Source organism: Tsuneonella litorea (genome assembly GCF_025154015.1).
GTDB lineage: Bacteria > Pseudomonadota > Alphaproteobacteria > Sphingomonadales > Sphingomonadaceae > Tsuneonella > Tsuneonella litorea.
Genome location: NZ_JAOAMV010000001.1, coordinates 672,597 through 714,674, shown reverse-complemented (window position 1 = coordinate 714,674; position 42,078 = coordinate 672,597). Strand labels below are relative to the sequence as shown.

The window sequence follows — 42,078 nt, the reverse complement described above, 5'->3', positions numbered from 1 at the left end:
TTCTCCTTGGCCGGAATGGCCGCATAGAAGGTCTGCTTTTGGGAACTAAGAATTCGGATGCCTACGTCTTGGATCGGAGCGCGAAGCGGACGTTGAGAATGAACTCGACTTCGTCCGGCAACCGAGCATTGCTGTTCCGACGAATTGAGGCCGATGGGACCGGCCGCTGCCCTGACCGGCGCGACCGGCGGGGCCTTGGGTGGTGGGGCGGCGATGGTGCTGCTCCGACCAGGAGAATCACCCATGACCAGCACAACCACCACGAAGCGGCAGCGCCGCATGGCTCGACAGCCGAGCAGCGATGCCAGCGGAACGCTCGACGCAGGAGGCTCTGATAGCGCTTCGCCCGCCATTCGAGAGCCCTCAGAAACGAAGAAGCCCAACAAGACTGACTTCGTCCTCGCGCTGCTGAAACGCGAGGGAGGCGCGACACTCGACGAACTGGTCGAGGTCACCGGGTGGCTTCCCCACTCCGCCCGCGCGGCACTGACGGGCCTCAAGAAGAAAGGCCACGCGATCAAGCGGACCCGGCTCGACGGCGTCAGTCGCTACGCGATCGTCGAACTGGTGTCGCAGTGAGCCAGATCTACGACGAACTGGCTGGGTTGATGGACCTCACGCCAGCGCAGCTGAAGGAGAAGTGGACCGGGACGGAGGGCAGCGCCCCTCCCTCGGTTCCCCCGGCGATGTTGCGTCGCCTCGTCGCACAGCGCTTGCAGGAGCGCCGCCACGGCGCCCTGCCAGCGCTTGTGGCGCGCGAGCTTGCCCGCGCCGCTTCACAGAGTAGCGCAGCATCGGCCTCTCGCCCGCGTGTCGAACTCACACCCGGCACTCGGCTGGTCCGCGAATGGAACGGCCGGACCGTGACGGTCGAAGTTCTGGAGATAGGTTTTGCTCACGGCGACCGCACCTGGCGCTCGCTCAGCGAGATCGCCCGGCACGTTACCGGTGCCCACTGGTCGGGGCCGCGCTTCTTCGGGCTGACTGCCGATGGCTGAGAAGCTGCTGCGCTGCGCGGTCTATACCCGCAAGTCGACCGAGAATGGTCTCGAGCAGGAGTTCAACAGCCTTGATGCGCAGTACGAAGCCTGCGCTGCCTATGCCTTGAGCCAGCGGCACGAAGGATGGGTCCTGGTCACGGATCGTTACGACGACGGCGGGTTCTCGGGCGGCAACATGGAGCGTCCTGGACTGAAGCGCCTGCTCGCGGACGTCGATGTTGGGAAGGTCGATATCGTCCTGCTTTACAAGATCGACCGGCTGACCCGCAGCCTCGCCGACTTCGCCAAGATCGTAGAAGTGCTCGACCGGGCTGAAGCCAGCTTCGTCAGCATCACCCAGAGCTTCAACACCACCACGAGCATGGGACGGCTGACGCTCAACATGCTGCTCTCGTTCGCCCAGTTTGAGCGCGAGGTCACGGGCGAACGCATCCGTGACAAGATCGCGGCCTCGAAGAAGAAGGGCCTTTGGATGGGCGGACCGGTGCCGCTGGGATACGAGGTCCGCGACCGCAAGCTCGTGGTGAACGGGAACGAGGCCGAGCAGGTCCGGCACATCATGCGGCGCTATCTCGCGCTGAAGTCGGTGCCTGCCCTGGCCGAAGAGCTGAACCGCGAAGGCTACAGGACCAAGATCCAACGCAGGAGCAGCGGGCCGCACCGGGGCGGCTGCATCTATCGCCGCGGCACGCTCTACCATCTGCTCTCGAACCGCATCTACTGCGGGTGCATCGTTCACAAGGGCAAGGCCTATGCCGGCGAACACGAGGCGATCGTCGAGGAACAGTTCTGGGACGAGGTGCAGGCGATGCTTGCTGCCAACGCGGCTGGTTCCGCGCGCCGACTAAAGCACAAGCATCCAAGCCTGCTCGTCGGTAAGGTGTTCGATGGCGAGGCGCGCGAGATGACTCCGAGCCACGCAACCAAGTCGCGCAGGCGATACCGCTACTACGTCACACGTCCCGACCAGCTTGATGGCACCCGCGCTTGGCGCGTCTCGGCGCACGACCTCGAGCAGCTGGTGTGTTCGAGCATTGCTGCGAAGCTGGCCGATGGCCAGTTCATGATTGGGCACGCAGGTTCAGCTGACACCGATGCCGACCAGCTCCAGGCAGCAACTGCCGAAGCTGGTCTCGCCACCGCGACTTTGCGCAGCGGTCATGCGAACGCGAGGGCCGAGTTACTGGACCTCTTGGTCCGGCAGGTCCTGCTGCACGAGGAGCGGGTCGAGGTTGAGCTCGACACCGACGCCTTGGTCAAGCGGCTTGGCCTGGACGTGGGATCACTTGCCCCTGATCCTTTAATCATCAATATCCCAGCGATCCGTGTTCGCCGGGGTCACCAGCTGCGTCTGGTCATTTCCGGACCCGAAGATGCCCGCGCGAAGCCAAGGCGTCGTGACGACAAGCTCGTGGCGCTCGTTGCAGAGGCACATCAGGCCCGGCAATTGGTCCTCGTCAACCCCGAGAACTCAATCGCTAGTATCGCGCGCGGTCAGGGGCGGTGCCGGACCCGGCTCGCCAAGTTGGTCGCACTTGCCTGCCTGGCGCCGGACATCGTCACTTCTATCCTCGAAGGCAGGCAACCCGAGCATCTCACCGCTTCGCGCCTGTTGAGCAAACCGCTGCCGCTTGCCTGGACCGACCAACGCCGCGAGCTCGGTCTCTCCTGACCATATCCAACCGCAGTCAGTATTTTCCGGCCTGAGACGGCAGACGCATTGCGCCCGGATATTGCCCAATCTGAGCGCGTCTCTAACTGCAATCTCGCAATGTCAGAAGCGGGAAGGCCGCAGAACTGCGCCATTCCCGGCGCCAGTTCCGCGGCCTTCCGGATCCTTGGGGACCACTCAGGGCTGTGTGGTGCGGTCGAGAAGACTCGAACTTCCACGGGCTTTCGCCCACAACGACCTCAACGTTGCGCGTCTACCAATTCCGCCACGACCGCACATCGAATGGGATTGGACCGCCGAGCGGTCCGGGTAGGCGCGCGCCTCTAGCAACGGGTTTGCCGCCCCGCAAGCGGTGAATCAGCGTTCGGTTCCGGGCAGGAATGGCGCTGCGACTTCGGGCGGTACGCGCACGAGCCGGCCGGTGGCCTTGTCGAGCATCGCCCAGGTGCTGCGCGCGGCGACGATCCGCTTGCCGCTTGCGTCGCGGAACTCGACGCAGCGGTCGAACTGGGCGCCGCGCGGACCTTCGGGAATGAAGGTTTCGGCGGTCACGCTCTCGCCCGCGCCGATGTTGCCCCGGTAGTCGATCTCGTGCCTCGTCACGACCCAGACGTACTTGTCGGCGTGTTCGGGCGCGGCGACCGCCGACCAGTGCGCGGTCGCGATATCCTGAATCCAGGTCACCCAGACCGCGTTGTTGACGTGGCCGAGTTCGTCGATGTGCTCGGGCGCCGCGGTGAAGGTGAGCGCGAACCGGTTCACAGCCCCATCTGCCACAGGATGAAGCCGTATTCCTCGGCCGTTTCGCGCAAGGATTCGAAGCGGCCCGACTTGCCGCCGTGCCCTGCGCCCATGTTGGTCTTCAATAGCAGCACGTTGTCGTCGGTCTTCTTCTCGCGCAGGCGGGCGACCCACTTCGCCGGCTCCCAGTAGGTCACCCGCGGGTCGTTGAGCCCGGCGGTCACCAGCATCGGCGGATAGGCCTGTTCGCGCACGTTGTCGTAGGGGCTGTAGGAGCGGATCAGCTCGAACGCGGCCCTGTCCTCGATCGGGTTGCCCCATTCGGGCCACTCGCCGGGAGTGAGCGGCAGGCTGGCGTCGAGCATCGTCGCGAGCACGTCGACGAACGGAACGTGCGCCACGACTGCGCCCCACAGATCGGGATCGGAGTTGACCACCGCGCCCATCAGCTCGCCGCCGGCCGAGCCGCCCGAGATGCTGATGCGGCCCCTTTCGGTGTAACCGCGCGCCACCAGCCCCTTCGCGACATCGACGAAGTCGGTGAAGGTGTTGACCCTGCGTTCCAGCTTGCCTCCCTTGTACCAGGCCCGCCCGAGGTCGTCGCCGCCGCGGATGTGCGCGATCGCATAGGCGAAGCCGCGGTCGACGAGACTGAGCCGCGTCGTAGAAAACCCGGGCGGAATCGCGATGCCATAGGCGCCGTAGCCGTAGAGGTGCAGCGGTCCGGGCGAGGCGCGGTCCTTGCGATACATGATCGAGACGGGAATCGCGGTGCCGTCGCGCGCGGCGATGTGGAGGCGCTCGGTGGCGTAGAGGTCGGGGTCGTAGCCCGAAGGCACCTCCTGCACCTTGAGCACCTCGAGTCGGCGTTCCGCGACGTGGTAGTCATAGGTCGTCGCCGGGCTGACCATCGACTGGTAGCCGACCCGCAGGCGGTCCATCGCCCATTCGGGATTGTCGCCGAGGCCGGCCGAATAGCTCTCCTCCGGAAAGGCGATCGGCTCGACCCGGTCGGGATCGTCGTAGTAGCGCACCTCGATCGTATCGAGCCCGGCCTGCCGCCCCTCGACCACGAAGAAGTCGCGGAACAGGTCGAATCCGGTAAGGTAGAACGCGTCGGTTCCCTCGATCAGCGTGGTCCACTCGCCCGGCGCCTCGAGCGGCGCGGTGGCGAGACGGAAGTTCTCGTGCGTGTCGTTGGCGAGCACGTAAAGCACGCCCTCGCGCTCATCGACTTCATATTCGACCCCCTTCGCCCTCGGCTTGACCAGCAGCGGCTCGGCGAGCGGATCGGCGGCGGGGATCAGGCGTACCTCGCTCGTCTCGTGATCGCTGGCCGATACGATCAGCCACTTCTCGTTCGCCGACAGCGTAGTGCCGACGCGGAAGCCCTCGTCGTCCTCGTGATAGAGCTCGACGTCGTCGGCGAGCGGGGTCCCCAACCGGTGCAGCCGCGCGTTGTCGGTGCGCCACTGCTCGTTGGCGAGGCTGTAGACGAGGCAGGTGTCGCCCGCCGCCCAGACGAGCGAGGACAGGGTACCAGGGATCACGTCGGGCAGGTGCTCGCCGCTCGCCAGGTCCTTCACCCGAGCGGTGAAGCGTTCCGATCCGTTGTCGTCGATCGAGTAGGCGAGCTTCGTCCCGTCGTTCGACACGCTGATCGCGCCGAGGCGGAAGTAGTCCTTGCCCTCGGCCAGCGCGACCTCGTCGAGGATCAGCTCGTCCGCGGTTCCGTCGTCCGCGCCCGCGACGGGCCTGCGCCACCACTTTTTGTACTCGGCACCGTCCTCGAACTCGATCCAGTAGAGGTAGTCACCGTCCTTCTGCGGGACCGACGTGTCGGCTTCCTTGATCCGCGCGCGCATCTCGGTGAACAGCGCGTCGATGCGGTCCTTCTGACCGGCGATCGCGGCCTCGAACCACGCGTTCTCGGCTTCCAGGTGGGCAAGGATTTCCGGGTCGTCGACCATCGGGTATTTCGGATCGCGCAGCCATGCGTAGTCGTCGGCGACGGTGATCCCGTGGTGGGTCACGCTCGAAGGCTTTTTCGCCGCGCGGGGGGGTGTCTTCGCCGGGTTCACGGCTGCATCGTTCATGGTGGAATCTGGCATGGCGCGGCCCTATGTGGGATGCGAAAGGACCGCAACAATGCTCATGCAGACCCACGAAGCCCGCCTCTCCGCCTTGCGCGAGGAACTGAAGAAGCGCGGGCTCGACGGATTCGTCGTCCCCATCAGCGACGAGCACATGAGCGAGTATATCGGCGGCTACGCCCAGCGGCTGCACTGGCTGACCGGTTTCGGCGGCTCTGCGGGGACCGCCGCGGTGCTGAAGGACAAGGCCGCGATCTTCGTCGACGGCCGCTACACCGTGCAGGTGCGCGACCAGGTTGACGGCAAGCTGTTCGAATACGTCGGCGTGCCGGCATCCAGTCCCGCCAAGTGGCTCGCCGCGAACGCGCCCGACGGGGCGAAGATCGGCTACGACGCCTGGCTCCATTCGAAGGGCTGGGCTGACGAAGTCGCCAAGGCGCTGGAAAAGAAGGGGGCCGGGCTGGTGCCGGTCGATGGCAACCCGATCGACACGGTCTGGGCCGACCGGCCCGAACCGTCGAACGCCCCCGCGCTGGTCCACGACGAATCGCGCGCGGGCCGCTCGAGCGCCGACAAGCGCGCCGAGGTGGCCGACTGGCTCAAGGAGGAAGGCTACGACGCCGCCGTCGTCAGCGCGCTCGATTCGGTCGCCTGGCTGCTCAACATCCGCGGCAGCGACGTCGAGCGGACGCCTGTGGCGCTCGCGTACGTCATCGCGCACGCCGACGGCACCGCCGAGCTGTTCATAGGCGAGGACAAGGTCACCCCCGAATTGACCCAGCACCTCGGCAACGCGGTGACGATCCGCCCGCGCCTCGCGTTCGAGGGCGCATTGAAGGAGCTGTCCGGCAAGACCGTCGCGGTCGATCCGAACTATGGCGTGGCGGCGATCTTCCACGCGCTCGAAGGCGCGGGCGCGAAGCCCGTCGCCGTGCGCGACCCGACGATCCTGCCGCGCGCGATCAAGAACCCGGTCGAGCAGCAGGGACACCGCGACGCGCAGGCGCGCGACGGCGCGGCGATCGCCAAGTACCTCCACTGGCTGAGCGTCGAAGGCCCCAGGGGCGGGCTCGACGAACTGTCGGCGGCGGCGCAGCTGCGGCGCTTCCGCGACGAGGCATCGGACACGCTGCGCGACCTCTCGTTCGACACGATCAGCGCCGCCGGCCCGCACGCCGCGCTGCCGCACTACCGGGTCGACGAGGACAGCAACATCCCGATCGCTCCGTCGAGCATCTACCTGTGCGATTCGGGTGGGCAGTACCTCGACGGGACGACCGACATCACCCGGACCGTCTGGATCGGTCCGGGCGCGCCATCGGCCGAGCAGAAGGACCGCAATACCCGCGTATTGAAGGGCCACATCGCGATCGACCGCGCGGTCTTCCCGCAAGGCACCGTCGGCGGCCAGATCGACGCGTTCGCGCGGCAGTTCCTGTGGGAGGCGGGCGTCGATTACGCCCACGGCACCGGGCACGGCGTCGGCAGCTTCCTGTCGGTCCACGAAGGGCCCCAGCGCATCGCCAAGATCACCGGCGCGCAGGCCGGCGGCGACCAGGCGCTGATGGAAGGGATGATCCTGTCCAACGAGCCCGGCTACTATAAAGAAGGCGCCTACGGCATCCGGATCGAGAACCTCGTCCTCGTCGAGAAGCGCGAGATCGCGGGTGCGGAGGGCGACTATCTCGGCTTTGAGACGCTGACGTTCGCCCCGATCGACAAGGCACTGATCGAGCCTGCGCTGCTTACCGACGCGGAGCGCGCTTGGCTGGACGACTATCACGCACAGGTGAAACAGGTGCTCGCGCCGCAGCTCTCGGGCGATGTGCTCGCCTGGCTCGAGGAGGCCTGCGCCCCGTTGTAAGACCAGCCATGTTCCTGTAATGTTCCACTCGGGTCGAGTCGCGGCACGGAGCATTCAGGATGATCGGGTACGTCACCCTCGGGACCAACGACCGCGACAGGGGCGCGAAGTTCTACGATGCGCTGTGCGGCGAGCTTGGCGTCGGCCGGATGATGGAGAACGAGCAGGTCATCGCCTGGGGCGAACCGGGCGGCGGCGCCGGCATCGGCCTGACCGCGCCCCATGACGGGAACCCAGCCACCGTCGGCAACGGCGTGATGGTCGCGCTGCAGGCGAACGACGAGGCGCAGGTCCGCCGGCTCTACGACATCGCGCTCGCCAACGGCGGCACCGACGAAGGCGCGCCGGGCGATCGCGGGGGCGGCTTCTATGCCGGCTATTTCCGCGATCCCGATGGCAACAAGCTCAACGCCTTCGTCATGGCGACCCCTGACGGCTGACCGGGCGCAGGAGAGCGGCTTGCCGGCGGATGAACCGCGGTTGCGTGATGCGACAATCCGCGACAAATCTTGTCCGATCGGCGATAAGGCTGCGACAGGACCGCACTAGAATGGCAAGGGTGAGCTGCGGCGGCGCGGGACCCGGTTCCCCTCCCCGTCCCGCGCGCCGCGGCTCTTCCTGCTTACTGGAGAGAGATTGACACCATGCGCACACTGACCCTTTCGATCGCCGCCGCCACGCTCGCCACCGCGGGGGTCGCGCTCGCGGCTCCCGGCACGGGCGGGCACCGGATGCCCCAGGGCGACATGACCCGCGCACAGGCGCAGGCGATGGCCGCCGAACATTTCGCCAAGATGGACGTCAACGGCGACGGCAAGCTCGACAAGACCGACCGCGAAGCCATGCGCGCGCAGATGAAGGCGAAGATGTTCGAGAAGATGGACGCCAACGGCGACGGCGCGATCAGCCGGAGCGAATTCGACGCCATGCATCGCGGCCAGGCCGACGGCACGCGTCCGGGCAAGCGCGGAGACGGCCACGCCGCGATGGCGGGCCACCGGATGGGCGCCATGCGCGGCGGCCGCGGGCCGATGATGGCCAAGATGGCCGACACCAATGGTGACGGCGCGATCAGCAAGGCCGAGTTCACCGCCGCCGCGATGAAGCGGTTCGAGCGCGCCGATGCCGACGGCAACGGCACCGTCACCCAGGCCGAACGGGCTGCCGCCCGCGAAGCGATGAAGGCCCAGATGAAGGCCAGGTGGCAGGAACGCCGGGCCGCGCGCCAGGCTGCCCAGCCCGCCAACTGAGGACCGGTCCCGAAGCGGCGGGACGCGCTTGACCGGCGCGTCCCGCTGCGGGCACGGGTGCAGTGCGCCATGACCGATCCCCAGCCCACCCGCCTCCTTCTGGTCGACGACGAGCCGACCTTACGCGAACCGCTCGCCGCCTATCTCGCCCGCCAGGGATTTTCCGTGCGCGAGGCGGACAGCGCCGCGGCGGCGCGCAGCGCGCTGGTTTCGGAAACCCCCGACCTTGTCCTGCTCGACATCATGATGCCCGGAGAGGACGGCCTGTCGCTCTGCCGCCACCTGGTCGAAGCGAGGGCGATTCCGACGATCCTGCTGACCGCCAGGGGCGAGCCGACCGACCGCATCGTCGGGCTCGAGATCGGCGCCGACGACTACGTCGTGAAGCCGTTCGAACCGCGCGAACTGGTCGCGCGCATCCGCTCGGTCCTGCGCCGATCAAGCAGGCCGCGGTCCATGCCCGAAGACGATGCGTTCTACGAGTTCGAGGGCTGGCGGCTCGATCCGCTTAAGCGCCGCCTGACCGATCCCGAAGGGGCGACGGTGCCGATTTCGACCGCTGAGTTTCGCCTGCTGACCGCGTTCCTCGACCGGCCGCGCCAGGTGATCGACCGCGACCGGCTGCTCGATCTCGTGCAGGGGCGCGAGGCGCACCTGTTCGACCGGGCGGTCGACAACCAGGTCAGCCGGCTGCGGCGCAAGATCGAGCAAGACAGCCGCAATCCCCATTTCATCCAGACCGTGCGCGGCGGCGGCTATCGCTTTGCCGCAGACGTGCGCCGGGCCATTCCCGGCCACGACGGATAGGCGGCCGGTGAAACGGTTCTGGCCGCGCAGCCTGTTGGGGCAGGTCCTGCTGGTTGTTGCGGGCGCGCTGCTGGTCGCGCAGGCGATTTCGGCGGTGCTCCTGTTCCGTGCGAGCGAGGATCGGCGGATGCAGCGCACCGTCGGCTCGCTGGCGCTCCAGCTGACCGCCGCCTCGAGCGGCGCCTTGGCGGGACCGTCCGGCGAGCGTCTCGGCGAGCGGTTCGGACCGATGCGGGCGATGCGCGGCGCGCACGAGCGGTTCGGCCCGCGCCGGATGCGGATCGAGCGCACCGACCGGCCGCCCGCGCTGCCCCGCGACCGGGCCGAGCCGGCGATTCGCGCGGCCCTTCGCACCGTCCTCGCCGAGCAGGGCTTGCGCGGCAGCGATGACCTGCGGGTGACGAGCCGGTCCGCCCTGTCCGACCCGCGGGTCTTGCGCCGGATCGAGATGGGACGGCCGTTCGCCCCCGAAATGCACCTCGAACGGGCGCGGATCGTCCTCGCCAGCGTGCCCGATGGCCAGGGCAAGTGGATCACCGCCCGCGCGATCAGCCAGCCGCGGGACCCTCAGGCGCTGCGGGCCCTCGTCGCGCAGACGTTCGTGCTGTTCGTCGTCCTGATGCTCGCCATCGGCCTCCTGCTGCGCCGGATCACCCGTCCGCTCGCGGCGCTTACCCGGCGGGTCGAAGCGTTTGCCCGGACACCCGACAGCGTTGCCCCGCTCTTGCCCGAGGGACCAGACGACGTGCGCCGCCTGATCGAGGCGCACAATGCGATGGAAGCCCGGATCGGCGCGATGCTCGACGAGAAGGACGTGATGCTCGGCGCGATCGGGCACGACCTCAAGACCCCGCTCGCCGCGCTGCGCGTGCGGATCGAGAGCGTCGAGGACGATGCCGAGCGCGAGCGGATGGCGGCCGGAATCGAGGACATCGTCCGCACGCTCGACGACATCCTTTCGCTCGCCCGCGTCGGCCGCGCGAGCGAGCCGCCCGAGCGCACCGACCTCGGCGCGCTCGCCGCCTCGGTGGTCGAGGAGTTCGAGGACATGAGCCAGCCCGCCACGCTCGCCGAAGGACCACGGGTGGTGGCACCGGTTCACGTGACCTGGGCCAAGCGGGCGCTGCGCAACCTCGTCGCCAACGCGGTCCGCTATGGCGGGGAGGCGCAGGTGAGCGTGCTGCGCGAGGGCAACCGGGCCGTGCTGCGGGTCACTGACGACGGGCCTGGCATAGCCCCAGACCGCCTCTCGACGATCACCGATCCCTTCGTGCGGGGCGAGGCAAGCCGCAATCGCGAAACCGGCGGAGCGGGCCTTGGCCTAACGCTCGCGCGCGCCATAGCCGAGGCGCACGGCGGGCAGCTGGTGCTGGAGAACCGGCCCGAAGGCGGGCTGCGCGCGGAATTGCGCCTGCCGCTCTAGCGTTCCTTCGTCGCCGAGAACGTCAGGTCGGGGTTCTTCTCGGCCTGGTAGTTCACGTCCCACGCGCTCTTCGCCATGAACACCGGGTCGCCGTCGCGGTCGGTCGCGAGGTTCGCGCGGTTGAAGTCGGCGAATGCCTTCAGCGCCGCATCGCTGCCCTTGATCCAGCGCGCGGTCGCGAACGGCGCGGGCTCAAGGTTGGCGCCGACCTTGTACTCGGCCTCGAGCCGGCTGACGAGAACGTCGAGCTGCAGCTGGCCGACCACGCCGACGATCCACTGCGCGCCGAACTCGGGATAGAACACCTGGATCACGCCTTCTTCGCTGAGGTCGTCGAGCGCCTTTCTCAGCTGCTTGGTCTTCGTCGGGTCCTTGAGCACGACGCGGCGCAGGATCTCCGGCGCGAAGTTGGGCAGACCGGTGAAGCGGACCTTGTTGCTTTCCGACAGCGTGTCGCCGACGCGCAGCGTGCCGTGATTGGGAATGCCGATGATGTCCCCGGCCTGCGCGGTGTCGGCGATCTCGCGGTCCTGCGCGAAGAACAGGATCGGCGAGTGCACCGCGATCGGCTTGCCGAGCCCGCTCGGGGTCAGCTTCATCCCGCGCCTGAAGGTGCCCGACACCTGCCGCATGAAGGCAATCCGGTCGCGGTGGTTGGGGTCCATGTTGGCCTGGACCTTGAAGATGAAGCCGGTGACTTCGTCGCGGGTCGGCGCGACCGGCCCGTCCTCGGACGGTTGCGGGCGCGGCGGCGGGGCCCAGCGGTCGATCGCGGCGATCAGTTCCTCGACGCCGAAGTTCTTGAGCGCACTGCCGAAGAAGACCGGGGTCAGATCGCCGTTGCGGTATGCCTCGAGGTCGAATGCGGGATAGCCTTCGCGGACCAGCTCGATCTCTTCCGCCAGCTCGCCGGGCAGCCCGTCCAGCCCCTCAAACGGTTCGCGGCGGCCCAGGTATTCCTTGCTGCCGCCGTCGGGCTTCGCGACGGTGTCGCTGGCGAAATCGAGCACGCCGGTAAACAGCCCGCCCATCCCGAGCGGCGCGCCCTGCGGGCTGACGTCGAGCGCCAGCGCGTCGGCCACCTCGTCGAGGATCTCGGTCAGCGGGCGGCCCTCGCGGTCGACCTTGTTCACGAAGGTGATGATCGGCACGCTGCGCAGCCGGCAGACCTCGAACAGCTTGCGGGTCTGCGGCTCGATGCCCTTGGCCGCGTCGATCACCATGACCGCCGAATCGACCGCGGTCAGCGTGCGGTAGGTGTCCTCGGAAAAGTCCTCGTGCCCGGGGGTGTCGAGCAAGTTGAAGACCGTGCCGTCCTTTTCGAACGTCATGACGCTCGAGGTGACGGAAATCCCGCGCTGCTGCTCGATCTTCATCCAGTCCGACCGCGCACGGCGCGCCTGCCCCCGCGCCTTGACCTCGCCCGCAAGGTGAATCGCGCCGCCTTGCAGCAGCAGCTTTTCGGTCAGCGTGGTCTTGCCCGCGTCGGGGTGCGAGATGATCGCGAAGGTGCGGCGGTTGCCGGAAACGGTGGAGGTCATGGGACGCGCGCCTTAGCCGGGCGCGGCTCGCTCCGCCAGCCTTGCGCCGTTCGCGGTTGCCGGACGCCATACCCGAGTCTAGAATAACGTGAGCACACACAGGGAGATGGAGTAATGATCGGCAAACCGCTTCTTGCAATCGGTGCAGGCTTGTTGATGCTGGCGGGCGCGGCACAGGCCGAATTGCCGGTTCCGACGCCGGTCGTCGAGACCGCGCAGGGCAAGGTGCAGGGCCTTGAGGACGAGGGCGTGGATGCGTTTCTCGGCCTGCGTTACGCCGCGCCGCCGGTGGGTCCGCTGCGCTTTCGCGCGCCGCAACCGGCAGAAAAGTGGGACGGCATCTGGGACGCGACCTCGCTCGGCGCGCCGTGCATGCAGATGTACACGCCGAGCGGGCCGAACACGTCCGACACCACGCGCCAGATCCAGTCGATCTTCCCCACCGCCGGGGAAGCCAAGATCGACAACGAGGACTGCCTGTTCCTCAATGTGTGGACCCCCGCTGCCGACAACGGAAAGCGCCCGGTGATGGTGTGGTTCCACGGCGGCGGATACGCCTATGGTTCGGGCGGCTGGCCGGTCTATGACGGGCGCAACCTCGCCGCGAAGGGCGATGTCGTGGTGGTGACCGTCAACCACCGGCTGAATGCCTTCGGCTACACCTTCCTCGGCGAACGGGACGCCGCCTTTGCCGACAGCGGCAACGCCGGCAACCTCGACCTCGTCGCCGCGCTGAAATGGGTACGCGACAACATCGCGGCGTTCGGGGGCGATCCCGGCAATGTCACGATCATGGGCGAATCGGGCGGCGGATCGAAGGTCAGCCACCTGCTTGCCACTCCGGTTGCCGACGGGCTGTTCGCCAAGGCGATCATCCAGTCGGGACCGGGCGTCACCAGCGGCAAGAAGGAGGACGCGGCGAAGCTCGCGGGCGCCCTCATGGAAAAGCTGGGCGTCGCGACCGTGGCCCAGCTGCAGGCAGTTCCGGCCGAGGACCTGCTCGCGGCGGCGCGCGGCGTCATTCCCGCGCGCGGTTTCGGGGGCGGAGCGAACTTCGGTCCGATCGTCGACGGCGTTGTGCTGGGGCGTGACCCGTTCCTGCCCGCCGCTCCTGCGCAGTCCAAGGACGTGCCGGTGATGATCGGCTACAACAAGGACGAGATGACTATCTTCAACGCCGCCCAGCCGTGGTTCGGGCGGCTCGACGCGGCCATGCTCGACGGAATGGCGGCGATGATGGGGCCCGAGGCGGCAAAGGTCGTGGGCTACCTGAAGGCGCAGAATCCCGGCGAGAGCCCGACCTACATCGCCAACAGCGCGATGACCTGGCGATTCGCGCAAGGGTCCTACGTCATCGCCGACCAGATCGCGCGCGCAGGCGGCGCCCCGGTCTATGTCTACAAGCTGACCTGGGAAACCCCGGTCGCGGGCGGCATCTTCCGCTCACCCCACACGCTCGACATGCCGCTGATGTTCGCCAACGCGGCGGAAAGCGCGGCACTCGTCGGCGAAGGGGAAGCGCCGAAGAAGATGGAAGCGATGATGAGCGACGCGTGGCTCTCGTTCGCAAGGTCGGGCGTGCCGGCAAGCCCGCTGCTGCCCGAATGGCCCGCCTACACGCTCGGCAAGCGCGCGGTGATGCAGCTCGACCTCACGCCGAAGGTGGTCGACGATCCCGACAAGGGGCTGCGCGAACTGACCGCGCGGTGACGCGGGGCGCTCAGCCCTCGCGGGCGACCCGAAAGCCCGCGAAATCCTGGCTCACCGGCATCAGCTCGATGCGGTTGACGTTGAGGTGGGGCGGCAGTTCGGCGATCCAGCGGATCGTGTCGGCGATGTCCTGCCCGGTCATCGGGTGCGCGCCGGCATAGAGCCGGTCGGATGCTTCCTGGCTGCCGGTGCGCACGAGCGTGAACTCGGTTTCGACCATGCCCGGTTCGATGCTGGTCACCCGCACCCCCGTGCCGTGGAGATCGGCGCGAAGCGCGAGGGTAAAATGGTTCGCGAACGCCTTCGACCCGGCATAGACGTTGCCGCCGGGATAGACGTAGCTGCCTGCGACCGAGCCGATCGTGACGATCGCGCCCTTGCGTGCGATCAGGCCGGGCAGCAGCAGCCGGGTCAGCGTGACCATCGCGGTCACGTTGGTGTCGATCATCGTCCGCCAGTCGTCGAGGTTGGCCTCCTGCGCCGGCGACAGGCCCTGCGCGAGCCCGGCATTGTTCACCAGCAGATCGACCTGCGCGAAGGCGTCGGGCAGGCTCGACACCGCCAGCTCCATCGCGGCCGCGTCGCGCACGTCGAACACCGCCGGGCGGACCTTGTCGGCGCCGAGTTCTGCGACAAGCGCGTCGAGCCGCTCGGCGCGCCGCCCGGTGGCGACGCAGCGCCAGCCCGCGTTCACGAGCGTGCGGACGGTGGCCTCGCCGATGCCCGCGGTGGCGCCGGTGACGAACGCCGTCTTCATCCGCGCAGTTCTCCTCCAAGCCTGGTCGCGGCGGCGACGACCTTGTCCGACAGCGCCTTGATGTCGGCGTCGGTATAGGTCTTCTCGCCGGGCTGGAAGGTCACCTCGATCGCGAGCGACTTCTTGCCCTCCGGCACCCCGGCGCCGCGGAAGTCGTCGAACACCCTGGCCTCGACGATTTGGGCCTTGTCCGCCCCGCGCACCGCGCGCACGAGGTCGGCTGCGGCAAGCCCCGCGTCGACGAGGAACGCGAAGTCGCGCCTGACCGCCTGCAGCGCGGGCGGATCGTAGGCCGGACGCGCGAAGCCCGCGTTCTTCTTCGCCGGGATCGCGTCGAGATAGACCTCGGCCGCCATCGCCGGTCCAGCGACATCGAACGCCTTCAAAGTCGAAGGGTGCAGCGCGCCGAAGCGGGCGAGCACGGTCTTGGGCCCGAGGCGCAGGGTGCCCGACTGGCCCGGATGGAACTGGGGACCGGCCTCGCCGAAGACCTGCAGGTTGCCGACCGGCGCGCCGGCCGCTTCGAGCAGCGCGAGCGCCTCGGCCTTGGCGTCGTAGGCGTCGAACGACCGCGCCTTCCCGGACGCCCACCCGCGCGGCGTCCTTTCGCCCGCCAGCAGCACGCCGACGGTGGCACGCTCGTCGCTTGTGCCGCCCGTCCCGCGCAGGTAGCGGCGACCGACCTCGAACAAGCGGATCGAATCCGCGCCGCGGTCGGCGTTGCGCCGGGCGGCGGCGAGGAGGCCGGGGATGAGCGAGGGGCGCATGGCCTTCATGTCCTCGCTGATCGGGTTGTCGAGCACCCACAGGCCACCGTTGCCGTCCGCGAAATGGTCGGCGTCGGCGGGGGGAAGAAACGACCACGTGACCGCTTCGGACAGGCCCCGCGCCGCGGCGGCGCGGCGGACCTTGCGCTCTCGCGCCTGCTCGGGGGTGGCGGTGGGACGCGCCACGCCGTCCACGCGCGGGAGCGGGGCGGAGGGCACCTTGTCGAGGCCGTGAATCCGTACGACCTCCTCGACGAGGTCGGCGGGTCCTTCGACGTCGTGGCGGCGCAGCGGCACCGTGACCTGCCAGTCGCCCGACACTGCGAAGTCCAGCCGCTCGAGCGTCGCGCGCTGCTCGGCATCGGGAATCTCGACACCGCCGAGCTTCCGGGCAAGGCCGGGATCGTAGGACACGACCTGCGGCTCCGCCGGCGGCGATCCGGCGCGCACGACCTCGCTCGGCTCCCCGCCGCAGAACCGCAGGATCAGGTTGGTGAGCACGTCGAGCCCCGCATCGAGGAATGCCGGGTCGACCCCGCGCTCGAAGCGGGTGCGCGCATCGCTGGCGATGCCCAGCTTGCGCCCCGTGGCGCCGATCCGCTCGGGATCGAAATAGGCGATCTCGAGCAGCACGTCGGTGGTCTCCGGGGTGACGCCCGAATGCTCGCCGCCCATGATGCCGCCGATGTCGTGCACGCCCGCATCGTCGGCGATAACGGTCATCGTGTCGTCGAGCGTGTAGGTTTTCTCGTTGAGGGCCGCGACCGTCTCGCCGTTCTTCGCGCGCCGGGCGACGACCGCGCCGGTCAGCTTGGCCAAATCGTAGACGTGCGCCGGGCGACCGAAGCCCAGCGAGAGGTAGTTGGTGAAATCGACCAGCGCGCTGATCGGGCGCTGCCCGGCGGCGATCAACCGGGCCTGCATCCAGTCGGGCGAGGCGCCGTTCTTCACCCCGCGAATGACGCGGCCGTAGAATGCCGGGCATCCCGCAGGATCGTCGGTGCGGATCTCGACCGGGCAGGGAAAGCTGCCCTCGACGTGGTCGGCGCGCCACGGCTTGAACGTGCCCATGCCCGCCGCGGCGAGGTCCCGCGCGATGCCCTCGACGCCCATGCAGTCGGGCCGGTTGGGGGTGATCGCGACGTCGAACACGGGCGACGCGCCGTGGTAGTCGGCAAAGGCCGTGCCGACGGGCGCGTCGGCGGGCAGTTCGATGATTCCGTCGTGTTCGTCGCCCAGTTCGAGCTCGCGCACCGAACACATCATGCCGTTCGATTCGACCCCGCGGATCGCGCTCTTGCGCAGCTGCATCCCATTCGCGGGGACGACCGCGCCGGGCAGGCCGAGCACGCCCTTCACCCCCGCGCGCGCATTGGGCGCTCCGCAGACGACCTGCAGCGGATCGCCTTCGCCGGTATCGACGGTGAGCACCTGCAGCTTGTCGGCATCGGGGTGCGGCTTCGCTGTCAGCACTTCGGCGACGCGAAAGCCCTGCAGGCGATCGGCCGGGTCCTCGAGACCCTCGACCTCGAGCCCGATCGCGTTGAGCTTCGCGGCAATTTCCGGCGCGCTCGCATCGGTGTCGAGGAACGCCTTCAGCCATTCGAGCGAGAACTTCACAGCTTAGCTCCTACGCCAGCCGAGAGGGTCGGCACGTCGAGCGGGTCGAACCCGTAATGCTCCAGCCAGCGTACGTCGCCGTCGAAGAACGCGCGCAGGTCGTCCATCCCGTACTTGAGCTTGGCGAGCCGGTCGACGCCGGTGCCGAAGGCGAAGCCCTGCCAGCGATCGGGATCGAGCCCGGCGAACTCGATCACCCGGCGGTTGACCATGCCGCTGCCGAGAACTTCCATCCAGCCGTGACCGTCGTCGTCGCCCGAACCGCCGAATCCGCCGTCGGCCAGGCGATAGCCTACGTCGACCTCGACGCTCGGCTCGGTGAAGGGGAAATAGCTCGGCCGCAGGCGCAGCACGATGTCGTCGGTCTCGAAGAAGGCCTTGAGGAAAGTCTCGAGCGTCCACTTGAGATGGCCGAGGTGGATGCCTTCGTCGATCACCAGCCCCTCGATCTGGTGGAACATCGGCGTGTGCGTGGCGTCGCTGTCGCTGCGATAGACCCGGCCCGGCGCGATGATCCGCAGCGGCGCGCCCTGTTCGACCATCGAGCGAATCTGCACCGGCGAGGTATGCGTCCGCAGCAGCATGCGCGTCGGCGAACCCGCCACCACTGGCCCCTGGTCTGGGAAATAGAACGTGTCGTGCATCGCCCGCGCGGGGTGGCTCTCGGGCATGTTGAGCGCGGTGAAGTTGTGCCAGTCGTCCTCGATCTCTGGACCGCTGGCGACCGAGAAGCCCATGTCCGCGAAGATCTCGGCCAGTTCGTCCATGACCTGGCTCACCGGGTGAATCGAGCCCTTCGGCGCTTGCGGCGCGGGCAGGGTAAGGTCGAGCACCTCGCGCGCCAGCTGCGCCTCGAGCGCGGCGGCCTCGATCGCGGCCTTGCGCTTCTCGATCGCCGCGGACACCTCGGTCCGCAGGCCCTGGATGCGCGGCCCTTCAACCTGGCGCTGATCGGGGCTCATCTGGCCCAGCGTCTTGAGCAGCGCGCTCACCCAGCCGGACTTGCCGAGCGCGGCGACACGCTGCGCCTCGAGCGCCTCGCTCGTCTCGGCCGCGGCGATGGCGGCCAGTGCCTCGTCGAGGCGGGTTTGATCGGTCGTATCCATTGCGCCACGGCCCCTAGGGGCGCGCGCGCGCTATCGCAATGCCCCGTGCGCGCGGGGGCAGCGCGCAGCGGCTATCCGCGTGGCCTGTCGAGCGTTTGCGCGGGCGAACCCCAGAGCGTCGCCCGCCTTTCCATGAACGCGGAGAGGATCGGGTGGGGCAGTGCCGCGTACTCGCTGGGGGCCATGCCCATGAACTCGTGGAACTCGTGGTTGAAGTGCGCCTGGTCGGTGTAGAGCTCGTCGATCGCCGCGGTCCACTTGCCCATCCCGCCGAGCATCCAGGCGGCGATGCTGCGGACGAAACGCTGCCGGCGAAGCAGCAGCTTGGGCGGAAACCCGAAATGCCGCCGGCACACGCGCTCGAGCGCCCGCACCGACATCCCGGCCCGGTCGGCGAAGTCGGCGACCTTGGCCAGCCCAAGCTCGACCATCGCGCGATGGACGGCGACGATCCGTTCCTCGTCGGCGAGCGGCCGCGATGCCCGGCGCAGGATCGCGACGATGCGCTCGAGCTCCGCCTCGTCGTCGGGCGTGTCGCCGAACACCGCGGGCAATCCGGCGAAGCGCGCGAAGTCGGGATGGCGTTCGGCGTCGGCGAGCATGTTGGCGTAGGCAGCCGCGGGCCGGCCGACCAGCCGGGCCCAGCCCAGTGGCAGCAGGCCGATGCCCCACATCCGGGTGGTCCCCAGCTCGAAGCGGGTCCCGCGCGAGCTCGGCCCGGTCACGGTGAAGCGCGCATCGTCGACAATGCCCCCGTCGCCGACCCGCGCCCACGGGCGGGCGCCGGAAAAGACCCGCAGGTTGGCCCATTCCGGCTGCAGCCAGTCGGTCACCACGTCGGGTCGAGCCACCGCAAGGTCGAGCCGGTAGATGCTCGTCAGGCAACCTTCCAGGTCCGCGGGCGGCGCGAAGAAATGCACGGCGACCGTGCAATCGGGATTTGGCGCTGGCACCGTCGGATCGTGCATGGGGTCGGCGCAGGCTCCATTGCGAAGTGGGCGTCGCGGCGCGGCAGTTCGTTCGGCTTGCCAGCCTCTTGTTGTAAGAATGCGACGCTATCAAGCCCGGTGCTCCGCGGCAAGGCGCGCGGCGCGGACTAGCGGAACCGGGCGACGGTCGGCAGGTCGAGCGGCTCGGCCGCGCCTTGATCGACCATCCGCTGGCGCATGATGGGTTGCACGATCGGATGCGGCATCCGGGAATACTCGCTCGGCAGCATCCCCATGAACTCGCGAAACTCGCGCACGAACTGCGCCTGGTCGTGGTACTGCCCATCGAGCGCGTCGATCCAGCTCATCGACGGGTCGAGCATGAACTGGGCGAGACTGCGCGCGAAACGCTGGCGGCGGAGCAGCAGCTTGGGGGGGAACCCGAAGTAGCGGCGGCAGAACCTCTCGAGCGTCTTGACCGGCATGCCGAGCCGTTCCTGCAGCGCCGCGACTTCGCCCAGGGCCGGATCGCGCAGCGCCTCCTGGCAGGCGAAGATGGCATCCTCGCGCCGATCGGCCCGCCCGCCATGGGCAAGCAGGTGCGCGTTGACCAGCTGCGCCTTCGCCTCGTCGCCGTCCTTGCAGGCGATGATCTGCGGCAGGATCGCGGCAAAGGTCGCGAAGGCAGGGTGCGCGCTTCCGTCGACTGTACGGTTGGCCAGCGCGGCGGCCGAGCCACTGGCAAACCGCGCCCAGCCGGCTGGTTGCAGGCCAAGGCCCCAGACCCGGCTGGTGCGCACCGCGAAATGGGTGGCCTTGCTGGTCGGCCCGCTGCCCACGAAGGGCCATTGGGGCACCAGTTCGCCCGGGCCGATGCAAGCGATCGGAGGGGGGCCTTCGGTGAACCGCATCGCCGCCCATTCCGGGTGCAGGTGATCGGCGACCAGCCCGTCGCGGGCATCGATCACCGTGAGGTAGAGTGCGGTGAAATAGGGTTGCAGCTCCTCCGACAGGCGGAAGAAGCGCACGGTGATCCGTGGCTGGTCCGTCATGGTCGTCCTGTCGAGGGTGTGAAACGCGACCCGCAGGGCTATCCCTTGTACGTTTTCGACAGTAACGGCCTGCCTGCCGAGGTCAAGCGCACAAACGCCCCGGGCGCCGCGAGCCGGTGCCCGCGACGCCCCCGAAAGCCCGTCGAAACGGTCGCCTTAGTTCAGCGCGGCCTTCGCCTGCGCGATGATCGCGCTGAAGGCAGCGCTTTCGTTCATCGCGACGTCGGCCATGACCTTGCGGTCGAGCTCGATGCCGGCAAGCTTAACGCCGTGCATGAACTGCGAGTAGGTCAGGCCCTCGGCGCGAACCGCGGCGTTGATGCGCTGGATCCACAGCGCACGGAAGTTCCGCTTCTTCACCTTGCGGTCGCGATAGGCATACTGGCCGGCCTTCTCGACCGCCTGCCGCGCGACGCGGATGGTGTTCTTGCGGCGACCGCGATAGCCCTTGGCCTGGTCGAGGATCCGCTTGTGCTTGGCGCGGGTGGTTACACCCCTTTTGACGCGTGCCATGTCTCAGTACCTCCTCAATCGAGCCCGTAGGGCGCCCACTTCTTGATCGTCTTCGCATCGGCGTCGGCGATCACGGTGGTCCCGCGGTTCTGGCGGATGTACTTGGCATTGTGGCTGATCAGGCGGTGGCGCTTGCCGGCGACCCCGTGCTTGACCTTGCCGGTGGCGGTGATCTTGAAGCGCTTCTTCACACCGCTCTTGGTCTTCATCTTGGGCATTTTCGTCTCCTTTCGAAGACACGCACCAATCAGCCCTGGCAGCCCTAGATAGCCAGGCCGACTGTGAAACACGTGTCGGTGAAGGGCGCGCCCCTAGGCGAGAAGGGCGCGCAAGGCAAGCCCTTCAGTGCCCGATGGGAGGGCGCCCGCTCTCGGCGAGCCAGCGTGCGAAGTCGCCATCGGGGATGGGCTCGAGGCCGGCGGTGGATGCGATCCAGAGGTAGGCCTGGGCGGATAGGCGCGCGCCGTCGCAATCGACCGCGATCGGGGTGCGCGCGTAGTCGGCACCCTCGAACGCGTCGAGCCCGGCGAGGTCGACTGCACCGGCTTCGTGCAGAACCCCCTTCACCGTCCCCCCGCCCGGCGTCATCGCGGGATGCGCGCCCGCTGGGTCGTCGACCGCCCAGAGGGTCCCGCGCGCCGTCGCGGGCCGCCCTGGGCCGATGCCCGCGAGCAGTCGCCGCACGGGCGGGGGCGCGATCTCCGCGATCAGGACGCCGTAGAAGAACAGCCGGGTCATGCCGCGTAGATCATCTTTACCGTCATCCCCCCGTCAACGACGATCCGCTGTCCGGTGACGAATCCGGCCCCGACGAGCCACTCGATCGCGTCGGCCACGTCCTCGGGCGTGCCGACGCGGCCCGCAGGATGCTGCGCGCGCGCGGCCTTCGAGTGGTCGGGGTCGGTCCGCTCGCCCTGCTTCTGCCACGGGCCGGTTTCGATCCAGCCGGGCAGGACCGCGTTGACCCGGACCTCGGGACCCAGGCTGACCGCCATCGCGTGAGTCAGCGCGTCGAGTCCGCCCTTGGCGGCGGCATAGGCGAACGTGTCCGGCTCGCTCATCAGCGCCCGGGTACTCGAAATGTTGGTGACGCTGGCGCCGTCCGCGCGCCGCAGCAGCGGCAGCGCCGCGCGGGTGCAGAGGAACGCGGCGGTCAGGCTGGCGTCGATCCAGCGCTGCCATTCGGCGAGTTCGAGGTCCTCGAGCGGCCCGCAACAGGGGTCGGCGATGCCGGCATTGTTGACGAGCGCGGTGAGCGGATCGCCATCCAGCCATTCGCCGATCCGGTCGAACGCACGCGTGACCGGCGCCTCCTGGCCAACGTCGCAGCGCAAGGGCAGGCAGCGATCCTTCGGCAGCAGCGCTGCAAGTTCGGCAAGCGCGTCTGCGTCCTTGTCGAGCGCGGCGACGCGCCAGCCGAGGGCGTGAAAGTGCAGCGCGGTGGCACGGCCGATGCCCGCCCCGCCGCCGGTGATCGCGATGGTCCTGTCCATGTCCGGCTCAACGCGGCCGGGACGCGCTAGTGCCCGGATCCGCGCCGATGCGCGCGCCAGCGCTCCGAGCCCCACCGCGCGACGAGGGCATCGACGCGTGCCCGCTCGGCCTTAGCCAGCGAACCGTAGGGCGCGCAGCGGCCTCGCTCGCGAAAGCACGCCTCGCCGGTGTCCAGCCGCAGACTGGTGAGCTCGCCGCCCGGCCCGGCGAGGCCGATCGCGGTGGGCGTGTCGAGCGGTCCGATGTGCTGGAACGGCGGGACCGGAATCGGCGGCGGCGCCTGTTCCCGGATCGCGGCGGAGAGGATCGCGCGGTAGTCGGCCAGCCCGATCGGCCCCTCGGGCAGCATCCCGGGCCGGTTGGCGACCAGCAGGGTGGCGAACTGTTCGCGGTCGATCACGTGCCCGTGGCCGAGAAAGCCGTTCTCGAACAGCGCCTCGCCGTGGTCCCCGGAGACGAGCAGGATGGTGTCGTCCCACACCCCCTTGGCCTTCAGCCGCGCGACCAGCTCGCCCAGCCGGCGATCGGCGTAGCGTACCGCGTTCCAGTACGTCTCGCGCACGCGGCGCGCGTTGGCGGCGTCGATCTCCGCGCGCGGAAGCGGATTCGCGGTCAGGCGCCGGTCGACGCCCGGGTGGTCGTAGGGAAAGTGCGGCGACTGGAAGTTGAAATAGACAAAATGCGGCTGCCCGGCCGGACCTGCGCCCGCCCAGTCCTCGCGCCCGAACGTGCGATCGAAGGCGGCCAGCAGATGGCCCTCGTCGACCAGCAGGCTGCCTTGCGCGGCAAAGTCGAACGCCCGCTTGTCGCGCAGCGTCTCGGCGTCGACGAAGACGTCCGCCGTCTCGCGCATCGCGACGGTCGCCGCGATGCCCCCGAAATCCTCCGGCTGGCCCGAGAACACACCGATCCGGTAGCCGCTCGCCCTGAGGTCGCGGAACAGCGACGGGTCGCCCTCGCGCGGGACGAGCTGGCCGGAGAACAGCGACTTGAGGCTTTCGGTGGTGAAGCCGACGTGGCTGTATGCCGGCCGCGCGACGCTGCCCGCCTTGGCGATCGCCTCGAGGGTGGGAGCGACCGGCTCTCCGTTCACCCGCTTGCCCAGCACGTCGCCGCGGGTCGATTCGAGGACGACGACGACCACGTTCGGCCGGTTGCCCGTGAACACCTGCGGGCCGGGCGTTACCGCAAGTGGCACCAGGCGAAGGTCGCCGCCGTACCCGTCCTCGTCGATCCCGTTGCCGGGTACGTCGAGCGCGAGCGGATGGCGCGCGGGATCGAACGGCGCTTCGTCGTGCTGGATCGCGAACAGCCCGTAGCCGTCGCGGTCGAAGTCGGTCGCGGCGTCGAGCGCCCCGGTCAGCGCGCCCCACGCGAGCGTGCGCTGCAATGCGTAAGCGGCGTCGCTGCCCGTGCGCGGAACCGCGAAGGCGAGCGCGAGGAACAGCGCCGCGAGGGCCAGGGTCACGCCCCGCGAAGGACCGGCAGGGCGCGCAAGGTCAGAGGGCACGCGCCGGGCAAGCTGCCGAGCCGCAAGCCAGGCGGCGAACGCGAGCGCGGCCAACCCGAGGAGAGCGACGCCGATCTCGCTGGCCCCGAAGAGCAGCGCGTCGACCAGGCTGCCGCCGCCCAGTTGCTTCATCAGGGCAAACCCCATGGCATCGCTGAAATAGGCGGCCAGCCGATACTGCGCGGCAAGGACGGCGGTGAACAGCGCGCCGTTGACGAGCACGAAGACGTACGCCGGAGTCCATCCGGGCCGCCCGCGCGTGAATGCGCGCGCGAGCGCCCATCCGATCATTGCGAAGACCGCCGTGGCGGCGGCGTATCCGGCGAGGAACACGGCGTGCTCGGCCGGGGTGTCGACCGCTCGGCTCATCCCGAACCCGCCGGTAAAGAGGCCGAACTTGCGATCCGCCAATGCCAGCTCGAGCACCGCGGTGGCAGTCACGACGGCGCCGGGCACGAACGCGAGTGCCCGCGACCACGCCCGCGACCATCGGGGACGCGGCGGAGGGGCCGAACGCGGCAGGGGGGCGCTGGTCGCCATGACGCACGCGTCTAGCGCGGGCGGTTTAGGATAAGGCTAACGCGCGCGCGGGGGGAGGATCAGTGTGCGCAGGCGAGCGCCTCGACCACCTCCTCCAGCCGCGCGGGGTCGCCGAGCGCGATGACGTGGCCTTCGCTCCCCGCGTGCAGCGGCTCGCCGTGCCAGTCGGCCATGGTGCCGCCCGCCCCCTCGACCACCGGGACGAGCGCGGCGAAATCATGCAGCTTGAGCGAATCCTCGCACACGATGTCGATCTGTCCGCTGGCGACGAGGCCGTAGTTGTAGCAATCGCCGCCCCAGATCATCCGGCGATGCGCGGTCTTCCCGGCAAGCGCCATGAAATGCTCGGCGGCGTGGTCGGAAAACGCCCCCGGGCTGGTCGTGGCGAGCAGGGCTTCGGACAGCGCGCGGCAAGCGCGGGTGCGCACTTCGGCGCCGTTGAACGTGGTGGGCCGGCCCATCGCCCCGACCCAGCGTTCGCCGAGGATCGGCTGGTCGATCACCCCCAGGACCGGGAACCCGTCGCGCAGCAGGGCAATCAGCGTGCCGAAGATCGGTCGTCCGGCCACAAAGCTCGTCGTCCCGTCGATCGGATCGAGCACCCAGGTACGGCTCGCACCCTCGCGCTCGGCGCCGAACTCCTCTCCGACGATCCCGTCGCGCGGCGCTTCGGCGGCGAGTATGCGGCGCATCGCTTCCTCCGCCGCCCGGTCGGCCAGCGTCACCGGCGAGGTGTCGGACTTCGATTCGAGGCCGATCTCGCCGCGGAAGTAGGGACGGATCGCCGCCCCCGCCGCTTCGGCGAGGCGGTGTGCCAGCGCGATGTCGGTATCGAGCGACACGCTCAGTCGAACAGCGAGCTGACCGAGCTCTCGTCGGCGATCCGTCGCACGGCTTCGCCGATCAGCGGGGCGATGGTGAGCGTGCGGATGCGCTGCGAATCGACCACCGCGTCGGTCGGGCGGATCGTGTCGGTGATGACGAGTTCCTCGAGCGCCGAGCCGTCGACCCGGGCCACCGCCCCGCCCGACAGCACGCCGTGCGTGATGTAGGCGGCGACGCTCTTCGCGCCGCCATCGAGCAGCGCCGCGGCGGCATTGCACAGCGTGCCGCCCGAATCGACGATGTCGTCGATCATGATGCAGTGGCGGCCTTTCACATCGCCGATGATGTTCATGACCTCCGATTCGCCGGGCCGGTCGCGGCGCTTGTCGACGATCGCGAGCGGCGCGTTGTCGAGCCGCTTGGCGAGCGCGCGGGCGCGCACCACGCCGCCGACATCGGGCGAGACGACCATCAGGTCGCGCTCGCCGTAGCGGGCCTGGATGTCCGCCGCCATCGTCGGGGCGGCGAACAGGTTGTCGGTAGGAATGTCGAAGAAGCCCTGGATCTGTCCCGCGTGCAGGTCGACCGCGAGCACCCGGTCGGCACCCGCCTCGGTGATCAGGTTGGCGACGAGCTTGGCCGAGATGGGCGTGCGCGGGCCGGGCTTGCGGTCCTGCCGGGCGTAGCCGAAATAGGGGACGACCGCGGTGATCCGCTTGGCCGACGCGCGGCGGCACGCGTCGATCGAGATCAGCAGTTCCATCAGGTTGTCGTTCGCCGGAAAGCTCGTCGACTGGACGATGAACAGGTCCTCGCCGCGCACGTTCTCGTGGATCTCGACAAAGATCTCCTCGTCGGCGAAGCGGCGAACGCTCGCGTCGGTCAGCGGCATCTCGAGATATCCCGCGATCGCACGGGCGAGCGGCAGGTTCGCATTGCCGGACATGATCTTCATGGGCGCGCTGGTCCTCGGACGGCGGATTCGGATGCTGCGCGGCTTAGCGGAGCTTCGCTCCAATGCAACATTCGGCTCCGGAGTCGCGGGGGATTTGCCCGCTCCCGGCGCGCGACCGGGACGACCGCGGTCTAGGGCTTGACGAAAATGGGCCGCCTGAAGGTGATGTAGGGACCGCGCAGGCCGTAGGCGTGCATGACGCTGAAGACCTGGTACCTGAGCGTGAGTTCGAATTCGGTCACGCCGGTGACCCTCTGCACTGCGGGCTGGGTAATCGACGCCGAATACAGCCCGCTGTCGAGAATGTATGGCGCCGAACGGCCGACCGACAGCGCGTAGCTGTTCAGCTGCTCCTTCGACAGCTTGTTGCCGGTCGAATACTGAACCAGCGCATAGCGGGCGACGTCGGCGGATATGCCGCGCAGCGCGTTGTAGTTCTGCATCGCCATACCGACCTGGAACACGCCGAAGAACAGCGCCATGAAAGCCGGGGCAAGGACTGCCAGCTCGACCGTTGCGGCCCCCTGCCGCGCGCGGGCCAGCCGGCCGAGGAAAGGAGCAACGCTCACGCCACCAGCACCCGGCGCACGAGCAGGTAATCGACGGGACTGCCGACGCCGAACTTCGTCCAGTTGGGCACGTATTTGTCGATGACCTTCACCTCGATGTAGGTCGTGAGGTCGGCGGCCATGGCGCAGGTGGGCTTCGTCGGGACGTAGCTGCCGGTCCCGCAGCGGTAGATCTCATCGACCGTGACGATGTCGTAGGGGTTGCTGCCGGTCGGATCGATCGATCCCTGGACCACGCTCCTGATCGCCTCGCGTGCCGCCGCATCGGCAGGCGGGGATGCCCTGACGATCGCGGCGGCTTCGGCGACGGCGCTGTCCAGCTCGCTCTTGCGAGCGACCAGCGAACTCGCCTCGAACCCGCCCAGCGCGAGCAGCGCCAGGACCGGGGCGACCACGGCCGTTTCGACCGCCATCGTCGCCGCGGAGTCGCGCAGGACCCGCCCGAGAAGCGACGACGCGGTGCTCATGCGACGAGCTTCACGCTGGCCTTGAGGTTCACCACGTTGACCGTGTTGTTGAGGCCGGACGGACAGAAGGTGGTCATGTTGGCGGTGCCGGTCAGCCTGATGGTGTTCGCCGCGATCATCAGGCACTGGCTCGACACGCCCGCCGTTCCGGCAAAGTCGATCGCGCTGATGGGCAGGTAAATCGTGCCGTTCAGCAGCGTGTTCGTATTGCCGTTGAGCTTGGTCTTGCCGCTGCCGGGCGAGTTGCGGTCCTCGAACACAAGCATCCCGGCCAGCTTGTTGGCGTCGCTTTCGGAAACGCCTTTCGCGGTCAGCTGCGAGGCGGTGATCGCGGTGAGGTTGATGTTCGCACCGCCGGCGATGTCGATCCAGGCGCCGTTCTTCAGCACGAACATGACGCCCGACCCGGTCACCTCGTACTGGCCGGTGATCTTCAGCCCGCCGCCATCGATCACGTAGACGCCCGGTGCGAACACCGTCGTGCAGCCGACATGAATGTCGGTATACGTTCCCGGCAGCACCGTGGCCTGGTCGGGCGTGGTCGTCGCCGTCGTGCCGGACTGCGTCGTGGTGGTCACGGTAGTCTTCATCTCCCAGGTCGCATTGGCCCCGGTGGAACTGTTGGTCTTGATGATCGTGCGCGTAGTCGTCTTGGTCACGCCGTCGACGGTGTTGTTTTCGACCAGGACCATGCTGGACGTGGTGCTGCTGGTTTCGCGCGACTTGCCCTTGGCGTTTTCCTGGAGCTGCCAGGTCGCTGCGGCGAGTTCCGCGCTCGTCAGGATGCCGTCGCCGTTGGTGTCGGGCGAGAACCCCTTGTAGTAGGTATAGGTGGTGTCGAGATCGGTGCGGACGTTGGCGCGCGTCGTGGTCTTGCCCTTCACGCAGGAATAGGTCCGGGTGACCTGCGTTTCGGCCGGGTTGGGCGGCGAAAGCGCCTTGAACGGGTCGTAGAGCCCTTCGAGGCGCTCCATGATGATGTCGTCGGTATTGGTGCGGAACCAGTCGTCGATACCGCCCGCCGCGAGGATCCACCCTGCGTCGATGGTGGGATTGCCGCTGACGGTGATCGCGCGGTCGGATTTCGAAAGGGCGGCCATCCCGCAGGCGGCGGTCAGGACCGAATTGCCGCCGATGTTGATCGCGCCCTCGGCATCCTCGCTGACCGCGGTGAGGCAGCTGGTGAACGAAGCGCCTTCCTTGAAGCTGGCCTGGGCAAACACGCCGATCGTCGCCGCCTTGCCGGTGAGCAGGCTCGAGAAGGGCAGGCTCCTGGTCGCGGTGGCCGACACCGTGACCGAGTTCTTCACGCCGCCCGAATAGTTGACCAGCCCTACCTTGAGGTCCGCCGGCCTGGTCGCGATTCCCGCAACGGCGGACACGTTCGCGGCGTATTCCTGGCGCGCGCGCGAATCGTAGCTCGCCTCGGTATCGGTGCTCGACCGCGCGAGCGCGCCGGCAATCGCCGCCTGGTCGACGGCGAACTGCAGTTCGCGCTTCCACATGTACCATTGTGCGGTGTCGACGGCGAACCCCGCCCCGCCGATCAGCGCCGGCATTCCCAGCGCGACCATGAGCGCGGCATTCCCGCCGCGACTTCTCCAGAGCCCGCGCGCGACCTGGGTGATCGTCCTGATCGAGCCCGGCCGACCTTTTGCCGAAAGCATCACTTCAGAAACTCCGTACCCGCTACTTGGCAGGCATCGGATTGTTCTCAACTAGCTAACAATTTCTGAAGTATTAACTAATTATTTTTCTTGTATTATACTTGGATAGCTATCTTGCGATAGGGTCGAGCCGATCCTCGTCCTGGGTCAGGAATGCGCGCGGGCTCAGGCGGTGCGGTGCTCGCCCTTGATCCACCGGACCGTGCCGCTGCTGGCGCGCATCACCACGCTGTCGGTGGTCATCCGGCCGCCCCGCAGCCGCTTGACCCCGTCGAGCAGCGAGCCCGAGGTGACGCCGGTGGCGGCGAAGATGCAGTCGCCCTTGGCTAGCTCTTCGAGCCGGTAGATCCGGTCGAAGTCCTTGTCGGGGATGCCCCACTTGCGTGCGCGCGCCTTTTCGTCGTCGTTGCGGAACACGAGGCGGCCGTTGAACTGGCCGCCGACGCAGCGCAGCGCCGCCGCGGCCAGCACGCCCTCCGGCGCGCCGCCGATGCCCATGTACAAGTCGACCGTGGTGTCGGGGTCGGTGGTCGCGATAACGCCGGCGACGTCGCCGTCGCCGATCAGCACCACGCCGCAGCCCAGCGAGCGGAGTTCGGCGATGAGGTCGGCATGGCGCGGACGGTCGAGCACGCAGACGATGATGTCGCCGGGGTTCACGCCCTTGGCCTCGGCCACCGCCTTCACGTTCTCGGTAGGGGTCCTGGCGAGGTCGATGATCCCGTCGGGGTAACCGGGGCCGACCGCGAGCTTTTCCATGTAGGTGTCGGGCGCGTTGAGCAGGCAGCCTTCTTCCGCCGCGGCCAGCACGGCGAGCGAGTTGGGCCCCGCCTTTGCCGTGATCGTGGTGCCTTCGAGCGGGTCGAGCGCGATGTCGATCCGGGGACCGGTGCCGACGGCCCCGCCGACCTTCTCGCCGATGTAGAGCATCGGGGCCTCGTCGCGCTCGCCTTCGCCGATCACCACGGTGCCGTCGATCTCGAGTTCGTCGAAAGCCTTGCGCATCGCCTCGACCGCGGCCGCGTCGGCGGCCTTCTCGTCGCCCCGGCCGACGAGCCTGGACGCGGCGATCGCGGCCGCTTCGGTGACGCGGACCATTTCGAGGACGAGGACCCTGTCGAGCACGCTCGAACGCATCGGGTTGGTATTGTTCATTCGAGATTCACCCCTGGATCCGCTGTCTGGCGGCGCGCTTAGACGAGGGAGGAGCGGATTGTCGAGCCGAGCGATGGCCTCGATCCCGACTGCCGCCCGCCCATGAAGCGGAGCAGGTGGGCATTCCCGTTCGCGGCCCTTGCATCCGGGCTCGCTGCGGCAGCCACGGCGCAGTCGGCGCGCGAAGCGCCTCTCACCGCCGCGCAGGCGGTCGACGCGGCGGCAGAGGCCTACGGTCCGCCCGATACGCGCCGGAAGGAAGAGTGTCCCCCGCGCGCCCCGGGCGACGAAATCGTCGTCTGCGCCCAGACGCAGGATCAGGAGCAGTTCCGCGTGCGTTCGAGCAGCGATCTCGATCCGACCGGGGCTGGGGCCCGCGGCGGGGTGCCGCGTGCGCCCGATGTCGGCACCGTTTACCCCGGCGCGGTCGTTGCGCGGGGATGCTTCATCCCGCCATGCCCGCCGCCGATGCCGCCGATCATCGACCTCAAGGCGATTCCCGAGGCGCCTCCCGGCTCGGACGCCGACCGCGTCGCGCGCGGCCTCGCCCCGAGAGGGGACGCAAGCGGAGACTCGGGCGCGGATAACAGCGATCGAGCGGTCAGGCCGCCAGGATAGGCATGACCAGCGGGGCCGCGGTCAGGCTCGCCGAACCGTCGAGCAGGCGCAGCGCCTCGCTGACGCATCTCTCGGCCCCTTCGTGAGTCACCATCGCCACCAGCACTTCGCCCGCCTCGTCGGGCTCGCCCTGCTGGATCAGGCTCTCGATCGACACTTCGGCATCGCGCATCGCTGCGGTGATCTCGGCGAGCACGCCGGGCCGGTCGGCGACGGTGAACCGGATGTAGGTCCGTCCGCGCCGCTCACCGGGCTCGGCCGGGGCCATGGCGACGAGCGCGCCGACCGGGATCGAGAAGGCGCCCCCGGTCTCTCCGCCGGCATCTCCGCCGGCCGAACCGTTCCTGGCCGCCCAGCGAGCAATGTCGATCAGGTCGGCGACCACGGCACTCGCGGTCGGCCCGTCTCCTGCGCCTGCCCCCTGGAACAGCAGGCGCCCCGAATAATTGCCTTGCGCCACGACCGCGTTGGTCGGTCCGTCGACGTGCGCCAGCGGATGGTCGCGCGGGACGAGGCACGGACGGACGCGCTGGAGCAGCCGCGCCGCGCCGCCGCTCCCCGATTGCTCGACGTCCGCCTCGCCGACAAGCCGGATGACGAAGCCGAGATCGCGCGCGCGGGCGATGTCGGCGGCGCGCACCCGCGCGATCCCTTCGCAGCTGACATGGTCGAGATCGAGCCGCGCGCCGAACGCGATGGCAGCGAGGATCGCGAGCTTGTGCCCCGCGTCGATGCCCTCGATGTCGAGGGTGGGGTCGGCTTCGGCAAAGCCCTTCGCCTGCGCTTCGGCGAGCACGTCGGCGAAATCGCGGCCGGTGTCTTCCATCGTCGACAGGATGAAGTTGCAGGTGCCGTTGAGAATGCCCTGCACCCGGTCGATGGCGTTCGCGGCGGCCCCTTCGCGCAGGCCCTTGATGATCGGGATGCCGCCCGCGACGGCGGCTTCGAACTTGAGCGGAACCCCGGCCGCTTCGGCGGCCTCGCCGAGCGCGAGGCCGTGGTGGGCGATCATCGCCTTGTTGGCCGTCACCAGCGCCTTGCCGCCGGCGATCGCGTTGCGCGCCAGGGTCAGCGCTGGCCCATCGGCGCCGCCCACCAGTTCGACGACCGCGTCGACGTCGTCGCGCGCCGCCATCGCGGTCATGTCGTCGCACCAGGCGAACGGCGAAAGGTCGACCCCGCGATCCTTGTCGCGATCGCGCGCGCTGACCGCGACCACCCGGATCGCGCGCCCGGCCCGCGCCTCTATCAGCCGCGCATTGGCGTCGAGCAGCCGGACGACGCCCGCGCCCACCGTGCCGACGCCGGCGAGCGCGACGCGCAGCGGGCGCGGCGGTGCTTTCGAAGTTCCCGTCTCCATGCCCCGCTCCTATCGGAGCGCGCACGCCGGGGCCAACAAAGAGAAACTATTGCCGCGCAAGCGTCCGCGGGCAGGCGCCGAGCTGCTCGATGACGAACCGATAGTCCTGCGCCGCGCGGGTGCGCGATTCCGCGTCCTGGGCCAGGTTCGCCGCGGCCGGCAACTGGCGCGGCAGGAAGCACGCGAGCCGGTACCAGGCCAGCGTTTCGCGTTCCGGCGGGCGGGCCGCCTGGTCAACGATCTCGCCGAACGACACGCCCCACACCGGCGCCATCCCGGGGCGCCGCACCACGGTCAGCGACACCGGATCGCCGCTTTTCGTCGAAAGGAATATCTGCGTTTCCGATTCGCCCGCAAGCGTGCCCGCGACCGACAGCGCGTCACGCACGCCGGTGACAGCAGGCGCGGCATCGGCCGAAACGAGCTCGGCCAGCACCGGGCGCAACCGTGCCTCGAGCGCCGGGTCCCAGTCGACCTGCGCCGACGGTCCCACCAGCTGGATCTCGCCCGGCTTGCCCGTGACGGCGCGCCCGAACAGCACCACCTCGCGTTTCTTGAGCTTGGGCACCTTGCCCTTCGCGTCGAGCGGCACGTCGACGAGATACTTTATCGACTGGCCGAGCGGCGCGTTGCCCGCGATCAGCGCCACCGTTTCCGCCTCCACGTAGACCCGCGCCTGCCCCGGGGCGAGGGTGCCCGCGCGCTCGGGCGAAAGAGGGATCGCCCGCTTGATCTTCGCATGGACGACAAGCCCGGCCGCATCGGCGAGGTCGGCCAGGTCGGCATAGGTGGGCGGCGGGACCGGAGTGGGTGGCGGAGCCGCTGCGACACAAACGGCAAGCGCGGCGGCGGCAAAGGCCGGGCGGAGGGAATCACGCAGTCTGATCATTGCCGGGTCACCTAGAAGCATCGCGGGAAATTGGAAACCGGATCCCGTCCCGCTCGTTCAGCGGCTCAGGCGTGAATCCGGCCTTAACCGGAAAAGGGTTTGCCTGGGGTTTGCTTCGCGGTTAAGGGTCCGGCGGTCCGGGGAGAAGAACAATAACCTTCGGACAGGGGCCCCCAGCCGGGTCATCGGGGATCCGGCGGGCCGTTCGGTCGCCGTGAACCGGTGGGCCGACAGGGTGGACAAGCATGGATTGCGTCGGGGCGCGATGGTTTGCGAATCGCGCGCATCCGATGTTTGTTTTTGCCGGATGCCAGCATCCGGCACCGACGATGGAGTGATGCGACTGAATGGCCTACGCTGACCAACAGATGAGTTCCAATCGCATCATTGCGATTGTCATCGTTGCACTCATCCATATCGCCATCGGCTATGCTCTCGTGACCGGCCTCGCCTATTCGGCGATCAAGAAGGCTGTCGAGCGCGTGACGACGGTGGATATCGAGGAGCCGCCGCCGCCCGAGGAGGAACCGCCGCCGCCGCAGGAACAGCCCGACGTGGCGCCGCCGCCGCCGGTCGCTCCGCCGCCGCCGATCAACATCGCGCCGGCACCACCGCCGATCCAGACCCAGCCGACGATCCCGCCGCCGGCACCTCCGGCACTGCGCGTGCCGCCGCCGGCGCCCGTCGCGCCGCCGCCGCCGCCGCCGCCGCGGTTCCAGCCCAAGTCGCCCACGCCGCGCGGCAACCCCGGCAACTGGGCCAACGCCAACGACTATCCCAGCCGCGCCCTGCGCGAGGAACGCGAAGGCGTGACGCGGTTCACCGTGACCGTCGATGCGAACGGCCGCGTCTCGAACTGCCAGGTCACCGGCTCGAGCGGTCATTCGGATCTCGACAGCACGACCTGTTCGCTGATTTCACGGCGGGCGCGCTTCAACCCGGCTACCGACGGCGACGGCAACGAGACCTCGGGGACCTGGTCGAGTTCGGTGCGCTGGGAAATTCCGCAATAACCCGTTGAACCCCTTTTTCATCCGTTTCATCTGAGAGGACTTTCACCCATGTACATCGAACTTCTCGCCGCCGCCGGTGGCGCAGCGCCGAAGAACCAGTTCGGCTTCTACGAGGCGCTTGAGCAGGGCGGCGTGATCGCGTGGTCGATCTTCGGCGTGCTCGTGATCATGTCGGTCGGCTCGTTCTACATCCTCATCACCAAGTGGATCGAACAGCAGAAGATCTTCAACCAGTACAAGGGCGTGCGCACCCAGTTCTGGCGCGCCCCGACCCTGCGCGAAGGTGCCAACAAGCTCGAGAAGAACAGTGCGTGGCGCCAGCTCGTCGACGACGGCCTGACCGCCGAGGAATCGCACGGCAAGATGACCGACGCCATGGAAGCACATGACTGGCTGCACGGTTCGCTCGCGCGTTCGGAAGCCTCGATCAACGCCAAGCTCGCTGGCGGCCTGCCGTTCCTCGCGACCGTGGGCGCGACCGCTCCGTTCGTCGGCCTGCTCGGCACCGTCATCGGCATCTACCGCGCGCTGATCAACATCGGCCTCGCCGGTTCGGCCTCGATCGACAAGGTCGCCGGACCGGTCGGCGAAGCGCTGATCATGACCGCCATCGGCCTGCTCGTCGCGGTTCCGGCCGTGCTTGCCTACAACTGGCTCCAGAGCCGCAACAAGCGGATCGCCGAGCTGCTCTCGGGCTTCTCGACCGACATCCTCGCGAACATCAACTCGAAGGGTGCCGTGAAGCCGGCGGTGATCACGCAGACGTCGACCCAGCAGGCAGCCAAGGCAGCCGCGACCGCTCCGGCGAAGCCGGCCGCGCCGCGCACCTGACCGGTTCCGCGGGGGAAGGGTCGCAAGCCCTTCCCCCGCCAACCGTACGAACGAATTGAGATAGGACAGGAAGCCCATGGCGATTTCTAGCGGAGGCGGCGGCATCGAGACGCCGATGTCGGACATCAACACCACGCCGCTGGTGGACGTGATGCTGGTGCTTCTGATCATCTTCCTCATCGCGGTGCCGGTCGCGATCCAGACGATCGAGAAGCTCAAGATTCCGGTGATGCCGTCCAGCGAATCGAAGGACAAGGTCGAGAACCTGCTCCTGACCGTGAGCACGACCGACGACGCCGGCCGCAGCGCGGGCGAACCGGGCTTCGAGGGCGCATCGCGCAACGGCCAGTGCCGGGTGTATTTCAACAACACCACCCCGGTCGATTCGAAGGAACTCTACGACCAGGCGTTCGAGCGTCTCGACGCGATCGTCCAAGCGGCCGGCGGACCCGAGGCGCTGATGGAGAACCCCGAGGCGATCCCGCAGGTCCACATCCGCGGTGACGTCAACGCGCCGTGGCGCTGCATCGCGGGGGCCATCTACAACGTGCAGGCGGCGGGCTATCCCACCGTCGGCTTCATCTCGAACCCGGTCGATCCGAACGGCTGAACCAGCCGCGATCCGACGAAGCGAATTCAGGAGTAACCCAGCATGGCAATGTCAGGCGGCAAGGACGATGGCTCGCCGATGATGGAGATGAACACGACGCCGTTGATCGACGTCATGCTCGTGCTCCTGATCATGTTCATCATTACCATCCCCGTGGCGACGCACTCGGTCGACATCGACCTGCCGGTGCCCAACAACGAGCCGCCGCCGCCGGACATGATCGACCCGATCAAGAACAAGATCGTGCTCACCCCGCAGAACGAGATCCTGTGGAACGGCACCGCGATCGACCAGGGCGAGCTGGTCCGCAATCTCGAGGCGACCAAGGCGATCCAGCCCGAGCCGGAGCTGCAGTTCGAGCCCGACCAGCAGGCGAGCTATGACCTGTCGATCCGGGTGCTCAACGTCATCAAGGCGTCGGGCGTCACCAAGTTCGGGTTCGTGGGCAACGAGAAGTACCGCGAGTTCGGCAAGGCACCCGCCTGACCCGCGCCGACCCAGGGCGGATGAATTGACAAGGGGGCGGAGCGATCCGCCCCCTTTTCGTTTGTCCGCGTGACCCGCTTTCGGCGTGGACCAATCCGCCGCGCGATCGCGCGCCACCCTTGACGAGCACGCGCCTGGTGCCCGCGGCGCTTCCCATGCCGCCTCCACCACTGGCGACGCGGTTTCGGAACGCCTAGACGTCCTGCCGAATGAACGTTCGACTGCCCCCGGGATATGCCAGTGATTGCGAGACCCCTTCTCTCGCCGACTACCTGCGCCTTCGCGTCGTCGCGGGCCTGTCCCCCTTCAGCGAAGAAGCTGCCCGCGCGGGATTGCCCGGCACCGTTGCCGGAGTGGTTGTCCGCCACGGGCTCTCCGCCGTTGGGATGGGCCGGGTGATCGGCGACGGCGGCCTGTTCTTCCAGGTTTGCGACATCGCAGTCGATCCCGCGCATCAGGGCAGGGGTATCGGCAAGGTCATCGTCTCGCTCTTGCTCGAGGCACTCGCCGCAAGGCTATCTGCCCCCGCATACGTCAGCCTGATCGCGGACGGCGAGGCGAACCGGCTCTATGCCCAGTTCGGATTCGCGCCGGTAGCTCCCCACTCGCAAGGCATGGCGCAGTGGCTTCAGCCGGCGCCGGCTACGTCTTCGTCCTCCCCGCGGTAGTCCGCCGCATCCTCCATTCGCATCGCCGCGGAGGCGAGCGTTTCGGCCTCGAGCACGAGTTCGTCGTCGACAGAGCCCTGCGGCATCGTCTCGCGCCCGATCAGCGTCATCACCGGCACCGCGAGCGGGCTGACCCGGTCGAGTTCGACCAGCACGAGTTCGTCGGCAGCTCGGTCCAGCAGGTCGCCGAGCCGTCCGATGTCGGTCATTCGCGTCCGCGCATCGGCCCAGGCGGCCTGGAGCAGCACGTGGTCGGGCTCGTACTTGCGCAGCACGTCGTAGATGAGGTCGGTCGAAAAGGTCACCTGCTTGCCAGTCTTGCGCTTGCCCGGGTGCTGGCGCTCGACCAGCCCGCCGATTACCGCCACCTCGCGGAAGGCGCGTCGAAGCAGGTGCGAGTTCTGCACCCATTCGACAAACTCGTCCTGCAGGATGTCGGGCGACAGCAGCGGCGCGGGGTCGATGACCGGCCTGAGGCTCCACACCGCGAGGCAATAGTCGTTGGCATTGAAGCCCAGCGGCGAGAGCCCGCGCTCTTCCATCCGCTTGGTGATCAGCATCCCCAGCGACTGGTTCGCATTCCACCCGATGAAGGTGTAGAATACCGTGTAGTGCTTCTTCGCGTGCGGAAAGCTTTCGACGAGCAGCGTGTCGGGGCCTGGCATCGCGCTGCGCCAGTCCTGCACTTCCAGCCATTCGCGCACGTCGTCGGGAAAGCGGGCCCAGCTCGCCCGGTCGACCAGCATCGCCCGCACCCGCTCGGCAAGATGCGTCGTGAGCGGCAGGCGCTGACCGCCATAGCTCGGGATCATCGCCGCCTTCGACGATGCGCGCACGGTCAGCTCCATGTCCTTGATCCGCTCGACCTCGAGGTTGATGCCCGCGAACTGGAAAGTGTCGCCCGGGCGCAGCGAAGCGGCGAAGCGTTCCTCGACCTTGCCGAGCGAGCGCCCGTTGCGGAACCGCACGTCGAGCATCTCGGAATCGACGATGATCCCGGCGTTGAGCCGGTGCCGCGCCGCGTGTTCGGGATGGCTCAACCGCCAGCTTCCATCGCCGTCCTTCACGATGCGCTGGAACTTGTCGTAGGCCTTGAGCGCATAGCCGCCGGTCGCGACGAAGGTCAGCACGCGTTCCCAGTCCTCCTGGTCGAGCCAGGCATAGGCCAGGCTCGAACGCACTTCGGCGAGCAGCGCGGCCTCGTCGAACGGGGCGGCGCAAGCGCAGGCCATCACGTGCTGGGCGAGCACGTCGAGTCCGCCGGGACGGAAGTCCTCGCCGTCGCGCTGGCCCTCGTCGACCGCATCCTTGGCGGCGGTGGCCTCGAGGAACTCGAACCGGTTGCCCGGCACCAGGATCGCCCGGCTCGGGCAATCGAGCCGGTGGTTCGCGCGCCCGATCCGCTGGAGCAGGCGCGACGAGCCCTTGGGTGCCCCCATCTGGACGACGAGGTCGATGTCCCCCCAGTCGATCCCGAGGTCGAGGCTGGCGGTGGCGACGAGCGCACGCAGTTCGCCGCGCGCCATCGCGCCTTCGACCTTGCGCCGCGCTTCCTTGCTGAGCGAGCCGTGGTGGATGCCGATCGGCAGCGTGTCCTCGTTCGCGTTCCACAGGTTCTGGAACACGTATTCGGCCAGGAAGCGGGTGTTGGTGAATATCAGCGTCGTCCGGTTGCGGCGGATCTCCTCGTAGAGCTGGGGTATGGCCCAGGTCGCCGCGTGGCCGCCCCACGGGACCCGCTCTTCCACCGGCAGCAGGATCTCGACCTCGGCGGGGGCGCCAGGCTCTCCCTCGACCAGTTCGACCGTGTCGATCTCGCCCCACGGGGCGAGCCACTCGCGAAAGCCCTCCGGATTGGCGAGCGTGGCGCTGAGCGCCGTACGCTTCATCTCAGGCGCGATGGCCTGCAGGCGCGTGAGCGCCAGCGCGAGCAGGTCGCCGCGCTTGCCGGTGGCGAAGGCGTGGACCTCGTCGATCACGACGCGCCTCAGGCCCGCGAACAGCCCGAAGCTGTCGGGATAGCTGAGCAGCAGCGAGAGCGATTCGGGCGTCGTCAGCAGCACGTGCGGCGGGCGCGACCGCTGGCGCTTCTTGCGATCGGAAGGGGTGTCCCCGCTGCGAGTCTCGATCCGGATCGGCAGGCCCATTTCCTCGACCGGGGCGACGAGGTTGCGCTGCACGTCGTGCGCCAGCGCCTTCAGCGGCGAAACGTAGAGCGTATGCAGCCCCTCGGGCGGCGCGGCCCCGTCGAGCCGCGTTGGGGTAAATGCCGCCAGCGTCGGGAGAAACCCGGCGAGCGTCTTGCCCGCACCGGTATCGGCGACGAGCAGCGCGTGACGTCCCGCGTCGCTCGCCGCGAGCATCTCTGCCTGGTGCCGCCGCACGCGCCAGCCGCGGCCGGCGAACCAGGTCTCGATCTCGGGTGGGACACGGCCAGCCATGTGAGGGCCAAAGCACGAGAGCGCACAAAGCTCCAGCCCGCCGAGCGGCCGCGGTCGATGGGTTCGCCGATTGGAACTTATATTGGATAGATTTCAAGCATTTGAGATTCGCCGAAGCGCAACGGGCCTGCGACGGACGGGGAAACGGTCGCGCCGCTCGGCCGTTGGTCAACTGTCACGATGGGCGCGGCCCCGCGGCACCGCTGCCGGCCCGGCGCGCCCCAGACCACGGCAGCGACAAGGAGACCCAGCATGGACGACCGCAATCGTCGCCGCGACCGCAGCAGCGGTTCGCGCAACATCAACCAGGATTACGACGACGGGACCGACTACAACGGTTCGCGCCAGGCCGAGCAGTTCGAGGATTCGAGCGGTTACGATCAGGACGGGTCCGCGCAGGACGGCTGGCGCGGAAGCCAGATGGGCGACCAGGGCCGCCGCCCGGTGGTCTATTACGAGGAAGTGACCTGGCGTGCGCCCTCGCGCAACCGGCCGTTCCAGCGCGACGACTATCGCGCGCAAGGCGACCGGGGGCGGATGGGCAGCGACCAGCGGTATTACGCCCGCGATCGCGACTACGGACCCGCGCGCTACGACAACGGCCTGGATTACTACACGTCTGAGAGCCAGGACGGGCGCGACTTCTCGCGTCGCGGCGGGCGCTCCTATGGCGCGCGCCCCGGCTACGGCTACGGCCAGCGCAGCTATGGCCGGCGTGACCGTTACGGCCGCGATTACGACGATTACGACCGCTACGATGACGGCAGCGAACGCGGGTTCTTCGAAAAGGCAGGCGACGAGATCGCGAGCTGGTTCGGCGACGAGGACGCCGCCCGCCGGCGCCGTATGGATCACCGCGGATCGGGCCCGGCCAACTACACCCGGTCGGACGAACGCATCCTCGAGGACGCCTGCGACTGCCTGACCGACGACTGGCGGCTCGACGCCCGCAACATCCAGGTAACCGTCAAGGATGGCGAGGTGACGCTCGACGGCACCGTCGATCACCGCGGCGCAAAGCGCAGGGCGGAAGACCTTGTGGAAGACATTTCCGGCGTCGGCCACGTGCAGAACAACCTGCGCGTCCGGGACCGGTCGAATGACACCGAGTCGCACTCCTTCGACGCCTGACCCAGGCTGAAATGATCAGAGGGTCCGCTTCGGCGGGCCCTCTTCTTTGCGTCCGTCATCCGCGCAGGCCGGGACCAGCCGCTCCGCGAGACTGCGCGTCCGACGCGGTCACCGCGAGCACTCGGTCACCGCGCCCCTGTTCGCTGCTGACCGGCCCGGCATCGCGGAACAGCCGCCGGCGGACCTCCGCGTCGGGCACCGGATCGAGCGGCGCTGGCATCTCGGCTTCCATCGCGATCATCGTCGCGTAATCGGCCTCCGGGTCGTCGGTCAGGTCGCCCACGCGCTCGAGCAGTACCGGCATTGCCGCTGGCGTCCGGCCAGCGTCGAGCGCCGCGAGCAGCATGATCCCGTCGAGCACCATCGCCTTGGGCAGCGCAACCCCGCGGAACACTATCGAGAGTGGAGAGAGGCCGGTGCTGTCGTAAAGGAACACGAACAGGTTGTTGTGCGCGGGCAGCGCCCAGCCTTCGAACAGCAGGCCCGATCCGCGCATTGCGACGTCGAGGAGACCCGCCTCGTTGCGCCGCACCACCCCGTATTCGTGGAACACCGTGTCGGCTACGAGCAGCGAGGGACGCGCGGTACGGAAGAACCCTTCGTACGTCGCGCCCCGCCGCCCGGTCTCTTCCCGCGCGATCTCGATCAAGGGGCGCAGGTGCGGCAGCATGACGCCCGGGTCGGCGCCCCGACGCGGCAGCGCGATCCCGAATCGCCCGGCGAACCCGTCCAGATCGGCGTCCCAATCGGTCATGCGGAAGCCCGCGTGGCGGTCGGCAAGGAGCGCGGTCAGGCGAGCCAGGTTGTGTTCGGTGGGATGGACCGCACCCGAGAGCCAGCGACCGACGAGCGACTTATCCACGCCGAGCGCCTGGGCGACTGCCACGCGGCTGAGAGAGGTCGCCTTGAGGGCAACTCCCAGCTTTCCGGCGAATTCCCCCACGTGGTCCACCGCCGATGAATGCGCCGCGCGACGCCCGCTGACAAGACGGCAGGTGCATCGCCGTGCATTGCGCTGCACCGCGCGCTTCGCCTGCGCGCATCGGTGGAGGCGGTGCACATCTGTGTCACCCCTAGACAGGAGGACGCCATGACCCGCTTTCTTTCGACCACCCTCTGCATCGCCGCAGCGGTTGCGGCCGCCGGCTGTTCGACCAAGCCCAGGCAGTTTTCCGCTCAGGTGCGCCCGGTCGCCCAAGCGCCGGAACGCGCATCGCTCGCTTCCAGCGAGACGGAGATCTACCAGAGTTGCGACCAGATGGTGCGCCACGGGCGCAAGGCCGGCTTTGCCGCCGCGGCCGCGACCAGCGGCGCGGGAGTCGCCGGGATGTTCGGCGGCGCCAACCTCGCCTTCACCGGGCTTGGCGGAAGCACTTTCGCCTCGGCGGGCGCCACCGCTGCGGCGGCGATGCCGATCATCGGACTTGCCGCCGCGTTCGGGATGAACCGCGCGATCCGCGGCGGCCGCGAGCGCAGCTATCGCAAGCACATGACCACCTGCATGGGGGAAATGGGCTACGAAGTCGCCGACTGGACCCGTGCGCCGAAGAAGCAGCGCGGGACCGCCTCGCTCGTGCCTGCCAGCGAGCGGGTCGCGCAGCCGGCGGACATCGAATCGGCTCGGATCGAAGAGCCGGCCACCCAGACTGATCCCGCTGCCAGCGAGACGCCCCTCGTGGTGGTCCTCGACGCGCCCGCCGGCTGAGGGTCCGCGGGGGCGTCGAACCCGCTGACACCGGCGCCCCCGCGGAATTGGTTCGGGACCCTAATGCCCCGCCTGCGGCCCACGCTCCAGGCCCGATGCCTCGAGTTGCGCGTCGATCTGGGCGACGAGGCGTTCGAGGCCCTCTTCGCTCTCGCTCTCCGCGCGGGCGACGAGCACGTCCTGGGTGTTGGACGCGCGCAGCAGCCACCAGCCGTCGGGGGTCGTCACCCGGACTCCATCGGTGTCGTTTACATCAAAGGATGAGTCCGCAAGCCGCGCCTTGACCTCGTCGATGGCG

General features: G+C 68.6%; 41 protein-coding genes and 1 tRNA gene (1 of these 42 cut by a window edge). 17 read left to right on the top strand and 25 right to left on the bottom strand.

The annotated features are described in order from the left end of the window. The first annotated feature begins 243 nt into the window (after positions 1-243). The 3 genes from N0B51_RS03415 to N0B51_RS03405 are packed head-to-tail and all read left to right on the top strand — an operon-like array spanning position 244 to position 2,673. The gene (locus tag N0B51_RS03415; RefSeq protein WP_259960772.1) at positions 244-579 is read left to right on the top strand and encodes a DUF3489 domain-containing protein; all 336 of its coding nucleotides are present in this window, start codon (positions 244-246) and stop codon (positions 577-579) included. Next, positions 576-998 carry a DUF2924 domain-containing protein gene (locus tag N0B51_RS03410; RefSeq protein WP_259960771.1) on the top strand — a complete coding sequence of 141 codons (423 nt, stop codon included), beginning with the start codon at positions 576-578 and terminating at the stop codon, positions 996-998. Before N0B51_RS03415 ends, N0B51_RS03410 begins: the two co-directional genes overlap by 4 nt. Continuing rightward, positions 991-2,673 carry a recombinase family protein gene (locus N0B51_RS03405; RefSeq protein ID WP_259960770.1) on the top strand — a complete coding sequence of 561 codons (1,683 nt, stop codon included), beginning with the start codon at positions 991-993 and terminating at the stop codon, positions 2,671-2,673. The genes N0B51_RS03410 and N0B51_RS03405 overlap by 8 nt, the downstream gene beginning before the upstream one ends. Positions 2,674-2,861: 188 nt before the next feature. Here the strand turns inward: N0B51_RS03405 and N0B51_RS03400 are convergent. The 3 genes from N0B51_RS03400 to N0B51_RS03390 all read right to left on the bottom strand — a co-directional run bounded on the left by N0B51_RS03400 (position 2,862) and on the right by N0B51_RS03390 (position 5,525). After that, positions 2,862-2,948, bottom strand: a tRNA-Leu gene (locus tag N0B51_RS03400). 82 nt (positions 2,949-3,030) lie between these two features. After that, positions 3,031-3,450, bottom strand: a complete 420-nt coding sequence (locus N0B51_RS03395; RefSeq protein ID WP_259960768.1) for an acyl-CoA thioesterase — start codon at positions 3,448-3,450, stop codon at positions 3,031-3,033. Further along, positions 3,432-5,525 (bottom strand): S9 family peptidase, encoded by a 2,094-nt coding sequence (locus tag N0B51_RS03390; RefSeq protein ID WP_259960767.1) that lies wholly within the window; start codon positions 5,523-5,525, stop codon positions 3,432-3,434. The genes N0B51_RS03395 and N0B51_RS03390 overlap by 19 nt, the downstream gene beginning before the upstream one ends. Positions 5,526-5,562: 37 nt before the next feature. Here N0B51_RS03390 and N0B51_RS03385 point away from each other — a divergent pair, with 37 nt between their 5' ends. The 5 genes from N0B51_RS03385 (at position 5,563) to N0B51_RS03365 (ending at position 10,851) form a co-directional block, all read left to right on the top strand. Then, positions 5,563-7,371, top strand: coding sequence for an aminopeptidase P family protein (locus tag N0B51_RS03385; RefSeq protein ID WP_259960766.1), 1,809 nt, complete (start codon positions 5,563-5,565; stop codon positions 7,369-7,371). 59 nt (positions 7,372-7,430) lie between these two features. Beyond that, complete coding sequence (locus N0B51_RS03380; protein WP_259960765.1) at positions 7,431-7,811, top strand: VOC family protein; 381 nt, start codon at positions 7,431-7,433, stop codon at positions 7,809-7,811. Positions 7,812-8,015: 204 nt separating this feature from the next. Continuing rightward, positions 8,016-8,621, top strand: coding sequence for an EF-hand domain-containing protein (locus N0B51_RS03375; RefSeq protein WP_259960764.1), 606 nt, complete (start codon positions 8,016-8,018; stop codon positions 8,619-8,621). A 69-nt stretch (positions 8,622-8,690) separates the two neighbouring features. Next, positions 8,691-9,428, top strand: a complete 738-nt coding sequence (locus tag N0B51_RS03370; RefSeq protein WP_259960763.1) for a response regulator — start codon at positions 8,691-8,693, stop codon at positions 9,426-9,428. A 7-nt stretch (positions 9,429-9,435) separates the two neighbouring features. Further along, positions 9,436-10,851, top strand: coding sequence for a sensor histidine kinase (locus N0B51_RS03365; RefSeq protein WP_259960762.1), 1,416 nt, complete (start codon positions 9,436-9,438; stop codon positions 10,849-10,851). Here N0B51_RS03365 and N0B51_RS03360 read toward each other — a convergent pair. Then, a complete protein-coding gene (locus N0B51_RS03360; RefSeq protein WP_259960761.1) occupies positions 10,848-12,392 on the bottom strand; it encodes a peptide chain release factor 3 in 1,545 nt (514 codons plus the stop codon). The genes N0B51_RS03365 and N0B51_RS03360 overlap by 4 nt on opposite strands. Before the next feature lie 114 nt (positions 12,393-12,506). On the opposite strand from N0B51_RS03360, the gene N0B51_RS03355 reads away from it, so the two are divergent. Continuing rightward, positions 12,507-14,102 (top strand): carboxylesterase/lipase family protein, encoded by a 1,596-nt coding sequence (locus N0B51_RS03355; protein WP_259960760.1) that lies wholly within the window; start codon positions 12,507-12,509, stop codon positions 14,100-14,102. Positions 14,103-14,112: 10 nt separating this feature from the next. On the opposite strand, the gene N0B51_RS03350 is transcribed toward N0B51_RS03355, so the two are convergent. The 16 genes from N0B51_RS03350 to glpX all read right to left on the bottom strand — a co-directional run bounded on the left by N0B51_RS03350 (position 14,113) and on the right by glpX (position 30,028). Next, positions 14,113-14,859, bottom strand: a complete 747-nt coding sequence (locus N0B51_RS03350; RefSeq protein WP_259960759.1) for an SDR family NAD(P)-dependent oxidoreductase — start codon at positions 14,857-14,859, stop codon at positions 14,113-14,115. Continuing rightward, the gene (pheT, locus tag N0B51_RS03345) at positions 14,856-17,246 is read right to left on the bottom strand and encodes a phenylalanine--tRNA ligase subunit beta (RefSeq protein ID WP_259960758.1); all 2,391 of its coding nucleotides are present in this window, start codon (positions 17,244-17,246) and stop codon (positions 14,856-14,858) included. The genes N0B51_RS03350 and pheT overlap by 4 nt, the downstream gene beginning before the upstream one ends. Further along, the gene (gene pheS / locus N0B51_RS03340) at positions 17,243-18,352 is read right to left on the bottom strand and encodes a phenylalanine--tRNA ligase subunit alpha (RefSeq protein ID WP_259960757.1); all 1,110 of its coding nucleotides are present in this window, start codon (positions 18,350-18,352) and stop codon (positions 17,243-17,245) included. Before pheS ends, pheT begins: the two co-directional genes overlap by 4 nt. 71 nt (positions 18,353-18,423) lie before the next feature. Continuing rightward, positions 18,424-19,320 carry a helix-turn-helix domain-containing protein gene (locus N0B51_RS03335; RefSeq protein ID WP_259960756.1) on the bottom strand — a complete coding sequence of 299 codons (897 nt, stop codon included), beginning with the start codon at positions 19,318-19,320 and terminating at the stop codon, positions 18,424-18,426. A gap of 128 nt (positions 19,321-19,448) precedes the next feature. After that, a complete protein-coding gene (locus N0B51_RS03330) occupies positions 19,449-20,333 on the bottom strand; it encodes an AraC family transcriptional regulator (protein ID WP_259960755.1) in 885 nt (294 codons plus the stop codon). Positions 20,334-20,489: 156 nt separating this feature from the next. Further along, complete coding sequence (rplT, locus tag N0B51_RS03325) at positions 20,490-20,846, bottom strand: 50S ribosomal protein L20 (RefSeq protein WP_259960754.1); 357 nt, start codon at positions 20,844-20,846, stop codon at positions 20,490-20,492. 14 nt (positions 20,847-20,860) lie between these two features. Then, complete coding sequence (gene rpmI / locus N0B51_RS03320) at positions 20,861-21,064, bottom strand: 50S ribosomal protein L35 (protein WP_259960753.1); 204 nt, start codon at positions 21,062-21,064, stop codon at positions 20,861-20,863. Positions 21,065-21,188: 124 nt separating this feature from the next. Then, on the bottom strand, positions 21,189-21,584 hold the full coding sequence (locus tag N0B51_RS03315) for a gamma-glutamylcyclotransferase family protein (RefSeq protein ID WP_259960752.1): 396 nt from the start codon (positions 21,582-21,584) through the stop codon (positions 21,189-21,191). Beyond that, entirely contained in the window at positions 21,581-22,339 is a 759-nt protein-coding gene (locus tag N0B51_RS03310) for an SDR family NAD(P)-dependent oxidoreductase (protein WP_259960751.1), read from the bottom strand. Before N0B51_RS03310 ends, N0B51_RS03315 begins: the two co-directional genes overlap by 4 nt. Positions 22,340-22,365: 26 nt before the next feature. After that, the gene (locus tag N0B51_RS03305) at positions 22,366-24,291 is read right to left on the bottom strand and encodes a sulfatase-like hydrolase/transferase (protein WP_259960750.1); all 1,926 of its coding nucleotides are present in this window, start codon (positions 24,289-24,291) and stop codon (positions 22,366-22,368) included. Between the two features lie 158 nt (positions 24,292-24,449). Continuing rightward, positions 24,450-25,232, bottom strand: coding sequence for a histidinol-phosphatase (gene hisN, locus N0B51_RS03300; protein ID WP_259960749.1), 783 nt, complete (start codon positions 25,230-25,232; stop codon positions 24,450-24,452). A 2-nt stretch (positions 25,233-25,234) separates the two neighbouring features. Next, positions 25,235-26,170: a ribose-phosphate pyrophosphokinase gene (locus tag N0B51_RS03295; protein WP_259960748.1), complete on the bottom strand. Its 936-nt coding sequence runs from the start codon at positions 26,168-26,170 to the stop codon at positions 25,235-25,237. Positions 26,171-26,301: 131 nt separating this feature from the next. Then, positions 26,302-26,739 (bottom strand): TadE/TadG family type IV pilus assembly protein, encoded by a 438-nt coding sequence (locus N0B51_RS03290; protein WP_259960747.1) that lies wholly within the window; start codon positions 26,737-26,739, stop codon positions 26,302-26,304. Then, positions 26,736-27,206 carry a TadE/TadG family type IV pilus assembly protein gene (locus tag N0B51_RS03285; protein WP_259960746.1) on the bottom strand — a complete coding sequence of 157 codons (471 nt, stop codon included), beginning with the start codon at positions 27,204-27,206 and terminating at the stop codon, positions 26,736-26,738. The genes N0B51_RS03290 and N0B51_RS03285 overlap by 4 nt, the downstream gene beginning before the upstream one ends. Beyond that, positions 27,203-28,873, bottom strand: a complete 1,671-nt coding sequence (locus tag N0B51_RS03280; protein ID WP_259960813.1) for a pilus assembly protein TadG-related protein — start codon at positions 28,871-28,873, stop codon at positions 27,203-27,205. Before N0B51_RS03280 ends, N0B51_RS03285 begins: the two co-directional genes overlap by 4 nt. Before the next feature lie 165 nt (positions 28,874-29,038). After that, complete coding sequence (gene glpX / locus N0B51_RS03275; protein ID WP_259960745.1) at positions 29,039-30,028, bottom strand: class II fructose-bisphosphatase; 990 nt, start codon at positions 30,026-30,028, stop codon at positions 29,039-29,041. Between the two features lie 102 nt (positions 30,029-30,130). Between glpX and N0B51_RS03270 the strand changes: the two genes are divergently transcribed. After that, the gene (locus tag N0B51_RS03270) at positions 30,131-30,646 is read left to right on the top strand and encodes a hypothetical protein (RefSeq protein WP_259960744.1); all 516 of its coding nucleotides are present in this window, start codon (positions 30,131-30,133) and stop codon (positions 30,644-30,646) included. On the opposite strand, the gene N0B51_RS03265 is transcribed toward N0B51_RS03270, so the two are convergent. Both N0B51_RS03265 and N0B51_RS03260 read right to left on the bottom strand, forming a co-directional pair. Further along, positions 30,630-32,006, bottom strand: a complete 1,377-nt coding sequence (locus tag N0B51_RS03265) for a homoserine dehydrogenase (protein WP_259960743.1) — start codon at positions 32,004-32,006, stop codon at positions 30,630-30,632. The two genes, N0B51_RS03270 and N0B51_RS03265, sit on opposite strands and share 17 nt — an antisense overlap. Before the next feature lie 46 nt (positions 32,007-32,052). Further along, positions 32,053-32,895 (bottom strand): hypothetical protein, encoded by an 843-nt coding sequence (locus tag N0B51_RS03260; RefSeq protein WP_259960742.1) that lies wholly within the window; start codon positions 32,893-32,895, stop codon positions 32,053-32,055. 347 nt (positions 32,896-33,242) lie between these two features. Here N0B51_RS03260 and N0B51_RS03255 point away from each other — a divergent pair, with 347 nt between their 5' ends. The 5 genes from N0B51_RS03255 to N0B51_RS03235 all read left to right on the top strand — a co-directional run bounded on the left by N0B51_RS03255 (position 33,243) and on the right by N0B51_RS03235 (position 36,503). Next, on the top strand, positions 33,243-33,908 hold the full coding sequence (locus N0B51_RS03255) for an energy transducer TonB (RefSeq protein ID WP_259960741.1): 666 nt from the start codon (positions 33,243-33,245) through the stop codon (positions 33,906-33,908). Positions 33,909-33,956: 48 nt separating this feature from the next. Then, positions 33,957-34,739: a MotA/TolQ/ExbB proton channel family protein gene (locus N0B51_RS03250; protein WP_259960740.1), complete on the top strand. Its 783-nt coding sequence runs from the start codon at positions 33,957-33,959 to the stop codon at positions 34,737-34,739. 76 nt (positions 34,740-34,815) lie between these two features. Further along, the gene (locus N0B51_RS03245) at positions 34,816-35,349 is read left to right on the top strand and encodes an ExbD/TolR family protein (RefSeq protein WP_259960739.1); all 534 of its coding nucleotides are present in this window, start codon (positions 34,816-34,818) and stop codon (positions 35,347-35,349) included. A 42-nt stretch (positions 35,350-35,391) separates the two neighbouring features. After that, positions 35,392-35,835: an ExbD/TolR family protein gene (locus tag N0B51_RS03240; RefSeq protein WP_259960738.1), complete on the top strand. Its 444-nt coding sequence runs from the start codon at positions 35,392-35,394 to the stop codon at positions 35,833-35,835. 209 nt (positions 35,836-36,044) lie between these two features. Beyond that, complete coding sequence (locus N0B51_RS03235) at positions 36,045-36,503, top strand: GNAT family N-acetyltransferase (RefSeq protein WP_259960737.1); 459 nt, start codon at positions 36,045-36,047, stop codon at positions 36,501-36,503. Here the strand turns inward: N0B51_RS03235 and N0B51_RS03230 are convergent. Next, positions 36,464-38,944, bottom strand: a complete 2,481-nt coding sequence (locus N0B51_RS03230) for a ligase-associated DNA damage response DEXH box helicase (protein ID WP_259960735.1) — start codon at positions 38,942-38,944, stop codon at positions 36,464-36,466. The genes N0B51_RS03235 and N0B51_RS03230 overlap by 40 nt on opposite strands. A gap of 252 nt (positions 38,945-39,196) precedes the next feature. Between N0B51_RS03230 and N0B51_RS03225 the strand changes: the two genes are divergently transcribed. After that, positions 39,197-40,075, top strand: coding sequence for a BON domain-containing protein (locus N0B51_RS03225; RefSeq protein WP_259960734.1), 879 nt, complete (start codon positions 39,197-39,199; stop codon positions 40,073-40,075). A 55-nt stretch (positions 40,076-40,130) separates the two neighbouring features. Here the strand turns inward: N0B51_RS03225 and N0B51_RS03220 are convergent, their stop codons facing one another. Beyond that, a complete protein-coding gene (locus tag N0B51_RS03220) occupies positions 40,131-41,027 on the bottom strand; it encodes a helix-turn-helix transcriptional regulator (RefSeq protein ID WP_259960733.1) in 897 nt (298 codons plus the stop codon). Positions 41,028-41,165: 138 nt separating this feature from the next. Between N0B51_RS03220 and N0B51_RS03215 the strand changes: the two genes are divergently transcribed. Continuing rightward, complete coding sequence (locus N0B51_RS03215; protein ID WP_259960732.1) at positions 41,166-41,780, top strand: hypothetical protein; 615 nt, start codon at positions 41,166-41,168, stop codon at positions 41,778-41,780. Positions 41,781-41,840: 60 nt separating this feature from the next. Here the strand turns inward: N0B51_RS03215 and pgmG are convergent, their stop codons facing one another. Continuing rightward, positions 41,841-42,078 carry the 3' portion of a phosphoglucomutase/phosphomannomutase PgmG gene (gene pgmG, locus N0B51_RS03210; protein ID WP_259960731.1) on the bottom strand. The gene runs 1,166 nt beyond the window's last position, so the window shows 238 of its 1,404 coding nt (coding positions 1,167-1,404); its start codon lies beyond the right edge, outside the window — the gene reads right to left on this strand; the stop codon is at positions 41,841-41,843.

What these genes read in the sequence shown, in the direction of transcription:
- N0B51_RS03280 (WP_259960813.1), bottom strand. Translation starts at nt 28,873, where the DNA reads ATGCTTTCGGCAAAAGGTCGGCCGGGCTCGATCAGGACGATCACCCAG.
- N0B51_RS03310 (WP_259960751.1), bottom strand. Translation starts at nt 22,339, where the DNA reads ATGGACAGGACCATCGCGATCACCGGCGGCGGGGCGGGCATCGGCCGT.
- N0B51_RS03360 (WP_259960761.1), bottom strand. Translation starts at nt 12,392, where the DNA reads ATGACCTCCACCGTTTCCGGCAACCGCCGCACCTTCGCGATCATCTCG.
- N0B51_RS03285 (WP_259960746.1), bottom strand. Translation starts at nt 27,206, where the DNA reads ATGAGCACCGCGTCGTCGCTTCTCGGGCGGGTCCTGCGCGACTCCGCG.
- N0B51_RS03390 (WP_259960767.1), bottom strand. Translation starts at nt 5,525, where the DNA reads ATGCCAGATTCCACCATGAACGATGCAGCCGTGAACCCGGCGAAGACA.
- N0B51_RS03230 (WP_259960735.1), bottom strand. Translation starts at nt 38,944, where the DNA reads ATGGCTGGCCGTGTCCCACCCGAGATCGAGACCTGGTTCGCCGGCCGC.
- N0B51_RS03250 (WP_259960740.1), top strand. Translation starts at nt 33,957, where the DNA reads ATGTACATCGAACTTCTCGCCGCCGCCGGTGGCGCAGCGCCGAAGAAC.
- N0B51_RS03265 (WP_259960743.1), bottom strand. Translation starts at nt 32,006, where the DNA reads ATGGAGACGGGAACTTCGAAAGCACCGCCGCGCCCGCTGCGCGTCGCG.
- N0B51_RS03375 (WP_259960764.1), top strand. Translation starts at nt 8,016, where the DNA reads ATGCGCACACTGACCCTTTCGATCGCCGCCGCCACGCTCGCCACCGCG.
- N0B51_RS03330 (WP_259960755.1), bottom strand. Translation starts at nt 20,333, where the DNA reads ATGACGGACCAGCCACGGATCACCGTGCGCTTCTTCCGCCTGTCGGAG.
- N0B51_RS03235 (WP_259960737.1), top strand. Translation starts at nt 36,045, where the DNA reads ATGAACGTTCGACTGCCCCCGGGATATGCCAGTGATTGCGAGACCCCT.
- N0B51_RS03260 (WP_259960742.1), bottom strand. Translation starts at nt 32,895, where the DNA reads ATGATCAGACTGCGTGATTCCCTCCGCCCGGCCTTTGCCGCCGCCGCG.
- N0B51_RS03415 (WP_259960772.1), top strand. Translation starts at nt 244, where the DNA reads ATGACCAGCACAACCACCACGAAGCGGCAGCGCCGCATGGCTCGACAG.
- N0B51_RS03215 (WP_259960732.1), top strand. Translation starts at nt 41,166, where the DNA reads ATGACCCGCTTTCTTTCGACCACCCTCTGCATCGCCGCAGCGGTTGCG.
- N0B51_RS03350 (WP_259960759.1), bottom strand. Translation starts at nt 14,859, where the DNA reads ATGAAGACGGCGTTCGTCACCGGCGCCACCGCGGGCATCGGCGAGGCC.
- rplT (WP_259960754.1), bottom strand. Translation starts at nt 20,846, where the DNA reads ATGGCACGCGTCAAAAGGGGTGTAACCACCCGCGCCAAGCACAAGCGG.
- N0B51_RS03240 (WP_259960738.1), top strand. Translation starts at nt 35,392, where the DNA reads ATGGCAATGTCAGGCGGCAAGGACGATGGCTCGCCGATGATGGAGATG.
- N0B51_RS03315 (WP_259960752.1), bottom strand. Translation starts at nt 21,584, where the DNA reads ATGACCCGGCTGTTCTTCTACGGCGTCCTGATCGCGGAGATCGCGCCC.
- pheS (WP_259960757.1), bottom strand. Translation starts at nt 18,352, where the DNA reads ATGGATACGACCGATCAAACCCGCCTCGACGAGGCACTGGCCGCCATC.
- N0B51_RS03295 (WP_259960748.1), bottom strand. Translation starts at nt 26,170, where the DNA reads ATGAAGATCATGTCCGGCAATGCGAACCTGCCGCTCGCCCGTGCGATC.
- N0B51_RS03405 (WP_259960770.1), top strand. Translation starts at nt 991, where the DNA reads ATGGCTGAGAAGCTGCTGCGCTGCGCGGTCTATACCCGCAAGTCGACC.
- N0B51_RS03225 (WP_259960734.1), top strand. Translation starts at nt 39,197, where the DNA reads ATGGACGACCGCAATCGTCGCCGCGACCGCAGCAGCGGTTCGCGCAAC.
- glpX (WP_259960745.1), bottom strand. Translation starts at nt 30,028, where the DNA reads ATGAACAATACCAACCCGATGCGTTCGAGCGTGCTCGACAGGGTCCTC.
- N0B51_RS03370 (WP_259960763.1), top strand. Translation starts at nt 8,691, where the DNA reads ATGACCGATCCCCAGCCCACCCGCCTCCTTCTGGTCGACGACGAGCCG.
- N0B51_RS03380 (WP_259960765.1), top strand. Translation starts at nt 7,431, where the DNA reads ATGATCGGGTACGTCACCCTCGGGACCAACGACCGCGACAGGGGCGCG.
- N0B51_RS03335 (WP_259960756.1), bottom strand. Translation starts at nt 19,320, where the DNA reads ATGCACGATCCGACGGTGCCAGCGCCAAATCCCGATTGCACGGTCGCC.
- N0B51_RS03385 (WP_259960766.1), top strand. Translation starts at nt 5,563, where the DNA reads ATGCTCATGCAGACCCACGAAGCCCGCCTCTCCGCCTTGCGCGAGGAA.
- N0B51_RS03245 (WP_259960739.1), top strand. Translation starts at nt 34,816, where the DNA reads ATGGCGATTTCTAGCGGAGGCGGCGGCATCGAGACGCCGATGTCGGAC.
- N0B51_RS03355 (WP_259960760.1), top strand. Translation starts at nt 12,507, where the DNA reads ATGATCGGCAAACCGCTTCTTGCAATCGGTGCAGGCTTGTTGATGCTG.
- rpmI (WP_259960753.1), bottom strand. Translation starts at nt 21,064, where the DNA reads ATGCCCAAGATGAAGACCAAGAGCGGTGTGAAGAAGCGCTTCAAGATC.
- N0B51_RS03255 (WP_259960741.1), top strand. Translation starts at nt 33,243, where the DNA reads ATGGCCTACGCTGACCAACAGATGAGTTCCAATCGCATCATTGCGATT.
- N0B51_RS03270 (WP_259960744.1), top strand. Translation starts at nt 30,131, where the DNA reads ATGAAGCGGAGCAGGTGGGCATTCCCGTTCGCGGCCCTTGCATCCGGG.